We start from the raw sequence: 55,843 nt of genomic DNA on the forward strand, positions 1-55,843 counted from the left end.
TGGCCGATCTTTGGGCCGACGCACCTGCCGCTGGTGGCTGAAGGGGTCCTGCTGTCGGTGGCCGACTACACCGGCTTCCTGTACGTGCGCACCGGCACGCCGGAATACGTGCGGCTGATCGAACAAGGGTCGTTGCGCACATTCGGAGGCCACACCACCGTGATTGCCTCCTTCTTTGCGGCATTCGTCTCCATGCTCATGTTCACGGTATGGTGGTACTTTGGCAAACTGTACTGCACCGCGTTCTACTACGTGAAAGGCCCGCGCGGGCGCGTCAGCATGAAGAACGACGTCACCGCATTCGGCGAAGAAGGCTTTCCGGAGGGGATCAGGCAGCACTGATCATACCGATGAATCGCTCGTGGAATCCCTGCCGTTTGCTGTCGGTGGCGGCAGGAATCCCGGGCGCGCAGAACGAGGAGGAATGAATGAAGGCCGGACGAGCGATCCAGGCGGGCATGGGTGCGCTTGCCATGACCGTATTGCTTCATTGCGGCGTGGCGGGCGCACACGGCAAGGTGACCATCGAAGAGGATGCATGCGTTCGACGGGGCGGTGACAACAGCCTGGTGCACCTGAGTGTCTACCAGCCGCAGTATGAGCCGGGTGACGAGTACTGTACGGAGATACCCCGGGAAGGCGAGGCGTTTCTGGTCGTGGATCTCGTGGATCAGGCACTGCGCGACATTCCAGTCGCTGTGCGCGTGGTGCGGGGAATTCACGAGGCGGAAGCCGAAACGGTGGCGTACTTGCACCCGAGTCACCATCCCGATGGGGTCATCAGGGGGGAAGCCAGCCTGGATCAGGGCCTGTACACCGTGTTCATCACGGGCGATGCGGTGCCGCCCGTACGCTACCAGTATCCGCTGCGCGTGAAAATGGTGAACTATGCCGAAGTCTTGCGATCCCTGGTGGCACCGCTCATCACGGCAGCGGTATTGATGCTGTTGGGATATCAGATACTGAGGTCGAGACGGAAAGACGGCTGAATCCCTGGATGCGTGGTGAGACCGGATTCCGGCATCGGATTACGCCGTATCGCTGAGGCCCTCCTGATGCAGGGAGGAGCGCATTTCGGCGATCACTCTTCCGGGATCGGCTTCGAATCGATGGATCAGTTCGTCATGGTTCCTGTTTTCGGTCTCATGCTTGGCACCCCAGCGCAGCAATTCCAGCGTCACCGGGATCAGATCCAGTCCCTTTTCGGTGAGCGAATAGACTATTCTGCGCTTGTTGTCCGGGTCGCGGCGGCGCAACACGATGTTGCAGGCCTCGAGTCGCTTCAGCCGATCCGAAAGGATATTGGATGCGATGCTTTCGGAAGATGCGAGGAATTCCCGGAATCCCTGCTTGCGCTTGTAGATGATGTCGCGCAGGATCAGCAGTGTCCATTTGTCCCCGATGATCTCCAGGGCGCAGCTGATCGGGCAGATGGAACGAGGAGTCTGGTTTTTCCTGGCCATGGGCGACAGTGTATCAAAAATGCCCGATATCCTGTATGTCCGTCGGGCAGATGAATTTGCCGGTTGCCGTGGCGGATTGGGGAATTCCGTTTTTTCGCCCTGGCATTTTGTGCCGACTTGCTGTTAAATGACGGATCACGCTCCCGATCGACGTTCGATGCACACTCCCAGTCTTTTTACACCACGAAGGGCACCCAGCTTCGCCACGCTGACCTTGACCCATGGTGATCCGAATTCTTCCAGGATCAGGCGTGCGACGCGTCCGGCCAGGGCTTCCAGCAACGAGAAGCGCTCTTCCGCGAGCATCGTTTCGATGCGTTGGACGACGACGGCATAATCCAGCGCATCGACCAGGTCATCCGTCTGGCAGGCCCGGTTTGACGGCATCGCGATCTCCAGGTCGAGCTGGATGATTTGTGAGTGGCTGCGCTCCCATGGATAGACGCCTATCAGCGCCCGGGTCCTGAATTCCTGCAGAAAAATGATGTCCATGGTGACGGAAGGAAAGGCGGGATATGCCCTGCCGTGATGTGAAAAACGGATCTCTCGCGAGCATGGTGGTGGATTCTATTCCATTTGTCACGACGATGCGAACAACATGACATGACGACATGGCTGGTTCTCGTCCTGCCGGCGTACCTGCTGGGGTCCATTTCCTTTGGAGTGCTGGCGAGCCATCTCTTCCGATTGCCCGATCCCCGGCTTTACGGTTCGCAGAATCCCGGGGCCACCAACGTGCTGCGCAGCGGGAAGAAGGCTGCAGCAGCCTTTACCCTCCTGGGTGACATGGGAAAGGGCTGGGTGGCGGTGATGCTGGCCCGGCATGCTGGCCCCGTCCTGGCTGCGGACGACATGGCGATCGCATTTGTGGGCCTGGCGGTTTTTCTGGGGCATATATTTCCGGTATTTCTGCGGTTCAGGGGAGGCAAGGGCGTGGCGACGGCTGTTGGCGTGCTGTTCGGGCTCAATGCCTGGATGGGGCTCGTGGCCGTGGCCATCTGGATGCTCGTGGCGGCCATCTGGCGGATATCGTCGCTGGCTGCCCTGGTGGCGGCCGGGTTGGCACCGCTCTATGCATTCCTTTTTCTCGGCATGGGGGGGAGGACGCTCATCGTTTCCCTCATGTCGCTGATCATCATCTGGCGGCACAGAATGAATATCGCCAACCTGATCGCCGGCAGGGAAACGCGGATCGGCAAGCCAACTGCCTCATGACCGGTCATCGATCCCTGCTCGATCCGGCGATGCTCCCGCTGATTCGGGCGAACGCGCCGCGGCTTCCAGATCCCACCGGGCCCTGACCGCAAAGGCATCGTATTCCGGATGCGGGGCATGCCGGGACTGCAGTCGCAGGGCCCCGGCAAATGCGATCATGGCGCCGTTGTCGGTGCAGAATTCGAGCGCCGGAAAGAAGACCTCGGCTCCTGTTTCTTCCGTCTTGCGTGACAGGCTTGCGCGCAGTTGCCGGTTGGCCCCCACGCCGCCCGCGACGACGAGTTGCGTCAGTCCTGTTTTTTCCAGCGCCGCCAATGATTTTCCCGTCAGCACTTCCACCACGGCTTCCTGGAAAGCAAGTGCAATATCACCACGCGTTTGTTCCGTGACGCCGTGTGCGCGTATCAGGGTGAGCGCCGCCGTTTTCAGGCCACTGAAGCTGAAATTGAGATCTCCGCTGTGGAGCATGGGGCGGGGGAGCGTGAAGCGGCGTGGCTGGCCCGAGTTGGAAAACGCGTCGGCGAGCCGTGACAGGGCCGGGCCGCCGGGATAGGCCAGTCCCAGCAGCTTTGCCACCTTGTCGAAAGCCTCGCCCGCCGCGTCGTCGACGGTCTCGCCCAGCAAGACATACTTTCCCAGACCGTTCACTTCCATCAATTGGGTGTGGCCGCCCGATACCAGCAGCGCCACGAACGGGAAGGTCGGCGCCGGATCGGACAGCAGCGGCGACAGCAGGTGGCCTTCGAGATGGTGGATGCCCAGCACCGGGAGATTCAATGCAAATCCCAGGGCTGCCGCGATGCTGGCCCCCACCAGCAATGCGCCTGCCAGTCCGGGGCCGCGGGTATAGGCGATTGCGTCGAGATCTTCCAGCTTCCGGCCGGCTGCCGCGAGCGCCTGCCGCACGAGCGGCAGTACCTGGCGGATGTGATCTCGCGAAGCGAGTTCCGGGACAACGCCCCCATATTCAGAATGCATATCAGTTTGCGAATGGAGCACGTGACTCAGCAGGCCTTCACGGGTGTGATAAAGGGCGACGCCGGTTTCGTCGCAGGATGTCTCGATGCCGAGTACCAGCAGTGGAATGCCCGGATGGTCGGTTGGCCGGCGATAGGAGGTCTGGGCCGGGCGACATGAAAGCCGGGATGGGGGCATGGTTCCCTTCTGCATCGATATCGATCAGGCGAATTCTCAGACTTTTACAATGGAAATGTATGTTGTTATATAATAACAGGCTTTCTCCATGCGGCACATGCAGGGGCTTGCCGCATGCCGTTCATCCATCGCTCATACAAGGAAAGGAACAGCATTTTCATGACCACGATCAAAGTCAAGGAAAACGAGCCATTCGAAGTCGCCATGCGGCGTTTCAAGCGTACCATAGAAAAAACCGGCCTGCTGACGGAGCTGCGCGCCAGGGAGTTCTACGAAAAACCCACGGCCGAACGCAAGCGCAAGCTGGCCGCCGCGGTCAAGCGCACCTACAAGCGGCTGCGTAGCCAGCTGTTGCCCCCGAAACTTTATTAGCCCAGGCTGGTCATAAAAACGTTTCACCGGTCCCCCGGGGGATGCGGAGGGAGTCTCATGGCTGACTTGAAACAGCGGATAGCCGAGGATATGAAGGATGCAATGCGTACGGGCGACACCCGGCGGCGTGATGCCCTTCGTCTGCTGCAGGCAGCCATCAAGCAGCGGGAGGTGGACGAGCGCATCGTGCTGGATGATGCCGCGGTCGTGGCGGTGATCGAGAAAATGCTCAAGCAGCGCAGCGATTCGATCAGGCAGTATGAGGCTGCGGGGCGCCAGGATCTGGCGGATGTCGAGCATTACGAATCCGGAGTGCTGCGTGCCTACATGCCGGAAGCGTTGGATGACGCACAGATCGAAAGAGCGATCGCCGACGCGATTCGAGTTGCCGAAGCCAGGGGGCAGCAGGATATGGGGCGTGTCATGGCGCTGCTCAAGCCCGCACTGTCGGGGCGTGCCGACATGGGGAGGGTATCAGCGCGGGTCAGGGCGCAATTGGCGGATTGAGCTTCTCGCTGCGGGCAGCGAGGTGGTGGCGATCGGGCTGCCTTGCATTTTCGGGGAACATCTCCTAATAAGAAATGGTACAGCCCGGTTTGGACCGCCTTGTCCGCAGCACCTGAGAAACTACTGGCCTATATCCGCTACCAATGATCCCGCAATCATTCATCCAGGATTTACTCGGGCGCGTGGATATCGTGGATGTCATTGAACGGGACGTTCCCCTCAGGAAAGCAGGTGCAAACTATACCGCGTGCTGCCCGTTCCACAGTGAAAAAACCGCGTCGTTCACCGTGGCCCCCGCCAAGCAGTTCTATCATTGTTTCGGCTGTGGCGCGCACGGCAACGCCATCGGTTTCGTGATGGAGCACGGTGGAATGAGCTTCGTCGAGGCGATCCATGATCTGGCGGGTCGGGTTGGAATGCAGGTGCCTGTCCAGGAACCGGCCTTCCCGTCCCGGGGGGGCGATAAAAGCCCCACCGAAAACTCCGCCATCGGCCATGCCGGTCACTCCCTGGAGCGCTTGCTTGAGGCCGTGGATGTCGCTGCGAGATACTATCGCGAGCAACTCAGGCGTTCTGAGCGCGCCATTTCCTATCTCAAGCAGCGCGGCATGACGGGCGAGACGGCTGCCCGTTTCGCCATCGGCTACGCGCCTGCGGGTTGGCGTGGCCTGGAGGCAGCCTTCCCCGACTATGCCGCAGCGTCCAGGTCGAGCCAGCTGGCGGCGGCGGGGCTGGTCGTCGAAAGCGGCGAAGGCGGCCGCTACGACCGGTTTCGTGACCGTATCATGTTTCCCATTCTCGATCTCAAGGGGAGAATAGTGGCATTTGGCGGACGGGTACTGGAGCAGGGTGAGCCGAAGTATCTCAACTCTCCCGAGACGCCGCTGTTTCAGAAGGGCCGTGAACTCTACAACCTGTTCGCTGCGCGCCGGGCGATCCGCGAAGCGGGGAGGGTGGTCGTGGTGGAAGGATACATGGATGTCGTGGCACTGGCGCAGCATGGCATCGGCTACGCCGTCGCTGCCCTGGGAACCGCCGTGACCGCGTTTCACATCCAGAAGCTGTTGCGTCATGCCGACATCGTGGTGTTCTGCTTCGATGGCGACAAGGCGGGCAGGAAGGCCGCGTGGCGCGCCCTGGAGGAGAGCCTTGCGCAGCTGCAGGACGGGAAGCAGGTCAGCTTCCTGTTTCTGCCGGAGGGTGAAGATCCGGATAGCTACGTGCGCAAGGCGGGCAGGAAGGCCTTTGAGGGACTGCTCGACCAGGCGCTGCCCCTGTCGGTTTTCCTGCTCAGGGAACTTGAGGCACGGACCGACCTGACAACCAGCGAGGGTCGTGCCCGGCTGGTGCGGGATGCGAAGCCCTTGCTGACACGGCTGGTTGCCCCAGGGCTGACGCTGATGCTGCTGAAGCAGCTCGCGGAAATCAGCGGCACCAGCCAGGGGGAACTCGAGGATCTGCTGAAGATTCGGCGCCCCGCATTTCCCTCATCTCGTGAGAAAGCACCGCGACCGCGACCCGCGTCACCGCAGCATTGGCTGATACAGATACTCATGCACGATCCCGGTTACGCACGGAAGCTCGACAGGGCGCTCCTTGCCCAGCAATTCGGGCATGCAGAGGAAGGTGCATTGCGGGCGCTGGTTGAATTCATCGATGCGCATCCCCATCTTGAAAAAGAGAGGGTGGTACCGTCCGCGATCGTTTATTTCCAGGACAGTCCGCATCGTTCCCTGATCTACAAGACCCAGAGCGAGACGCTTGCCTGGGATGACGGCATCGATCTGGAGGCCGAATTCACCGGTGCGCTTGCGCGCCTGCGCGAGATGCACCGCAAGCAGCGCATGGCCAGTCTGCACAGCAGGCCGCTGAGCACGCTCACTGCGGAAGAAAAGCGGGAACTGCAGCGGCTGGCCTTGCTTTCCTGAGTACGATAAATCAGGCACCACAGCAAGATTTTGATAAAATAAAAAGTTTTTCAGGTTTCGAAACCAGTTTCATTTCCGGGAATCGACATGGTCAAGGCAAAGGCGCAAACCAAGGTGGCAGTCAAAGAGAAGGAAGGTGCGGACGCGCGGAACACGGGAACTTCCGATAGCACGGGGCGTACCGCAGGAACCGGTACGGCACGACGTCCCGCTGGAAGGGATGCCAGCGCAGTGGCTGCAAAGCAGGTCGAAGGCGCGCAGCCTGCCGCAAGGCAACCCGCGAAGCAGCCGAGCAAGGCGCCGGCGAAAACAGCCGTGCCAAGGACGACCAGGCAGACGGCGGAAAAGGGGGGCATCGTGAAATCCCCCGCCAAGGCTTCGGCGCGCGTGGTGGAGATCGAGCGCGTGGTGCTGGCGGCGACGGACTCCGACCTGCTGACCACCAAAATTGCCAAGGCCAGGATTGGGAAGGAGGGTAAGGTAACCGCAAAGGATGCCGAGAAGTCTCCGCTTGGACCGCAGGACATCGAGGCAAGGCGCATGCGGCTGAAGAGTCTCATCGTTCAGGGAAAGGAGCGGGGCTACCTGACCTATGCCGAGATCAACGATCATCTTCCGGATGACATGCTGGATGCCGAGCAGATCGAGAACATCATCAGCATGATCAATGACGTGGGCATCTCGGTCTACGACGAGGCCCCCGACGCGGAAACGTTGTTGATGTCCGAGACCGCCCCTACCGTGGCCGATGAGGACGTGGTGGAAGAAGCCGAGGCGGCGCTTTCCACCGTCGATTCGGAATTCGGCCGCACCACCGATCCGGTACGCATGTACATGCGCGAAATGGGTTCGGTGGAACTGCTCACGCGCGAGAGCGAGATCGAAATCGCAAAGCGCATCGAGGATGGCCTGAAGCACATGATCCAGGCGATCTCCGCCTGTCCGACCACCATCGCCGGTATTCTCGATCTGGCCGAGAAGGTGGCGCGGGATGAGATGCGCATCGATGAACTTGTGGATGGGTTGCTGGACCCGAACGATCAGGAAATGACCGGCGACGAAGTCTCCGAGGAGGCGATGGAGCGGGAACTGGGCGCGGAGAACGCCGAGGATGAGGATGTGGCTGCGATCGCCAGTGCCAATCTGCTCAAGCTGAAGAATGATGCGCTGGAGCGGTTTGCGGTGATTCACCGGGCCTATGCCGAGATGCAGAAGGTATTGCAGAAGAAAGGAGCGGGTAACAAGGCGTACCAGGGCATACAGGCGAGCATTTCGGCCGAACTGATGACGATCCGCTTTTCCGCGAAGATGGTGGAGAGGCTGTGCGACACGCAGCGTGGCCTGGTGGATGAGATGCGCGGTTATGAACGCAAGATCATGGAACTGTGCGTGGTCAAGGCAGGCATGCCGCGCAACCATTTCATCAAGGGGTTTCCCGGGAACGAGAGCAATTTCGACTGGGTATCACAGGAACTCGATGCCAACAGGCCCTATGCGGCGGCGCTGGGGCGCTACCAGCCGGCGATACTCGAGCAGCAGGAGAACCTGCTGAGATTGCAGAAGCGCGTAGGCATTCCCCTGAAGGATCTCAAGGAGATCAATCGGCGGATGTCGACCGGTGAGGCCAAGGCGCGGCGCGCCAAGCGCGAGATGACCGAGGCGAACCTGCGGCTGGTGATCTCGATCGCCAAGAAGTATACCAACCGCGGGCTGCAGTTCCTCGATCTCATCCAGGAGGGCAACATCGGCCTCATGAAGGCGGTGGACAAGTTCGAATATCGCAGGGGCTACAAGTTCTCGACCTATGCCACCTGGTGGATCCGCCAGGCGATCACGCGCTCCATCGCGGATCAGGCGCGCACCATCCGCATTCCGGTGCACATGATCGAGACCATCAACAAGATGAACCGCATTTCGCGCCAGATTCTGCAGGAAACCGGGCAGGAGCCGGAGCCCGCGCTGCTGGCCCAGAAAATGGAGATGCCGGAGGAGAAGATCCGCAAGATCCTCAAGATTTCCAAGGAGCCGATCTCCATGGAGACTCCCATCGGGGATGACGAGGACTCCCACCTGGGCGATTTCATCGAGGATTCCGCCACCATGGCGCCTGCAGATGCCGCGGTCTACGCCAGCCTGCGCGACGTCACCAAGGACATTCTGGATTCCCTGACGCCGCGCGAGGCCAAGGTGCTGCGCATGCGTTTCGGCATCGAGATGAATACGGACCACACGCTGGAAGAGGTTGGCAAGCAGTTCGACGTGACGCGTGAGCGCATCCGGCAGATAGAAGCAAAGGCGTTGCGCAAGCTGCGCCATCCCTCGCGTTCCGAGCGCCTGCGCAGCTTTCTGGATACCGAGGGTTGATCGATTCCAGCGACGATAGGGGTCTGTAGCTCAGTCGGTTAGAGCAGGGGACTCATAATCCCTTGGTCGTTGGTTCGAGTCCAACCAGACCCACCACCTATCCTGCGCCTGTTCCCTGCGGAGCCACGCCCGGCTGTCTCCATCACGCGGCCTTTGCAGTCCACCGGCATGTGAAGACGCCCGGTTGCCGTCATGGCGAGAAGGGGAGGACGGCGTGTGGTACCTGGCAGTCCCAACGGTCGAAGATTCGATTGCGGAACCATGAGGTTTGAAACCAGGGTCATCGGTGCCGACAGAAGGATTCGAACCCTCGACCTTCTGATTACAAATCAGCTGCTCTACCAACTGAGCTATGCCGGCGCGGGTGACATTATAGAGACTGGGTAACGCGGGGGCAAACCCGGGAAACCGGGTTTGAAGGATTCTATTTGACGACTTGGAGGTGGGGTTTTCCACCCGTTTGCACAGTGGACGAGGACGGCTGGATTCCATCCGCGTTTCCGGCATCCGCCCCGGATTGCGCCGTCTCGGATTCTTCGGTCACCGGGAAAAGGATGCCCTGCGAGGTTTCCTTGGGGAAGATGCCCAGGACCGCGTCCACCGGTATCGAGATTTCGTGCGATACGCCATTGAAGCGGGCAGAGAACTGGATCAGGTCGTTGCCGAGTGTCAGGCGATGGGTCGCCTCGGGGCTGATGTTGAGCACAATCTCGCCATTTCGGACGAATTCCAGCGGAACACGGGTCCGGGCGTCCACCTTGACCGACAGGTAGGGGGTATGGCCGCTATCAGAGCACCATTCATGGATGGCCCGGATCAGATAGGGTTTCGTGGAAGGTGTCTTCATTTGCGCATCGCCTTCTCCGAGGCGGTGAGCGCGTCAATGAACGCCGGCCTGCTGAACAGCCGTTCGGCGAACTTCAGCAGGGGAGCCGCCTGTTTGGGCAACTGGATGCCATAGTGATCCAGGCGCCACAGCAGGGGTGCGATGGCCACGTCCAGCATGGTGAACTCATCGCCCAGCATGTATTTCTGCTTCACGAACACCGGTGCGATCACCGTCAGGTTGTCGCGTATCGCCACGCGGGCCTTTTCCGAAGCTTTCTGGTTGCTGCTCTCGATACCGTCGATATGGCAGAAGAGTTCCTGTTCGAACCGGTGCAACAACAGCCGGGCGCGGGCACGCACGATCGGATCGGCAGGCATGAGCTGCGGATGGGGAAAGCGGTCGTCGATATATTCGTTGATGATGTTCGATTCGTACAGCACCAGGTCGCGTTCCATCAGCACGGGGACCCGGCTGTAGGGCGTCATGATCGCCAGATCCTCCGGCTTGTTGTGCAAGTCGACGTCGATGATCTGGAAATCCATCCCCTTTTCGTACAGCACGATGCGGCAGCGATGGCTGTACGGGCAAGTGGTGGCTGAATACAATGTCATCATGGCGTGGGGCTGTCCGGCTGGATCGCGCCAGTCATTCCTGGCGGAGACGGAATCAATGGATGTCCTTCCAGTACTCGTGCTTGAGTGCATAGGTCAATCCCAGCATGACGAACAGGAAGAGCATCACGATGATTCCGAGTTGCGTGCGCTTCGTTGCCGCGGGCTCGCCCACGTAGACGAGGTAGTTCACCAGGTCGGCGACGTACTGGTCGTATTCGATCCGGGAAAGCGTGCCGGGGGTGTCCAGCTTCAACTCCTTGACCTCGTGCGTGCCGCCATGGCCGTCGTCCTCGGTCCTGACAGAGACGGACTGTATCCCCTGGAGCTGGTAGAGCGCGTGCGGCATGGCGACCTTGTCGAACAGGAGGTTGTTCCATCCGGTGGCCGTGGTTTCATCGCGATAGAACTGGCGCAGGTAGGTGTAGAGCCAGTCCGGCCCGCGGGAGCGGGCGATCACCGACAGATCGGGCGGAATCACGCCGAACCACTGCTTGGCGTCCTTCTTTCTCATGGCAACCGTCATGAGTTCGCCCACCTTCTGTCCGGTGAATATGAGGTTGTCGCTGATCTGGTTCTCGTTGAGCCCCAGATCCCTGAGCCGGTTGTACCGCATGTACTCGGTACTGTGGCACGTCAGGCAGTAGTTGGCGAACGCCTGGGCGCCGCGCTGCAGGGACAGCGTGTCGGTTCGCTGGATCGGCGCCCGGTCCAGCCTTGCCTCCTCGCTGCTGGCGTGTGCCACGACGGGAGCCAGGAAGGCTGCGAGCAGAATATACGCAATCGTTCTCATTCTTCTACCTTATCTCACTCGGGTGGGCTCGGGCTTGGTCTTGTCTATCTTGCTGTACCATGGCATGAGAATGAAGAAGGCAAAGTAGATCACCGTGAATATCTGTGCCAGCAGCGTATAGAGCGGCGTCGGCGACTTCGTGCCGAGCCAGCCCAGCACCAGGACGCTGATCACGAACAGCGTGAGCGCGATCTTGAAGTAGGGACCCTTGTAGCGGATCGATTTGACGGGGCTTCGGTCCAGCCAGGGCAGCAGCGCGAAGATCGCGACGGAGCCTCCCATCAGGATGATGCCCCACAGCTTCGCGTCTATCCAGAGGAAGTTGACGGTGACCGCCCGCAGCATCGAGTAGTACGGGGTGAAGTACCATACCGGGGCGATGTGGTCCGGCGTCTGCAGCGTGTTGGCAGGGACGAAGTTGTTGTATTCGAGGAAGTAGCCCCCCATTTCGGGGGCGAAGAATATGATCCCGCAGAACACGATGAGGAACATGATGACGCCGAAGATGTCCTTCACCGAGTAGTATGGATGGAAGGGGATGCCGTCGACGGGAATGTGCGAGACCGGATCCTTGTGTGCCTTGATCTCGATGCCGTCCGGATTGTTGGAGCCGACTTCGTGCAGCGCGAGGACGTGGACGATGACCAGTATCACGAGCACGATCGGCAGCGTGACCACATGATAGGCGAAGAAGCGGTTGAGCGCGGCGTCCGAGAGCATGAAATCTCCCAGGATCCAGCTCGACAGGGTGTCGCCCACGACCGGGATGGCGCCGACCATGCTGATGATCACCTGTGCGCCCCAGTAGGACATCTGTCCCCACGGCAGGATGTATCCCGTGAATGCCAGCATCATCAGGATGAAGAAGATTCCCATGCCGATCAGCCACAGCAGTTCCCGCGGCTTCCGGTAGGAGCCGTACATCATCCCGCGGAACATGTGCAGGTAGACCACCACGAAGAACATGGAAGCCCCGGTGGAGTGCATGTAGCGGATCAGCCAGCCGAAGTTCACGTCGCGCATGATGTATTCCACCGACGAGAACGCCAGGCTGGCGTCCGGCTTGTAGTTCATGGTGAGGAAGATGCCGGTGAGCAGCTGGTTGACCAGAACCAGCATCGCCAGCGAGCCGAAGTAGTACCAGAAGTTGAAATTTTTCGGCGCATAGTATTCGGTGAGGTGCGCCTTCCAGTTGGAAGTCAGGGGAAAGCGCGCATCCACCCATTCGAGCATGGAATCCAGTCGCTTGCTCATGTTATGCGGACTCCTTACGGTCAGCCCCGATCAGCAGAAGATTATCGCTCAGGTAGGTGTGCGGGGGGACAACCAGGTTGGTCGGTGCGGGAACGCTTTTGTAGACGCGTCCGGCAAGGTCGAATTTCGAGCCGTGGCACGGGCAGAAGAATCCGCCCAGCCAGTCGGCTCCCAGGTCCGCGGGAGCGATGTCCTTGCGGAACACGGGCGAGCAGCCGAGGTGGGTGCAGACGCCTTCCACCACCAGGATCGAGGGCTTGATGGAGCGCGATTCGTTCTGAGCGTAGGCGGGCTGCTGGGGTTTTTCCGATTTGGGATCGGATACCTGGCCATCGAGTTTCGTGAGGGTCGCAAGCATCTCCGGCGTACGGTTCAATATCCATACGACCTTGCCGCGCCACTCCACCAGCAGCAGCATGCCGGGTTCGAGGCTGCTGAGATCGACCTCGACAGGGGCCCCCGCTGCCTTGGCACGTTCGCTGGGCAGCATGCTCATGACGAACGGGGTGGCCACTGCCGCTCCCGCGACCGTGCCCGCCACCGATGTCACGGTGATGAGAAAGCGTCGTCGGCCACTCATTGTTTCCTGCGTTTTGAAGCTATCCGCCATATTCTGCAGCTCCGTTTTCGGTTCGGATGTGTCGTTCTGAATATTTATGTAAAACTTGACCATTTTATCATAGTATGTATTGGAAAATAAATATCGGCAGTGGAATATACTGATCGAACTGTGAAAATCGCTTCATATCATGGCATGCGAATATAAGGGACGAATCCCGGCCGAAGGTTCCGGCTGGCCGGGTGCGAGTGGATGCACGCTCCGATGAGGCAGCGCGTCGTCAATTGCCCCCAATGCGGGAAGGAAGTGGTGTGGGATGCCGCCAACCGTTACCGGCCGTTCTGCAGCGAGCGCTGCAGCATGATCGATCTGGGGCAGTGGGCTGCGGAGTCCTATCGCATCCCGGAGTCGGACGGGGAGGATCCGCCGGAAGACGGGGAATAGCCCGGCAGGCCGCTAGCGGATCGTCGCCTGCGGTTCCGGCGCGGAGGCATCCGTGTCAGCCACTGCCCGCATCATGGCGATGCCATGGGCGCCGTGGGTCATGGCGGTGGCCAGGTCGCCGTGCCGCAGCCCGCCCAGTGCGTACACCGGGAGCGGATACTCCCGGAGGAGCCGTGAGAATCTTCGCCAGCCCAGAGGTCGCAGGTCCGGGTGGCTCGGAGTCGGCAGCACCGGCGAAAGGACCGCGAAGCGTACGCCCATGCGTTCGGCCTGGGCAAGTTCCTCCGCATTATGGCAGGAGGCGCCGCAGAAATCCCCATCCAGGGGACGATCCATCTGCATGAGCCGTGCAGCGGGAAGATGCACGCCATCCGCTCCGATCTCGCGGCACAGGGCGTCGTCGTCGTTTATCAATACCCTGGCGTCATGGCGGCGCGCCAGCGCCAGCGTGCTGGCCGCGAAGCTGCGCAGCAGTTCGCGTTTCATGCCCTTCTCGCGCACTTGCAGCAACCTCAGCCCTGACCGCAAGGCCTGTTCGATCTGCACCAGCGCCAGACGGGGGCCGGTCTCCATCGCATTCGTGATGGCATACACCGGCGGCAGGCACAGCGCCTGCAGCACAGGCAGGTTGGCCGGAAGCAGGGGCGCCACCGATACCTTGTCCGCATATTGCCACGCCAGTATCTGGCCCTCGCGCGGATAAGGCTCGCCATGCCACTGCGTGACGCGGTAGAAGTGCAGGCGCACCGTGGCATGGGGATAGGCGAAAATGCGGGTAATCCAGGGGCAGGCATGCCGGACGCGTATGCCCAGCTCTTCCATCATCTCGCGCCCGAGGGTCTGGAGGAGCGCCTCGCCGCTTACGGCCTTGCCGCCGGGAAATTCCCAGTAGCCGGCGTAGGGCTTGCCTGCTGGCCTTTGCGCCAGGAGGAAGCTGCCATCACACCGGCTGATGACGGCTGCAGCGACGTCGATGGTGGAGCCGGCAGAGTCTGCAGGGCGATGCACGGCGTCGCGATCGCTAGGGCTGCGCGTCCGGGTGTGCCCGTTGCCTGCCCGCCCAGTCGCGCGCAAACTGCCAGGCGACACGCCCGCTGCGGGAGCCGCGCCCCAGCGCCCACCGCAGCGCCGCTTCACGCATGGAGTCGCTCCGCTCCCCTATGCCGAAATGATCGAGCCAGTGCTCAACGATGTCCAGGTATTGCTCCTGGTCGAAAGGATAGAATGACAGCCACAGGCCGAAGCGTTCCGAGAGCGAGATTTTTTCCTCGACCGCTTCGCTCGGATGAATCTCGCCGTCGACATGCCGTGTGTCCTGGTTGTCGCGCATGGATTCCGGCATGAGGTGGCGGCGATTGGACGTCGCGTAGATCAGCACGTTGTCGGAAGCGGTGGCAATGGAGCCGTCCAGCACTACCTTCAGGGCCTTGTAGCCAGGTTCTCCGGTTTCGAACGACAGGTCGTCGCAGTACAAGATGAAACGTTCCGGGCGTGCGCCGATCTGTTCCACGATGTCATGCAGGTCGGTGAGGTGGTGTTTCTCCACCTCGATCAGGCGCAGCCCGGCCGGGGCATGCCTGTCGAGCATGGCCTTGATCAGCGACGATTTGCCCGTGCCGCGCGCGCCGGTGAGGAGCACGTTGTTGGCAGGGTATCCTTGCACGAACTGGAGGGTGTTGCGCTCCAGGATCTCCTTCTGCCGGTCGATGCCCCTCAGCGCATCGAGGGCGATGCGATGAGGGCGCAGGATGGGCTGCAGGGTCCCGGCATGGCCGGTCTTGCGCCATCGGAATGCGGTGGCGGCGTCCCAGTCGGGCTCGGGCCGTTCCAATGACAGGAGCTTCTCCAGGCGGGCGAGCAGCAGATCGGCGCGGCGATAGAGGATATCCGGATCATGCATGAGGGTCGCCTTCCAGGCTGGATTCGGCGGCGGCAGGGATACGGAGGCCGGTGCCCCGGTACTGCTTGAGCCTGTGCACTAAGTGCGCTATCGTACGGAATGGTGGGCGAGGATACATGATAATTTAAGGTGTTGCAGCAGTGTCCGCAAGGGTGTCGGGCCCGTGCCCGGTGCCGGTGCGGGGGTTATCGGCCTTGCCATCACGCCATCGCAGCATGCTCTTTGAAGATTTTCTCTATCAACGATCCGGCATGACCTACAGGAGAACATACCATGAATCAAGCACCCAAGAAGAAATCCATCGCTTTCCTCACCCTGGGAACGGCCGTGGCTGCGACGCTCGGTACAGCCTCGGTCGTCTCCGCGGGGGAACCTTCTGTGGAATCCGTGGGCAAGGCCACTTTCATGGTGGCTGAATATCACGCGGGCGAAAAGAAGGATGGATATGGCGAGAAGCGGGCCGGCGAGGGCCGGTGTGGAATATCCATGGCGGATACCGACAAGGACGGCCGGGTCAGCAAGGAAGAGCATGCCCGCCACAGCCAGATAATGTTCGACAAGCTCGATGTCAATGGCGACGGCTACATCGACAAGGACGAGGTGAGCCGGGCCAGGACGAGGCATCGGCATGGCCATGGGCACGGATCGCCCGGCCAGTCTCCCCTGGCTGCGGAGTACGAAGCGGAGTGGGGCGGAAGAAATCTGCAGCACATGAAGCCCATGGGCGAGTAGGCGGTTCCTCCACTCCTTTTATACACGGTCGGGGCTGTACCCTGGAGAGGGCACAGCCCCGACCGGCCCTCAGCTGCGATAGCTCGCATTGATGTCGACGTAGTCGTGCGAGAGATCGCAGGTCCAGGTGGTTGTGCCGGCGGTGCCGCGTCCCAGGAGCACGCGGACGGTGATGTCGGTCTGCCGCATCACCCGCTGGCCATCCTCTTCCCGGTACCCGGCCGCCCGGCCGCCGCTTTCCGCCACCAGCACGTCATCCAGGTACAGCCTCACTCCATTCACGTTTAGCCCCTCGACGCCTGCATACCCGACGGCCGCCAGGATGCGGCCCAGATTGGGGTCGGAGGCGAAGAATGCGGTTTTGACGAGCGGTGAGCGTGCGATGGCGTGCGCCACGCGATCGCACTCGTCCTCGGTGCTGCCGCCTTCGACGCGGATGGTGATGAACTTGGTGGCGCCTTCGCCGTCGCGCACGATCATCTGCGCCAGCTGCTCCGCAAGTTCCGTCACGCCTGCCCGCAGGGCGAGGAAGCGGGGATCCGCATCGTCCAGGATGGGCCTGCCGGTGCCGGCGCCCGTGGCGATCAGCATGAACGCATCATTGGTGGAAGTGTCGCCGTCCACGATGATGCGATTGAAGGACGCCCGGGTCGCGTGGTGCAGGATCTCCTGCAGCAGCGGCTGCTCCACGGTCGCGTCGGTCGCCACATACGCCAGCATCGTCGCCATGTCGGGTCGGATCATCCCGGAACCTTTCGCAATGCCCGTGAGGGTGGCGACGGTGCCATCGTCGAACGTGATCCGTCTGGAGGCCGCCTTGGGAACGAGATCGGTCGTCATGATCGCCTGGGAAGCCGTAAACCAGTTGTCCGGCCGCAGATCGGCGATTGCCGCGGGCAGGCCGCCGATGATGCTTTCCAGCGGCAGGGGCTCCATGATCACGCCGGTCGAGAAGGGAAGTATCTGGCGGGCGTCGCACGCCAGCAAACGGGCCAGGCCCGAGCAGGTGGCGCGTGCCCGGGCGATGCCCTCCTCCCCGGTGCCCGCGTTGGCGTTGCCGGTGTTGACGACCAGCGCGCGGATCGGGAGAACGGGTCCGGTTTGCGACAAATGTTCGCGGGCAATGACGACCGGTGCGGCGCAGAAGGCATTCCGGGTGAAGACACCGGCGGTTCGCGCGCCGTCCCGCAGCGCGATCACCAGCAGATCCTTGCGACCCGGTTTGCGGATGCCCGCTGCCGCCACTCCCAGCGAAACGCCGGCGACCGGCAGCAACTCCTCCGGACGGGGAGGGACGAGATTGGCGGGCATCTATCTTTTCCTCAGATGGAAGGTGAATGTCCCGGCGTCTTCCGTGGATGACAGCAGCGCATGCCCGGTCTGGTCGGCGAAGACCTGGAAGTCGATGACTGCGGCGGGATCGGTGGCGAGAATCCGCAGAATCTGGCCCGAAGAGAGCTCGGACAGCGCTTTTTTCGTTTTCAGGATCGGGAGCGGACAATGCAGGCCGCGCACGTCCAGTTCCCGGTCGCAGTGTGCGCCTGTGCGGCCGCCCGCCTCGGGCGGGTTCGCTGTCCGGTTGGGGTGGGCCATGCGGGGATTCAGAACGCGGCCAAGGCGTCGGCCGCCGTCACGAGCCCGCGGTAGCGCGCCAGCCATGCCAAAGGAATGACTTCGTCATGACCCCGGGCTGCCGCGTGCGCCGCCGCTAACGCACCGAGCATGACCGAGCGGCCGCAGCTGTCGCCTCCTGCCCGGATGTTGGCCTCGACGGCCTGGCGATAGCCGGGCGCATGCTGCGCGATGTGGACGATGACGGGCAGCCCATCGGTCACGTGACAGGCCATGCCGAAACGTTGTGCCGCGGCAGCGCCATCCAGCGCCGGCAGGGCAAGCGCCTCTTCCAACAGGGGGGCGAGGGCGGGGCCTGCGAGCGGCAGGGGCCGGCTCAGGGCCTGTTCGATCGGGGCGCCTCCCAGCACATGGAACAGGGCGGCACAGGCATAGCGTGCGGCGGCTGCCGCCACCTCGTTGTCGTTGGTGATGCGCACGAGCAGTTCGACATGTTCGAGCAGCGCTTCCAGCGGTCCATCATGGGTCGCAGCCAGGGGCACGAGTGCTGCCAGGGCCGGATGCTGGTCGTCGTCCGCACCGGAGGCGGCCGGAAACTGCGCGGGGTCGAGCGGCAGCAGCGTGCGCAGCGTCTCGCGCGTGGGCGTGTCGATGTAACCGACATAGGCGCCCCCCGGGCCGAAGCGGGCACGGTACTCTGTCTGGTAGGCGATGCGATCGAAGGTGCCGTGGGCGGCCAAGTGTTGCAGCGCCAGCAGGCACGTTTCCCCATAGCTGCTCGAATCTCCGGCGCGTTTTCCGCCATGGGCGAAGTATCCTTTGGATTGCGCATAGTAGCCGGCATCCGGGGTCAGGAATGCCAGGCCTTCCTTCGCTTCGATGTGCGCAATCCGCTCCTGATCGTACAGCCAGTGCAGGCCGAGTGCAGCGGCATCGGCGACGAGTGCGCCAACGATGGCGGAACTGGATGGTCTCTTCATGGTTTCGGCGGTTTTCTGGGAACCGAGGCTAGATTTCTTCCTCGGCCGGAAGCTTCTGCGCTTCATCTTCCAGCATCACCGGGATACCATCCTTGATGGGGAAGGCGAGGCGATCCGCTTTGCAGATGAGCCTTCCCTCCGGTTTCCGGTAAAGCAGGGGTCCCTTGCACAGGGGGCACACCAGGATGTCGAGCAGTTTTGCGTCCATAGGGGTCCGTGGCATTGGCGGCGTGCGCCTCGCCGGATTGTCCGGCTGGCTGCTACCGTGAATTCTCGGTGGTGAAGGTGATGCGATTATAGCCTGCCATGCGTGCGGCTTCCATTACTGTCACGACGGACTGATGGGTGGCGCGTGCATCCGCATGGATGGCGATCATGGGGTCGAGGCGCCCCTGCGCGGCAGCGCGCAGCGCCTCCCCGAGCAGGGCGGCATCGGGATGCTCGATGGGCGCCCGGTCGATCGCGTAGCGCCCGGCGGCATCGACCGAGACCTCGATGATCCGGGCATTGCCGGCAGGCTCTCCGGAAGCGGCCTGCGGCAGGTGGATTTCGAGTTGTGAGAACCGGGAGTAGGTGGTGGTGATCATGAGGAAGATCAGGATCACCAGCAATACGTCGATCATGGGCACCAGGTTGATTTCCGGCTCCTCCCTGTGCCTGCCGCGCTGGAAATTCATGAGGCCGCCGTGTCGTCAGGGGTGTTTTCAGTCCCGGCGCTCGCCATGGACGATCTCCATCAGCTTGAGTGCCTGCAGTTCCATTTCCAGCACCAGCAGATCCACCTTTGCACGAAAGTGGCGGTAGAAGATCATGCTGGGGATGGCCACAAGGATGCCGAAGGCCGCGTTGTAGAGCGCCACGGAAATGCCGTGCGCAAGCTGCGCCGGGTTGCCGCTTCCCATCGAGGGCGTGCTCGCGCCGAAGATCTCGATCATGCCGACCAGGGTTCCGAACAGGCCCATCAGCGGGCTCAGGGAGGCGATGGTTCCCAGCGTGGTGAGATAGCGCTCGAGATCGTGAGCCACCAGGCGTCCTGCCTCCTCGATGGATTCCTTCATGATTTCACGCGTGCTGCAGTCGTTTCTCAGCCCTGCGGCAAATACCTGTCCCAGGGGAGAATGTCCCTGGAGACGAGCGAGCATGGTTTCCCTGACACCGTGCTCCCGATATTCCCGCGCCACGTCGGTGAGAAGGTGCGGCGGCGCAACGACGCTTATGCGCAGCGTCCATAAACGCTCGCCGATGATCCCCAGGGCGATGACGGAAGCCAGAATGATGGGCCAGATGGGCCAGCCGGCGGCTTGGACCAGAGCGAACACTCGACACTCTCCTGGTGGGTTGGATATTCGCGCCGGGCGCGGGCATGTGAATGCGCATGTACCCGGTCACCGGACCACGGTAATGTATCGTGGCGGCGTGATTTCAGCAAGGACGGGAAGCGGGCCGCCCGGGTTTTTCTTGTCCACAATTGCTGTGGATAAGTATGTGGATAGACTGGCGGGGAAAGGCACTAAGTCAACCTTCTGCAACAATTTTCGGTAGAAAGTTCAATTTTTGATCTTTCATATAATTCTATTAAAAACATCATGTTACATGAATATTCAGTATCCATGCGGGTTTGGATGACACAAATATGCAATTCTTGTGACAAATGTGGATTACTGTAGAATGCCACCGATGGATCCTCCCGTGAAAATGGAGCACGCGTTCACCATCCTGAGCGTGAGCGAGCTCAACCGCAGTGTCAAGGATATCCTTGAACGGACCTTTCCGCTGCTATGGGTGAGGGGCGAGATCTCGAACATCAAGCGCTACGGTTCGGGACACTGGTATTTCTCCCTGAAGGATGCCGGCAGCCAGGTGCGTTGCGTCATGTTCCGCGAGAAGAGCCGGTATCTGGACTGGGCGCCGCAGGATGGCATGCAGGTTGAGGTGCGCGCGCTGGTAACCCTGTACCAGGCACGCGGCGATTTTCAGTTGAGCGTCGAGACGATCCGGCGTACGGGTAAGGGGACGCTGTTCGAGACCTTCGAACTGCTCAAGGAGCGGTTGGGCAGGGAGGGGCTGTTCGATCCCGGCCGGAAGATTCCGCCTCCGATGTTCCCGCGGCAGATCGGAATCGTCACCTCTCCGGTTGCGGCGGCGCTGCAGGATGTGCTGTCCACCTTGCGGCAGCGCCTGCCCTCCGTGCCCGTGATCGTCTATCCCACGCCGGTGCAGGGGGCCGGGGCGGGCATGAGGATTGCAGCAGCCATCCGGGAGGCGGCCCGTCGTGCCGAATGCGACGTGCTGATCCTGTGCCGGGGTGGTGGCAGTATCGAGGATTTGTGGGCGTTCAACGAGGAGGAGGTGGCGCGCGCGATTGCCGCGTGCACGCTGCCCGTCATCTGCGGCGTTGGGCACGAGACCGACTTCACCATTGCGGACTTCGTCGCAGATCTGCGTGCGCCGACTCCAACCGGCGCCTCCCAGCTTGCCTGTCCGCACCGGGTGGAACTGGCGCATCGGGTAAGGATGCTCTACAGCCGCATCGGTCGCGAGACCTGGCGCGGCATCGAGGACCGCCTGCAGGGGGTCGACATGCTGGCAGCCCGCCTGGGCCGCCCCGGTGCGCGGATCGATGCGCTATCCCTGCACCTCGGGCATCTTGGTGAACGCCTGGAAAATTCGTCGAGGCGAGCCATGGAGGCCCGTCATTGGAGCCTGCAGGATCTCGGGCGGCGCATGGGCGCGATCCGGCCCGACATCCCCCGCCTGGCGGATCGGCTGCGTGATCTGGCCTTGCGCCTGAACCGGAGCGCCGTCGCGCGCCTCGCGACTCTCGTCCTAGGCCTGGAGCGCCAACAGGGCAGCCTGGCCCACCTGCATCCCGACTCCGTGCTGAGGCGCGGTTACAGCATTGCCCGTGCGGCCGACGGGACAGTGGTGAGAGACAGCGGCCAGATCGATGCGGGCGACATCCTGCGCGTGACCTTCGCCCGCGGCTGGAGCAAGGCCAGCGTGGTCGAGAAGGGCTGACAGCGTGTTTTGCCGGACGGTCGAACGCCGGCGCGGGCAGCCCGCTCTGGACATTTGCGGCGGGGTCATGCAGACTTGCGCAGCCTGCACCCAGGCCTTGTCGCCGGGCATCACTGCGGACCCGTGGGCCACCACGGACATCGGTCGTATCTATTGAGGAACAGCGTTTTCATGGCCAGGATCTTTCTCGTGCTGGGCGCGATCAATGCGGCGCTGTGCATCGCGCTCGGGGCCTTCGGTTCGCACGGCCTGAAGCAGCGTCTTTCCGCCGACATGCTGGCGGTCTACCAGACAGGGGTCCAGTATCATTTCTACCATGCGCTGGGGCTGCTCGCCGTGGGCCTCGCGTTGCAGCGCTTTCCCGCGTCCCGGCCGATCGTGCTCTCGGGCTGGCTCATGCTGGCGGGCATCGTCCTGTTCTCGGTCAGCCTGTATGCGCTGAGTCTGACCGGCATACGCGGGCTGGGAGCAGTCACGCCGGTCGGCGGCGTGGCATTCCTGCTCGCATGGGCGTCGCTCGCCTATGGCGCATGGTCGACACGGTGAACCACACGGCATCGCGACGGATCGAGGCGTTCATGCCTGCATCGCATCGGTGACGTTGCACGATTTTTTCGCACCCTGTCCACGGGGACTGGAATCCGTGCTCGCCGCGGAACTGGAGGGACTGGGGGCGTCGTCCGTGCAGGGGCATGAGGGTAGCGGACGAGGGGGGGTACGGTTCCGCGGCGACTGGCGCACCTGCTATCGGGCCAATCTCGAAAGTCGCATCGCCAGCCGTATCCTCTGGCGCCTCGCATGTCTGCCCTACGCCAGCGAGAACGATGTCTACGAGGCAACCCGCGCGCTGCCATGGAGCGACTGGTTCGATCCTGCGCTCACCCTGCGGGTCTACGTTGCGGCGATCCAGTGTCCCCTGCGCAGCCTCGATTTCATTACCTTGCGCATCAAGGATGCGGTCTGCGATGCGTTTCGCGCGGCGAGCGGCAGCCGTCCCAGCGTGGATACGTTGCAGCCCGACATGCGCATCCACGGATTCCTCGATGCACGTACGTTCTCCCTGTACCTGGATACCTCGGGCGACGCCCTGTTCAAGCGCGGTTTCAGAAACGAGGGCGGCGTCGCACCGATACGGGAAAACCTTGCGGCCGGCATTCTCGCCCTGGCGGGCTGGCAGCCGGGCGTTCCGCTGCTAGATCCCATGTGCGGCGGCGGCACGTTTCTGCTGGAAGCCGCTCAAAGGTCGCTGGATATCGCACCTGGCTCGGGACGGCGCTTCGCCTTCGAGAAGTTCAAGGGGTTCGATCCCGGACTGTGGGCCGGCGTGCGCAGGACGGCTTTGGCGCGGCAGCGGCCTCCGGTGCGCCAGCCGTTGTTCGGCAGCGATCTTCATGGCACCGCCGTGGCGGCCGCGCGGGCCAACCTGTCCGCAGCCGGGCTTGCGGAGGTCGTCATGCTGAAACAGGCAAACGTGCTGGAGATTTCCGCGCCTGCCGCCTCCGGCATTCTGGTCGCCAATCCACCGTATGGCGTACGCATGGGAGAACCGGAGCGGTTGCTGGTACTGTATCCGGCACTGGGCAGCGTGCTGAAGAAACGTTTTAGCGGCTGGCGGGTCTATCTGTTCAGCGCCGATCCGCTCCTGCCGAAGCACATCCGTCTTGCAGCCTCGCGCCGTATACCGCTGTTCAACGGCGCGCGCGAGTGCCGTCTGCTGGAGTACAGGATGGTGGCAGGCGGGATGCGCGGCGTCCGGCGATCGGATGAAGGACCACTGCCTGCCTGACGAGCCGACGACATGGGAAATTTTGGGAAGCGAGATCGAGTACGGTGGATTCCTGCCCCGGGCGGTCAATGAAAGGGCCGACACGGGCTATCCTGCTGATGATGGGATTGGGCTGCGCCGGTCTGATCGGGGCCGCCCTGTATCTTCAGCATGCGGAAAACCTCCTGCCGTGCCCGTTGTGCGTCGTGCAACGCGTGGCCTATTGGCTGGTGGGCGTACTCGCGTTGCTGGCGCTACTGCACGATTCGCCGGTGGCGCTGCGCCGTGGATACGGCGCTTTCATGGCACTGGCGGCGTTCATCGGGGCGGCGGTGGCGCTACGCCAGGCCTGGTTGATTCGTCACCCAGAGGCGTTCGAGTGCGGCATCAGCCCCGAGGAACGGTTCCTGAACGCGCTTCCCATCGCGCGCTGGTGGCCCGCCATGTTCGAAGCCAACGGGGATTGCGCGGATGCGGCCTGGACATTCGCATCGCTCTATCTTCCGGATTGGTCGGCGCTGTGCCTGCTGCTTCTCGGTGGACTGGCGATCCATGTCCTTCTTGCGGAGCGGGTCGTCCGCTGACTTGAAAACTGCGGGCGCGGCCCCATTTGCCCCGTGTCATCCATAACAACCCAACGGATATTCCCATGAAGCGAATCTTCCTGTTCGTCATCACCAACCTGGCGGTACTGCTGGTATTGAGCATCACGTTGCGCCTCCTGGGCGTGGATCGCATCCTCGATGCGGAAGGCACCGGACTGGATCTGAATGCCCTGCTCGTCATGGCCGGGGTGATCGGCTTCGGCGGCTCGCTGGTGTCGCTGGCCATGTCCAAGTGGTCGGCCAAGCGCATGACCGGGGCGGTGGTGATCGAGCGGCCCACCGATCCGACCGAACGCTGGCTGCTGGAGACCGTCAGGCGCCAGGCGGAACAGGCGGGGATCGGCATGCCGGAAGTCGCGATCTACGATGCGCCCGACGTGAACGCCTTCGCCACGGGCATGAATCGCAACGACGCGCTGGTGGCCGTCAGCACCGGCCTGCTGCGCGGGATGCAGAAGGACGAGATCGAGGGCGTGCTCGCGCACGAGGTCACCCACGTTGCGAACGGCGACATGGTGACGCTCGCCCTGATCCAGGGGGTGGTCAATACCTTCGTGATCTTCCTGTCGCGGGTGGTGGGCCACCTCGTGGACCGGGTCGTGTTCAAGACCGAGCGCGGACATGGGCCTGCCTTTCTGGTCACGTCCCTGATCGCGCAGATGGTGCTGGGTGTGCTCGCCACCATGATCGTCATGTGGTTCAGCCGCCAGCGCGAGTTCCGTGCCGATGCCGGGGGGGCGCAACTGGCGGGGCGGGGCAAGATGATCGCCGCGCTGGAGCGGCTCAAGCAGCGGCATGAGGCCCCGCAATTGCCGGAGAAGCTCGCGGCCTTCGGCATTTCCGGAGGTGGCGATGGTCTGCGGGGCCTGTTCCTGTCGCATCCGCCGCTCGACGTTCGCATCGCCGCATTGCGCTCCGCATCCTGATTTCGGAGCGGGGCGGTGGCGCAGCCATATGCTGCGCCACCGCCCGAACCGGCTGCCTATTCCTCCGAATCCGTCGGAGGCGGGCCGTCCTCATGGATCAGGCTGCGCCGCTGCTGCAGGTAGGCGTCGCGCACAAACTCGTACTTGTCCAGCGCGGCTTCATCCAGCGTTTTTTCCGACTTGAGCAGCCCGGCACGCTTGTCGGTAAGTTTCACGCTGCCCACGATCGGGCCAATGAAGGGTGCCACGAAGAAGCTGCCGATGAATACCGGGTCGGAGGCGATGTCGAGCATGCGCCCGCCCGCGTCGCGTGCGGTACTGGGACCGAGGAAGGGCAGCACCAGGTAGGGGCCGCTGGCGACACCGTGGTGCCCCATGGTCTGGCCAAAGTCCGCGTCACGTTTTTCCAGGCCGATGTCGCTGGCCAGATCCACGAGACCCGCCAAACCGAAGGTGCTGTTGACGACGAAACGCATGCTGCTCGTCAGCGCACGATCGAATCTGAGCTGCAGGAGATTGTTGACGGTGTTGGGCAGGTCGCCCAGATTGGAGAAAACGTTGCCTACCGCCATTTCGACCGGATCGGGGACGATCCATCGGTAGCTCCGTGCCACTGGCTTGAACACATAGTCGTCCACGGATTCGTTGAACGCAAAAATCTTACGGTTCACCGGCTCCCATGGATCCCGCTCATCGACGTAGACTGGAGTGGCGGGGGGTTCGCTGTTCCTGAACACGGGACCCGCAGGACGTTCGCCAGGGGCGTCGCCGGCCTCCTTGGCGGCCGCCACGGATACAGGCGTGACGGGCGTGGCTGCGGCCTCTACGCTTTCCTCCACTCCATCCGCCGTTTCCACCGCAGGTGCATGCGTGTCGGGCGATGTCGCCGCGGCGGACGAGGGTGGCGCACCCGCTGTCTCGGTCTCGAGCCCCGTACTCCGGGTCTGGCTGGTGGTGGCGCAGCCACCGAGAAAAATACCCAGGAGTAGAACCGACAGGGCACAGGATCTGATGGAATGAGCCATATTTGAATATGTGTGTGAGAGTGGGTGGTTTATACGTCCAGACAGGCCAAAATGGCCGTTGCCATTATAGGGCCAATCAATTTGTTTTTAAAAGAACATTTTTACGGTGCATCGCGTCGCACGAAATCCCGGAAACGGAAGCCAAGCAGTCCAAGCGTCGCGAAGTACCCGGCAGCTCCGGCAAGGATGACCCATAGCAGTCGAATAGCGCGTTCCGTTGCCGGCGCAGAGAGCCATGCTGCGTCATTGTCCGAAACAAACCATAGCGTGATCCCCATGACGGCCAGTGCCGTCGACGTCTTGATCATGAAGACGGGCCATCCGGGTTGCGGCCGATAGATCTGCTGACTGCGCAGCCTGGCGTACAGCAACGCGGCATTGAGGCAGGCGCCCAGTCCGATGGACAATGCCAGCCCGGCATGGCGCAGTGGAACGATGAATGCCAGATTCATCAATTGGGTCGCGGCCAGTGCGACCAGGGCGATCCTGACGGGGGTCCGGATATTCTGGCGCGCGTAGAATCCGGGCGCGAGCACCTTGACCAGGATAAGCCCTGGCAGCCCCAGGCTGTAGGCCAGCAGTGCGTCGCGCGTCATCCACAGGTCATGGCTGGAGAATTCGCCGTGATGGAACAGCGTGCTGATCAGGGGAACGGCGAGCAGCGCCAGCGCCAGCGCCGCGGGCAAGGTCAGCAGCATGGTCAGGCGCAGGCCCCAGTCCAGGAGACGGGAATACTCCTCGGTGCCATTCTCCGCATGGTGGCGGGACAACGACGGCAGCAGGACGGTACCCAGCGCGACGCCCAGCAGGCCGGCGGGGAATTCCATCAGCCGGTCGGCATAGTAGAGCCATGACACGCTGCCCGTCACCAGAAAGGAGGCGAAGATGGTATTGATGAGGAGGCTGATCTGCGCGATGGAGACACCGAATGCAGCGGGCCCCATCTGCTTGAGGACGCGCCAGGCACCGTTGTCGGCGGTGCGGAGCCGGGGCCACGGCAGCAGTCCGAGGCGCATCAGGGCAGGGATCTGGAAGCCGAGCTGCAACAGGCCGCCGATGACAACTGCCCAGGCGAGCGCCAGTACCGGGGGATCCACCAGCGGAGCGAGCCACAGCGCGCAGCCGATGAAGGAGAGGTTCAGCAGGGCAGGGGTCAGGGCAGGTATCGCGAAGGCGCGATGCGCATTGAGGATGCCGCCTGCGAGCGCCACCAGCGAGATGAACAGGATATAGGGAAAGGTGATCCGCAGCAGTTCCGTGGTCAGTTGGAATTTTTGCGGATCGGAGGTGAATCCCGGCGCACTCACGTAAAGGATCAGGGGCGCGGCGACGATGCCCAGCAGCGTGACGACGAACAGGGCCAGCGACAGCAGTGTCGCGACGTGGTCGATGAGATGGCGCGTTTCCTGCCGGGTCCGGCGATTCGTGTACTCCGCCAGTATCGGCACGAACGCTTGGGAGAAGGCCCCTTCGGCGAACAGCCGCCGCAGCAGATTGGGGATGCGAAAGGCCACGAAGAATGCGTCGGTCCCCATTCCTGCGCCGAAGATACGGGCAATCAGTGCGTCGCGCACGAATCCCAGTATGCGGGACACCAGTGTCATCCCGCTGACGGTGGCAAGGGTCTTGAGCAGATTCATCGGCGGCTATGTTACCCCGAATATTTTTGTTGGAGTCGTGTATTGATATCGCGCCGCATGCCTGGCCCGATTCCGGCGGCCGGTATTGCAATATGCTGGAAGTATCCGTATTATTGCTAGGTTAAGTCTCTGGAATGGGCGCAAGAGAATCGACAGTCATTCATCCGCAATTCGAGGAATTTCATATGGCCAATAGTGCGCAAGCAAGAAAGCGTGCGAGACAGAATACCAAGCAGCGCAATCACAACACCAGTCTGCGTTCACGGTTGCGTACGGCGATCAAGCACGTGAGGAAGGCTGTGGGGGCCGCCGACAAGGCTGCTGCCCAGACAGCATTCCAGGCATCCGTCGGCATCATCGATTCCATCGCCGACAAGGGTATCATCCACAAGAACAAGGCAGCTCGCCACAAGAGCCGCTTGTCCGCCGCCGTCAAGGCGCTCGCCTGAGCGTTCCATCACGCCATTCAGGCGCATGCGGCGGGGCTCTCCCGCCGTTTCTTCATCCGCTACCGGCATCAGTTCGCCGTCACCGCATTTCCAGGTCTGCCAGAAACTCGCCCGCCAGCAGTGGAAGGCTCGCTCCTCATCCTCGCCGCTGTTGTGGGCGCAGCGGTCGGTCAATGCCGAGAGCAGGTCGATGAGGATGGGAAAGATGACGATGCTGGAGTTGTCATTGCAGATATGGATGAGCGCAGGATAGCGCAGCTGCGTTGCTTCTCGCTTCCTGCTGGCAGGTGACGTCAAGGGCGTTCTCCTTCTGGAAGCTGGTTTTTCACGGGACGGCCACACGAAGGCACGCCAGCGCTCAGATCCTATTCAGGATGGTTGGGCGGCTGCCCACGCGCGCATTTATTCCATACGCAAACCGAGGAAGAACCGGAATGGCGGAGGCCCAGGGGACAGATGGGCATGCCCGATCCGCATCGGCGTGGTGGCTTCGGGGTGGATGCCCGGTGCCACTGCTGCGATGTGTCGGATCAGGGGTGAGATGCAGGTGCCGGAAAGGGAGCCGGCGGCTGCAGCGCCGATGCCGCCCCGGGATGCCGGTGAACGCCTGGCCGATTCCATGACGTCCATATGAACCGCTTTGCTACCGGCTGCATTCGGGCTTTGTCCCGGCTGCATTCAGGCGTTGCAAAGGACATCGTTTTGGCGCATAAAAGCGGTTTTTACATCGGAGCAGCGTTCTATGAGGCGACCTGTCAGCCGGATTCTCGTCATCAACGACGAGAAGCTGATCCTCAAGGAGTTCATCAAGGGATTGAACGCCGCCGCCAAGTCGCTGGAAAATCCCCTGGGCATCACATTCTATGGCGTCACCACCGCCCGCGAGGCGTTGCAGGCGATCGAAGAGGATGGGGACATCCAGTCGGTGGTGGTGGACGATACGCTCTATACCCTGCGAAACGGCGGGAAGGATGCACGTGACCTCCAGATGACGGCGCTGACGCTGGTGCAGAAGATCAACCGGTTTCGTCCCGAGCTCGACATCTACATACTGATCGCCCAGGAAAAGGAGGACGAGGTCGTCGACGCGCTGTTCTCCGAAACGGTGGACGGCTATTTCTATCGCGAGGAGCGTGACTACCGCGGCATGTACCGCATTCTCAACGCCCAGCTCCAGGAGAAGGCGCGCACGCCGTTCTACGACCAGCTCAAGAACTATGTGCTGATGGCGAAGGATGCCTGGCACACCCCCGGGCACTCGTCCGGGGATTCGTTGCGCGACAGTCCCTGGGCCAGCGATTTCTACCAGTTCATCGGCGAGCACATCTTTCGCGCCGACCTGTCGGTATCGGTCCCGATGCTGGATTCTCTGATGGAGCCCCAGGGCGTGATCGCGGAGGCACAGAAGATCGCCGCCAAGGCATTCGGCGCGCGGCGCACCTTCTTCGCCACCAACGGCACCTCCACCGCGAACAAGGTGATATTCCAGACGCTGCTGGCGCCCGGCGAGAAATTGCTGCTGGATCGCAACTGCCACAAGTCGGTGCATCACGGCGTGGTGCTGTCCGGCGCGCATCCGATCTACCTGGATTCCTCGGTCAACAAGAAGTTCAGCGTATACGGCCCAGTGCCCAAGCGGATCCTGCTCGACGCCATCGAGGCGCATCCGGATGCGCAGGCGCTCATCCTCACCAGTTGCACCTACGATGGCCTGCGCTACGACCTGCCGCCCATCATCGAGGCTGCGCATGCCAGGGGAATCAAGGTCATCATCGACGAGGCCTGGTATGGCTTCGCCCGCTTTCATCCGGCCTTTCGCCCCACTGCGATGGAAGCAGGGGCGGACTACGCCACCCAGAGCACCCACAAGGTGCTGTCGGCGTTTTCCCAGTCCAGCATGATCCACGTCAACGATCCCGATTTCAGGGAGCATCTGTTTCGCGAGAACTTCAACATGCACACCTCCACCAGCCCGCAGTACAGCATGATCGCCAGCCTCGACGTGGCGCGCAAGCAGGCGACGCTGGAAGGATACAAACTGCTTTCGCGTACGCTGGAACTGGCGGAAGAAGTGCGCACACAGATCAATTCCACCGGGGTCTTCCGTGTGCTGGAGTTGTCGGATCTGCTGCCCGAGGAAGTCAGGCACGACAACATCCAGCTGGATGCCACCAAGGTAACGGTCGACATCTCCCATTGCGGCTTCACGGTGGAGGATCTGATCCGGGAACTGTTCGAGCGCTACAACATCCAGGTCGAGAAGAGCACCTTCAATACCCTGACGCTGCTGCTCACCATCGGCACCACCCGCAGCAAGGTTTCCCGGCTCTACGACGCATTGATGCGCATCGCCCGCGAGGGGCGCGCTCCCCGTCGGCTCTACCAGACGCCGGAGATTCCCGGTTTCACGGAACTGAGATATCTTCCGCGCGATGCGTTCTACTGCGGCGGCGAGCTGGCGCCGTTGCTCGATGAGCAGGAAAAGGTCAGCCACGATCTGGACGGCAGGGTCTGCGCGGATCAGATCACTCCATACCCTCCCGGCATCCCCGTGCTGGTGCCGGGGCAGGTCATCACGCAGGCGGTGGTGCAGTATCTCGTGGGCATGCTGCGTTCGCAGAAGCGGGTCGAAGTGCATGGCATCGTGTACGACGGATACCTGCCGTGCTTGCGGCTGCTGCGGGCATCAGAGGAAAAAGGCTTGAAAAAGCTGGTCAAATAGGTAAAGATATGAGATTGTGCAAACACGGCGGCTGGGGCCGCCGTACTGCATTCTGGATGCGGGAAACCCGCAGTCAAGGCCTGCCGTACGGGATTTCCTTCCGGTTTGAGGATTCGGATGCGTACCCTCCGAGTCCGGGCGCATCCCGTCCCGGGCGGGAATTCTTCGTTTACCGTGTAAAAGGATATCGCAGTCCATGGTGCCATGTTTCCATGGGCGGTCAGCTGTCGAATCCAGAGTATGGAGTGGTGGATCCATGTCAAGCTTGATGAACACTTACCTGCAGCTTCCCGTCACGTTTGCGCGGGGAGAAGGGGTATGGCTGTGGGACGAAGCAGGGAAGCGCTATCTCGATGCCCTGGCAGGGGTCGCCGTGTGCGGCCTGGGCCACTGTCATCCCCGGCTGGTCGCGGCGATCTGCACGCAGGCCAGGACCCTGATGCATACCTCCAATCTGTACCATATTGGTCGGCAGGAGCAATTGGCCGAGAGACTGGTGACATTGTCGGGCATGGACAATGCCTTCTTCTGCAACTCGGGCGCGGAGGCGAACGAGGCGGCGATCAAGCTGGCAAGGCTCTACGGTCACGGCCGAAGCATCGACCAGCCCACGATCATCGTCATGGAAAAATCCTTTCACGGACGCACCATGGCAACCCTGACCGCCAGCGGCAACCGCAAGGTGCAGGCGGGTTTCGAACCGCTGCTGACGGGGTTCGCGCGGGGTCCCTACAATGATCTGGACGCCGTGACGCAGGTGGGCGTGCACAACAAGAACGTGGTTGCGATACTGGTGGAGCCTTATCAGGGAGAGGGCGGTGTCAACGTTCCCGAAGCGAACTATCTGCAGGGGTTGCGCAGCCTGTGCGACCGGAACGGCTGGCTGCTGATGCTGGACGAGGTGCAGTGCGGCATCGGCCGCAGCGGCAAGTGGTTCGCGTTCCAGCACAGCGACATCATGCCGGACGTCATTACCCTTGCGAAAGGACTGGGCTCCGGGGTCCCCATCGGTGCCTGCCTGGCGAAAGGTGCTGCCGCCACGGTCTTCGGGCCCGGCAATCATGCCTCGACCTTTGGCGGCAATCCGCTGGTCTGTGCCGCCGCACTGACCACCCTCGAAGTCATCGAGGAAGAGAACCTGCTGGAGAACGCGAGGGCGGTGGGGGACTTCATACGCGGCACACTCAGGGAGCGGCTGCTTGGCTTGCCCGGCGTGCAGCAGATTCGCGGGCAGGGGCTGATGATCGGGCTCGAGCTGTCCCGCCCGTGCGGCGAACTGGTGCGAAAAGCGCTGGACCAGGGATTGCTGATCAATGTCACGTCGGATAAGGTGGTGCGTCTGCTCCCTCCCCTCGTGATGCGGCGCAGCGAGGCGGAGCAGGTGGTGGATACCCTGGTCGCGCTGGTGGAAGCGTTCCTGGCGAAGTGAGTCGACGGATGGATCCTGTCGCCCGGCTATCCATGTGAAATTATGATGCAGGTCAATCATTTCTTGCAGTTCAACGATTTTTCCCGGGAAGAGTTCGAGTACTTGTTCGAGCGCACCCGGTGGATCAAGCATGAATTCAAGCAGTATCGGCGCTACTGGCCGCTGGTGGACCGCACCATGGCGATGATCTTCGACAAGCACTCGACCCGCACCCGCCTGTCGTTCGAGGCGGGTATGCACCAGCTCGGGGGGGCGGCGATCTACCTCTCCATGCGCGATACTCAGCTGGGTCGCGGCGAACCGGTGGAGGACGCGGCGCGCGTCATCTCGCGCATGGTGGACATCGTCATGATCCGTACTCACGAGCACGACATTGTCCGGCGGTTTGCGGCGCACTCGCGGGTTCCCGTCATCAATGGATTGACCGACGAGTATCATCCCTGCCAGATCATGGGCGACATCTTCACGTTCATCGAGCACAGCGGCAGCATTTCCGGCAAGACGGTGGCCTGGATCGGGGATTCGAACAATGTCTGCAACACCTGGCTGCAGGCGGCGGAGATATTCGACTTCAACGTGCACGTCTCGACCCCGCCCGGCTACGAAGTCGAGCCGGAGCGCGCGGGGCTCTATGGCACCGATCATTACGAGGAGTTCGCCGATCCACATGACGCCGTACGGGATGCCGACCTGGTCACCACGGACGTGTGGACCAGCATGGGCTTCGAGGCCGAGACCGAGGAGCGCAAGAAGGACTTCGCCGATTTCCGCGTGGACAGCGAGATGATGGCGTGTGCGAGGAAGAGTACGGTATTCATGCACTGCCTTCCCGCGCATCGGGGAGAAGAGGTGGAGGCGGCGGTAATCGACGGACCGCAGTCGATTGTCTGGGAAGAGGCCGAGAACCGATTGCATACCCAGAAGGCGCTGATGGAATACCTGCTCCTGGGGCGCGTGGACGATCCTGCCGGGCCATCCCCTGTTACGGGCAACTGAATCACATGCGTGAACCGGCTATTCATTACTCAGCGAGCGTGGCATGAAGAGAAGAAAGGGCAAGTCGGGGGTGGATAAGGTCGTTCTGGCCTTCTCCGGAGGGCTGGACACCTCGGTGATCCTGAAGTGGCTGCAGGATACGTACGGCTGCGAGGTCGTCACGTTCACCGCCGACATCGGCCAGGGAGAGGAAGTGGAACCTGCCCGTGCGAAGGCCAGGAAGCTCGGGGTGAAGGAGATCTACATCGACGATCTGCGCGAGGAGTTCGTGCGCGACTTCGTCTTCCCCATGTTCCGGGCGAATACGATCTACGAGGGCGAGTATCTGCTCGGCACCAGCATCGCGCGTCCGCTGATCGCCAAGCGCCAGATCGAGATCGCGCGCGAGACCGGTGCCGATGCGGTGGCGCATGGAGCGACCGGAAAGGGCAACGATCAGGTGCGTTTCGAGCTTGGCTACTACGCACTGCAGCCCGACATTCGCGTGATCGCCCCGTGGCGGGAGTGGGATCTGACCTCCCGGGAGCGGTTGCTGGATTACGCGAAGCAGCACGGGATCCCGGTGGAGATGAAGAAGAGGAAGGGCTCTCCCTACAGCATGGATGCCAACCTGCTGCACATTTCCTACGAGGGCCGCATCCTGGAGGACCCCGCCCGGGAACCGGAGGAGTCGATGTGGCGCTGGAGCGTTTCCCCCGAGCAGGCCCCGGACGAGGCGGAATACCTCGATCTGGAGTTCAGCCGGGGCGACATCGTGGCGCTGAACGGCGAGGGACTGTCTCCCGCGCACGTGCTTGCCCGGCTGAACCAGCTGGGGGGGAGGCACGGCATCGGGCGCCTGGATCTGGTCGAGAACCGCTACGTCGGCATGAAATCGCGCGGCTGCTACGAAACGCCCGGCGGCACCATCATGCTGCGGGCCCATCGGGCCATCGAGTCCCTCACGCTCGACCGGGAGGTGGCGCATCTGAAGGACGAACTGATGCCGCGCTATGCTGCCCTCATCTACAACGGCTACTGGTGGAGCCCGGAACGCAGGCTGCTGCAAGGCATGATCGATGCGTCCCAGGAAACGGTGAACGGCCGGGTGCGGGTCAAGCTCTACAAAGGGAATGTGACCGTGGTTGGGCGCGATTCCTCGACGGATTCGCTGTTCGATGCCCGCATCGCCACCTTCGAGGATGACGAAGGCGCCTACAACCAGGCCGATGCGGCCGGATTCATCAAGCTGAATGCCCTGCGCATGCGCATTGCGGGAAACATGAAGAGCAGGGGATGATCGAGGCTTCTGCCCGGGCCATCATCGTGCCGGGCGGGCAATGCCGGGAGGGAGGCGCGGACGTATGCCATCATTCGACATCGTTTCGGAAGTGGACGGGCAGGAGATCAGGAATGCGGTCGACCAGGCCAACAAGGAGGTCGGCACACGCTTCGACTTCAAGGGCTCCGATGCGCGCGTGGAGCAGTCGGGCCACACGTTGACGTTGTACGCGGACGACGGTTTCAAGCTGGACCAGGTGGGGGATATCCTGATGGGAAAGCTGACCCGGCGCGGCGTCGACGTGCGCTGCCTGGACAGGGGTGCGACCGAAAAGATCGGGGGCAACAAGGTCAGGCAGCAGATCACGGTCAGGACCGGGATAGAGACCGATCTGGCGAAGAGGATCGTCAGGCTGGTCAAGGACAGCAAGCTCAAGGTGCAGGGCAGCATCCAGGGCGACGCGGTGCGCATTTCGGGTGCGAAGCGCGATACCCTGCAGGAAGCGATACAGCTGGTCAAGAAGTCCGTGACCGACTTTCCGTTGCAGTTCCAGAACTTCCGGGAATGAATCGCTCCGATGCAGGCTGCATCGTCATCTTGGAGGTCGGCGCAGGCCGGTGATCCACCTGCCGTACAGGCGGCGGGCGACCTGTTGCAGGGCCGATATACGCTGAAGCAGGTCTATCTGCATCGCTTCAGCCGACTGAACCGCGGGCCCGGGGTAGGCGGTGATTTCGTCGGCCCCTGCGCGGCACCAGGTCCGGACCATCTCTTCCGTCATTTCCACATGGCACTGCAGGCCCAGGTGCGCCCCCAGCGCGAACGCCTGGTTGGGGCAGTAGGGGCTGGAAAACAGGCGGACAGCGCCACTTGGAAGGGTAAAGCTTTCCCCATGCCAATGAAAGGGCTCGAAGGCGGACAGATCGCCGAGCCAGGCGCGCGCCACAGGGTGGTCGGCAACGTCGACCCGGCCCCAGCCCAGTTCCCTGGAAGGATCCCTGTCCACTCTTGCGCCCAGCGCCTTGGCCATCAGTTGCCCGCCCAGGCAGTGGCCCAGCACCGGGATGTCGCCGGCCACGGCCTCCCGGATCAGCGCGAGCACCGGTGCGATCCAGGGAAGATTGTCGTTCACGCTCATGGGTCCTCCCATGAATACCAGCCCGCTGAACGATGTTGCCCGATCCGCAGGTACCTCGCCGGCATCGATCCTGATGAGCTGCCAGGGGATCGCGTGCAGATCTAGAAAGGTCGACAGGTAGCCTGGACCCTCGATGGAGGCGTGCCTGAAGATGGCGACGGGTTTCACGGAAATGGTATCGATTCCTCCTGGCTACCGGCGGCGCCAGGGTGCGATGTCCGCATCCGGAATCACACGCTGTCCAATGATGTTGGTATTGCTGAAGTCTGCCCGCTCGTGCGCGCCGACGAGATACATGTTGTTTCCGATGCGAATCTCGATCTGTCCGCTCGCCACGGCGACGCTGCCGCCCCCCGGGTGTTTGCTGATGGTGAAGCGTGTACCGAGGTCGCGGATGTGAGCGGTACCCACCTTGATCTGCAACGTGCCCGGGTTTGCGCCCCTGACATCGAAGTATGCGTTGCCGCGCAGCAGTTCGATGTGAGGAGGATGGGTGTCACTGACAGTTACGCTGCTGTCCGTATCCAGGCTGACATCGATTTCCGGGTTGGCTGCGAAGGTGATACGTTCTCCCGGCAAGGTCTCGTGCAGCCGTGTTGCCGAGGGGCTGGCGATGAGCCAGGACATGATCCCCAGGAACGCCGCCGTGGCGAGGATACAGAGGTTGATCAGGAGTCCCCGCCAGCTGCGTAACCGTATCACCGTGGGCATGTCGTCATGGTCGCGTCGATGAACACATTTCCAGGGGCAGCTCAGCGCAGGATCGTCGCGGGATCAGGCGCGCATGAGCCAGCTATTCGATCATGCTACTCATCCAGTACCGCCGGATCCGTCACGAATCCGATTCGAACCAGTCCGGCCTTGGCCGCGATGGACATGACGCGCGCCACGTGCTCGTAGTGGACGTGCCCGTCCGCGCGTATATGAAGCTCAACATTGGGATCGTGCTGCACCGTTGCGGCAAATCGTGGCGCGAGCTGGTCCAGGGTGACGGCCTCTCCATTCCAGTAGAGACTCGCATCCTCGCGGATGCCGAATTCAACATGCTCCGGCTTGGTGATGTTCGGACTGCTCGTCGCCTTGGGCAGATCCACCTTGACCGAGTGTGTCAGCAGGGGTGCGGTGATGATGAAGATCACCAGCAGCACCAGCATCACATCCACCAGCGGCACCACATTGATCTCGGTCATGGGAGCCTGCGCGCTGCTCCCGTTCACGCCGCCAAATGCCATTATGGCCTCCTGTCCCCAGGTGCGGCCGCCGGAGCGACGATGCGCAACTGCCGTTCGTCTTCCGCGGAACTATTGGCCTTGGTGCCCACAGCAATCAGCACGAACAGGTCATGCGCGAAGGTGTCGAGGCGTGCCAGCCAGATGCGGTTGCGGCGCACGAACGTATTGTAAGCCAGTACCGCCGGGATCGCCACCGCCAATCCCAGCGCCGTCATGATCAGCGCCTCGCCCACCGGGCCCGCCACTTTGTCGAGAGTGCCCTGGCCGGACAGGCCGATCTGCACCAGCGCGTGATAGATGCCCCACACCGTGCCGAACAGCCCGATGTAGGGTGCGGCGGAGCCTGCGGAGGCAATCACCGTCAGGCCGTTTTCGACACGGGTCGCTTCCTGGTCCAGACCGTTGCGCAACACGCGGGTGATGAACTCGCTCGTTCCGCCCGCTGCTGCCAGCTTCTGCACGCCGTGCTTCTCGGAATCGGCCGCGGCGTTCATGGCCAGTTGCGCAAGCTGGGCAAACGCATTGTCATCGGGGCAGTTCTTCAGGGTCGAATTGACCTCCTGCAGGGAACTCGCACTCCAGAAGTGCTTGAGGAAGACTTCCGCGCGCTGCCGGGCCAGGTAGTTGGAAATGCCCTTGGTCAGTATGAGATACCAGCTCGACACCGAGAGGGCCAGCAGAAGCGCCAGCACACTGATTCCCACCGCGTCCAGCTGGGCGAGAAAATTCGAAAACCCCATACCCTGTTCCATAGAAATCAGTCTCCCTGCAGTGCGAAGTTGAAAGGTTGGAGCGCGATGGCGCGCACCGGCTGTCCGTTGCGTTGCGGCGGCGCACAGCGCCAGGTCTTCACCGCCGCCAGTGCGGCCTCGTCCAGGCGCTTGAAGCCGCTACTGCTGATGATCTGCGCCACGCTGATGAGGCCGTTCTTGTCCATTTCCACCCGTATGACGAGCTTGCCCTCTTCGCCGAGCCGGCGAGAAAGTGGGGGGTAGGCGGGTGCGTTCAGTTCAGGGCACGACACCGACAGTTCCGACGACAACGTGATCGGCCCCGCGTCCATCTGCGGGCGGGGCGCCTCGACCACGGGCTCCGGGACGGGATCCGGTTCCGGGTCGGGTGCCATCGGCAGAGCGACGGGCTCGCTCGGGGCGATGATCGGCGCCTCCGCCACCAGTTGGCGCGCCTGGGGGGGTTTCTTGACGGGTTCCGGCTTGGGTGGGGGAGGCTCCGGCTTGGGTTCTTCCTTGGGTCTGCTTGCAGGAATGAAATTGACGATCAGGGTCGCCAGCTTCTCGGGGGGCGGAATCAGTTTCTGGGTGAACAGAAAGTACAGCAGCCCACCATGGACGGCGAGGACGAACATCAGGCCGGGCAGGGAGACTGGATTCTGGCGGGCAATCATGAAGGTTCAGCGACTCTGGGTGCTGCGGCTGGAGACGGCGGTACGCACCAGCCAGTCTTCGACGAACTGCCTGCTGACCAGGCCGGTCCTGGCCTCACGCTGGTGTTGGCGATTGTAGAAGTAGGTACGCGGGACTTCGCCATACCAGCGGCTGTCGATCTCGAAGCGCAGGCGCTCCGGTATGTCGTCGGCGAAGGCCCACTGCTCCACCTTGCCCATGTCGTAGCCCTTGATCCGCGACACCAGCCGTGACGCCTCGCTGACCGGGTCCGTGGCGATCAGCACAATGTCCAGCGCCGGCTTGCTCCGCTTGAGATCGCCGAGCATCTTCAGTTCGGTCGGACAATACTGGCAGTCGAGAGACCACAAGACCAGGACAAAGGGCTTGCCCGTGCGTGCGCCGAGAATGCCCTCCAGGCTGCCCGACGCAAACGGTCGGACGGTATCGGCCGCGCCACCAGCCTGCGCGGCGAGCAGCATCAGTACGGCCAGCCATGCTTTCGCCAGCGGGTGGCGCAGAAGGCGTTTCATGGCAGAAGAGACGGAAGCCATGGCAAAAGGCCCGGCCGTCCCGAAGCGGGACATGGAGAGATGCGATTGGACCGATAGGCCATCAAGTGTGATCAATTATATTGACTAAGAATCAGTTGCACTTACATTTTAGCACATAAATGCATCACCTGGCACGAGGTGCGGACGGGAAAGGATGGCTGGCGACATCGGCAACATCCCATGCTGTAGCGCCTTTCCAGCATAGATTCTGAAATTTGGAGAGGATGATTTGTTTTTATGCGGTGAGAAATCGTCGATGGCGGCGCGCGTCTGGAGGGCGATGCGCGCATGAGCCTGCAAGGGACGTGTGGCGATACAACGGGGCGGATCTCGATATTATGGATGAGCCCTTCCGGTTTAAGCAGTATTTTTATATCCGATTAATGGATAAATAGTAGTATTGCCGGTATGCCCTTTCTGTAGGGAAATGGCGCGACGTATTGTAGGAAAAGCCCGGCGGCACGAAAGGCATCCCTTTAGGCGGGCGAGGACTGGAGAGCAGGGAGGCGGGGATGGGAAGTTGCTATACTATAATATTCTCAACCCGGCGGGGTGCGGGCGAACGGAGGCAGAATGGAGGGCAGGACTGGAGCGCCCAAGGATCCTGATGGGCGTGATAGCATCGCGGCGTCTCCGTCGAGGGAGGTGAAGGTCTCTGCACCCGGGTTCCTGCGGCGGCTGATGAGCATGGTGTACGAGTCGATGCTCCTGCTTGCGATCCTGTTCATCGCGGGCTTCATCTTTCATCTCGCGTTCCGCGACACCGGCTCCATCCTCTTCAGGCCCGCGTTCCAGTGCTACATGTTGCTGGTGGCGGGCGGCTACTTCACCTGGTTCTGGACCCATGGGGGACAGACCCTGCCCATGCAGACCTGGAAGTTCCGGGTCGTGAGCGCGGACGGGGCGCCGCTCACCCTGAAGCAGGCGGTGGCGCGCTATCTGTTCGCGGTGATCGGCATCTTTCTCTTTGGCGGCGGCATCGTCTGGGCGCTGTTCGACCGCAACCGCCAGTTCCTGCACGACCGGCTGGCAGGCACCCTGATCGTCAGGCTGGAGGGCGGGACGCCGCTCCCCCTCGCGAGGAGTTGACTGTTGGCGCGCAAGCTATACTATCAATGTATTCCACCCGGATCGGTTTCGGCATGACTCGAACCGGCAACGAAAAGACAGGCACCGATGGACATTGACGCGCTGCTCGCCCCGATTTCGCCCGATCTGCCGGCGCATCCAGCCAGAAAAAACAGCGCTGCAACCGGGATAATCTTGATAAGATGCCATGGAAATTTCATGCTTCATTTGCTCCTGAATGGGGATTCGGGGCATCCGCGGTGCTTCCTGGTACCGGGCATGAACGGGACGGGGATGGAAATCAATCCAGATCATATCGCTAAACACACGGCAAATTGTTATTGTTCTGTATCGTTTTTTCCGCCCGGCATCCGGGAATCCGCACAATCCGGTTACGATGAGGGCGCGCGGCGAGATCCGGCTCCACTCGGCGGGAGCAACCCACCTGGGCCTGCGGCGCGACAACAACGAGGACGCCTACCTGGCCATGCCCGGATTCGGCTTGTTCGCCCTTGCGGACGGAATGGGAGGCGCAGCGGCCGGTGAGGTGGCCAGCCGTTACTTCATCGAGACGACCCAGGCCTTGTTCGAGGGCCAGGCCAGGCTTTCGGCAGCCGGCCTGCCCGCACTGGTCCAGGAAATATTCGATCGTTCCAACGCGCGCATATTCGAGCATGCGAGACGCCATCCGGACGATTGCGGCATGGGATGCACCGGGGATCTCCTCCTCTTTCATCGCGAGCGTTACGTGATCGGGCACGTGGGCGACAGCAGGATCTATCTGCTGCGCGACGGCGACCTGCGGCAGTTGACCCGGGACCATTCCCTGGTGCAGCTTCAGGTGGATCGCGGGGTGATCACTGCGGAGGAAGCCAGGGTGCATCCGAAGAAAAACATTCTCCTGCGGGCGCTCGGCACCGACAGCCACGCCTTCTGCGATACGCACGAGGGGGTCGGAAGGTCCGGCGATCTGTTCCTGATGTGCTCGGATGGGCTGACCGACATGGTGCATGATTCCATGATCCGCGATGTGCTCGCTTCGGAGGAATCAATCCGGCAGAAGGTGGAGAACCTGATCCAGGCAGCACTGGCGGCCGGTGGCCGGGACAACGTGACAGTGATTCTCTGCGAGATGGAGGCGGCGGCATCCAGCGGCGGGCACTCCGCCTGAACCGGGCTATGCGGTGCCGCCCACCGTCAGTCCGTCGATGCGCAGGGTGGGCTGGCCCACGCCCACCGGTACGCTCTGGCCATCCTTGCCGCAGGTTCCCACGCCGGGATCGAGCGTCATGTCATTGCCGATCATGGAGACGCGCGTGAGCACGTCGGGGCCGTTGCCGATCAGGGTGGCGCCTTTTACCGGGTGGGCGATCTTCCCGTTTTCTATCATGTAGGCCTCGGCTGCGGAGAAGACGAACTTGCCGCTGGTGATGTCGACCTGGCCACCGCCGAAGTTGGCCGCATACAGGCCGTGCTTGACCGAGGCGATGATCTCCTCCGGGTTCCTGTCGCCGTTCAGCATGTAGGTATTGGTCATGCGCGGCATGGGAATGTGCGCGAACGACTCGCGCCTGCCGTTGCCGGTGACGGACGCGTGCATGAGACGCGCGTTCAGGCTGTCCTGCAGGTAGCCCTTGAGTACGCCGTCCTCTATCAGGACGGTGCATTGGGTGGGATTCCCTTCATCGTCGACGTTCAGCGACCCGCGCCGGCGGACGAGTGTGCCGTCGTCCACCACCGTCACGCCCGGGGCGGCGACGCGTTCGCCGATGCGTCCCGAGAATGCAGAACTGCCCTTGCGGTTGAAGTCTCCCTCCAGTCCGTGCCCGATGGCCTCGTGCAGCAGTATTCCAGGCCATCCCGATCCCAGCACCACCGTCATGGTGCCGGCAGGCGCGGGCTTCGCCTCCAGGTTGACGAGGGCCTGATGCACTGCCTTGGCGGCGTAGTCTCGCAGGATCTCGTCGGTGAAATAGTCGTAGCCGAAGCGTCCACCGCCCCCGGCCACGCCTTGTTCGAGTCTGCCGCCCTCCTCGGCGATGACTTGCAGGGACACGCGTACCAGTGGACGCACGTCCGCCGCGAGGATGCCGTCGCTACGCGCGACCAGGACGATCTCGAATTCCCCGCCCATCGATGCCATGACCTGGATGATGCGCCTGTCGAGTGCACGCGCATAGCCTTCGAGCTTCTCGAGCAGGGCCACCTTGTCTTTATCGCGGAGGCTGGCGATGGGATCCTGCGGCAGATAGAGCTCGCGGCCCCTGCCTTTTCTGACCGCCTGTACCGATTGAGCCGTTCCCTGACGGGCGATGGCCCGGGTGGCCTGCGCCGCGGAAACCAGCGCAGGCATGCTGATGTCATCGGAGTAGGCGAATGCGGTCTTGTCTCCGCTCACCGCGCGCACCCCGACACCTTGGTCGATGCTGAAGCTTCCCGACTTGACGATACCTTCCTCGAGCGCCCAGCCTTCGGTGCGGCTGTACTGGAAGTAGAGGTCGGCGTGGTCGAGACGGTGCGCGAACATCCGCCCGAAGATCTGCTGCAGTCCTTCGGTGTCGATCTCGTAGGGCGCGAGCAGGCACCGGTCGGCGGTTGCGAACAAGTCGTCGGGGGAAAGGAGGCGGTCTGCGAGGGTCATATGTGGGCCCGATGGAGGGACGATGGAAGGCTTCAGCAGTGGTGCAGGGTGCGATGCCTCAGCGCGGGCAGGCTGCTGCGCAGGCTGACTTGGTAGGTCGGATTGATGCTGGCAATGACGACGCCCGATCCCCGGGGAAGGCGGTCCAGCACGACCCCCCATGGATCGACGATCATGGTGTCGCCGTGCGTCTCCCTGCCGTTGACGTGATAGCCGCCCTGGGCAGGGGCGATGACGTATGCAAGATTCTCGATGGCGCGGGCCCGTATGAGGGTCTCCCAGTGGGCCTTGCCGGTGGTCGAGGTGAAGGCGGAAGGCGCGACGATGATGTCCACGTCCTTCATCGAGCGGTAGAGCTCGGGAAAGCGTAGGTCATAGCAGACGGAAAGACCGATGCGGCCGAACGGCGAGTCCACGGCCACTACCTCGCTGCCGGCCTCGATGGTCTGCTCCTCGGCATAGTGCTCGTTGCCGAGTTCGAGGCCGAAGAGGTGCATCTTGTCGTAGCGTGCCACCCGCCGTCCCTGGTCGTCGTAGACCAGGCAGCTGTTGCGTACCTTGTCGGGCCGGGAGGATTCCAGCGGCACGGTACCGCCCACCAGCCAGATCCCGAGACGCCGGGCCGTCTGGCTGAGGAACATTTGGATCGGGCCGTGATGGTCCCGCTCGCGCACCTCCACCTTGTCCGCGTCCTGCAGGCCCATGATGCAGAAGTATTCCGGCAGCGCTGCCAGCTTCGCTCCCTGGGCCGCCGCCATGTCGAGCAACCGCCCCGCCTCCTCCAGGTTGCCGGATACATTGGGGCCGGTCGCCATCTGGATCGCGGCAACGCGCACGGAACTGCCGTGGAGCATGTCGTTCACGGGTCTCGCAGCATCGCCGGACATCGGTGGCACATCGGTTTTTCCACGCCGGTGGAGGCTGTCTTCACGTTGATCGGTTCCCGCAATGCACCGGGCCGGAGGGTGCACTCTGGCACCGCTTCGGCCCGGCGGGAAGATACGGGTCGGTACGTCGTAGTCTAGCGTGCCGGATCCATTCCGGCAAGCGGCTTTGGGCATCCCTTCTAGCGGGATATCGGGGTGATGACCGGATCCAGCCAGGAGCCGGCCACGCTGTACCGCCTGAAAGGCGGGTTGCGCTGGAGTGCCTGGCTGACGATGCCGACCACCGGCGTGGCCGGTCCGAGCGAGGGGGTAACCGTCACCTCCAGTTTCTGCGTCTCGGCTTCCAGATTCAGTTCGCCATCCATGATGACCTTCGCCGCAGGTCCTTCGATCCTGAAACCATCGATGGTCGCCATGCCGCCATTGATGCGGACGTCGCCCAGGAGATCGTCGAAACTGAAGCCCTCGCTGAAGATGTCATGAAAGTCCAGCATGATTCTTCGAGGCAGCGTGCGTGGATCGAACATTCCGAACAGCCTCCCGATTCCAGGTTCGAAATTGGGAAACTGGCCCCGTTTTGCAGTCAGGGTGACATGTCCGACGAGCGTCGGATAGTCGATCGACTGCGGGCTTCCATTCCAGGTCAGCTCACCCGAAAGCCTGCCCTGACCCCGTTTGATGCGGTCGGGATAACCGATGCGGGCCAGGAATCCGCCGATGTCAGTGGCATTGAAAGTGATGGATGCCTCCACCTGAGGTGGAGTGGCACGGCTCCGCCAGATTCCATGTGCCGCCAGGAAGCCGTCCTCCTGGGTGAAGCGCAGGGTGTCGATACGCCATCCCTGGGCCTGGGGAACCGCTATCAGCTCCAATGCGCCGAACTGTCTGTTGCCCGCGGAAAAATGATCGACAGTGATGTCGAGAGCGGGTCCGCTTTTCTTCAGGTGCGACAGGGTCGGCGCGGAAGCGGGGGAAGCCGGAAGGTCCGGCGGAATGACCAGCGTCTTCAATCGCGCCACGATTTTTCCGCTTCCTGACGAATTCCACTCGATGCTGCCCTCGGCCTCCCTGCCGGCCACGCTGGCAAGCCATTGTCTGCCCTGCCTGTCCGCGTTCAGCACGATGTCATTGAAGCGCTTGCCCAGCGCATCCAGCGCCTGGATGCGGACGTGGATGCTCGCCGGTTCGGGGAAGGCGGCCGTGTCGCCTGCTGCCCGTTCGAGCAAGGCCTGCCAGTCGTCCAGATCCAGCCGGGGCAGAGTGCCGGTCAGCGATATGCCCTGCGCGGATGCGGGTGGAATGGGTGTATCGCCGAAATGGATATGGCCGCGTGTTTCGTAGTGATGGTCCAGTTCGCTACGATCGCGCCGGAGCCGTGCAGTGACCTGCTTGCCATAGTCGAGCGCCAGGATATCCGCGGTTTCGAGAATCGTGCGCTCGAAGCGCAGCGGCGTGCCGTCCGCGGTGGCTTTGGAAAAGGGCTCCGGCAGGGTCGAGGTCAGGCCCTGCAGCGACGACTCGACCAGAATGCCTGCTACCCGGCCCTCGCGTATGCGAGCGGACGCGCTCCAGTCCGCGGTACCGTGCAGATGCTGCACCCATGCGGGCGCGGCCTTCGTCCTGATACCCGCCAGGGATACGGATGGAGCGCCGGGGCTGGCGCGCCCGACGACGGAGAAGTGCATGTCACCGTTCGGGGTGGCGTGGGAATTCATCGTCATCGGTCCGCCCAGGAATTGGGCAGTGATCTGCTCCACGCTTATCCCGGCGTCGGAGAATGCGAGGACGCCATTGATGTCGCCAACACCGGGCAGGTATTTCCCCGGCTCGATCCGATTGCCGATGAAGCGATATCGTCCCGCCATCCTGATCCCGCCGTCCTCATGCAGTGGAATCGCGAGCCTGAGCGACAGCCTGCCGCTGCCGCCGACATCCAATCCGCTGTAGAAGCGATTGCCGGCGTTGCCGGGAAGGTGGCGGTCGACGAACCTCAGGAATTCACGGGTGGGGCCCTCGGCTTCTCCCTCGCTTTCCAGGACTGCATCCGCTGCACCGATGTCCGCGATCCGCAGCTTGACGTGGCTCAGACGTGTGCCGTGGAGGGCTGCGTCCGTGGCGGCGAGTTTCATTTCATTGCCGCGGAACTGCAGGTCCCCCGATATGTCTTCGATCGGGGGCCATCCTGGAACATAGTCCAGGGTGATTCCGGTCATGCCGGCCTGGAGCTGGAATAGGCCCGGGTCGTTCGAGGCGAAAGGGAAGCGGGCGAGATCGCCCTTGAGACGCAGCCGTACATCCCGCAATTCTCCTCTCAAGAATGCCTGATCCAGCCAGGCCTTGAGCGCCGGATTCATCCCCAGGGGCGTGTAGTGTCGCAGGCTGTCCGCACTGACGCGGGCCAGGCGCCCTGTCAGATCGATCGTTCCCGGCGATCCCGGGAGGAGGCGGTAGTTTCCGGAGAACGACCCGGTCGCATCTGGATTGATAAAGGCAAGACGGCCGATTCGGAGCAAGGCGCCTCCCTCGGGCGGCAGGCTCCAGCCCACCTGGCCGGACAAGGTTTCGAATGCGAGCGGCCGTTGCAGCACGTCCGGCAGCGCCAGGCTGGCATGACGGGCGTCGAGGTCGAGGCTGCCTCCGTGCTGCGTGAAGCGAACGCGCCCGCTCAATCCGCCGAAAGCCGGAAGATCCGCGTACGCCTCCGTGGACAGGCCGGCAAGCTCCGCCGCCACGCTGAAGCGGGCGGGCAGGGGCTGCGCGGCACCCCATTTAACCTGCAGATGCCGCAGGGTACCCCGGGGGGAGGCTTGGTCGATCCGTTCGCGCAGAGGCCGAGGGAGGGGAAGATATCTGCCCAGCCTTCCATGGGTTTGCAGGTCGAGGACGTCGACGTCCAGCCTTCCTCCACCCGCGAGCCCCGCATCGGCGGAGGCCAGCCTCAAGGAAAAGCTGATGGGCTGCAGCACTTCCTGGCCATGCATGGACGCGCCCAGGCGCTGGGCGGAAACCTCCATGCCCGTACCGTCGTGCTCGGCCTGCCAGCCTAGCCTGCCGCGCAGGTGATCGAGCTCCAGTTCCGGCAGCTCACCGGCCAGCTGCATGCCGACGTGGTGCACGTGGATGTCTGCGGTCAGTCTACGTATTCTTCCCTGATCCATCCAGGACCATATGCGCAGCGCCCCGACGCCGCGGCGCAGTCCGATCTCGCCGGGCACGGGCAGCCAGGCGAGCGCAGCGGCGATGTCGGCATGGTCGATCTGGACGAACATCCGCCCCTGCCATCGTTCCGGCGCGCCCAGCGACCTTCCGGTCAGGTCGCCGCGCAGATCCAGCCGGGTGGACAGATGGGGCGGCGGTGTCGCCCGTATCCCGAACCGGTGGCGGTCGCCGTTGTTCCTGAGCCTCAGGTCGACCCGCAGCGGCAATGCCGGCGCATTGCGTAATTCGTCGCGCCAGAGGATGGTGGCATTCCGGATGATGACCTGCCGCTGGCGCAGCAACCAATCGGAGAAACCGTCTTCCCCGTCCGCCGGCTCGGCATCGACCAGGAATCCGGCCACATGGATGGCACCCGAAGCGTCGCGGCGAACGATGAGGTCGGGCCGGTCGATCTCGATCGTGCGGAAACGGAGCTCGGCGTGCGCGAGCGAGCGCCAGGCGAGCGTACCTTCCAGTTGCTGCAGCAGCAGCACGGGATGGCCCGCCCGGTCGTGCACCTTGACCGTGTGCAGCAGCATGTGGGGACGCAATCCGTCCCAGTTGGCGCGGATGCCGCCGATGGTGACGTGCTGGCCGGTGGCGTGGCTGATCGCGGCGGCAATGGTTTCACGGTAGCGCTCGATATCGGGCAGCAGCCAGTAGCGCAACAACAGCAGCAGGCAGGCAAAACACGCCGCCGCCACGATCAATGTCCATGCAACCCAGCGGAATAGACGGCTGCTTCTCTGTGCCAGAGGTAGAATGGCGGCTAGGTTCAATCGATCGTTCCCGTGTCGTGTATGGCAACGTCCCTTTCATGCAGCTGGGAAGATGTGCGGTTTCAGGTGTGCCCGCAGGATGAATGATCGGGATCGATCGTGGCGGATCCCGTGCCGTTTGCGCGTCAGGGCGGCCGTTTGATGCTGTCGGAATATATTGTCCCCGGGAAACTCATTGTAACCCCGAATTCTCAGCCATGCATGCCGATCATTCGCGTACCGGAGAGATAGTCGAGTCGGTGCTGCCGTACAGCCGCTACCTGCAGCGCCTGCTGGCGGGCGAGCCTGGCCTGCGGGAGGATCTCGTGCTTGGACTGCCACATTCCTTCGCACGGGAGGAGATGGAGGATTTCCTCGAAGCGCATGCGGAAGAGGCGCGCACCGAGGAGGGACTGGATCGCGTCCTGCGTCATCTGCGCAAGCGCGTCATGCTGCGCCTGATCGTGCGTGACCTGGTGGGGACGGCGGATCTGGAGGAGGTGATGGCCTGCATGACGCATCTGGCGGAAGTCCTCATCGATTTTGCGCTGGTGCGCCATCACGCCTGGCTAGCCGACCCGGACCGTTATGGGCAGCCGCGAGGTGCCGTGGATGGCATGCCCCAGGAGATGGTGGTCGTCGCCATGGGCAAGCTGGGGGGGGGCGAACTCAACGTCTCTTCGGACGTGGACCTGATATTCGTCTATCCGGAAGATGGCGAGACTGACGGGGCCCGCCGCATCTCGAACCATGACTTCTTCGCCCGTCTGGGCCGCAGGCTGATCGCCAGCCTGAACGATCTGACGTCCGATGGGTATGTTTTCCGCGTGGACATGCGATTGCGGCCGCACGGGGAGAGTGGCCCGCTGGCGGTGAGCTTCGCCATGCTGGAGGACTATTTCATCAGTCATGGACGGGAATGGGAGCGTTACGCCTGGATCAAGGGCCGCGTCGTGGCGGGTCCCGACGTGGAGGGGGGAACGCTCATGGAGCGTATCGCGCAACCTTTCGTCTTCCGCAAGTACCTGGATTTCGGCGCCTACGAATCGATGCGCGGCCTGTACGCACAGATTCGCCGGGAAGTCGCGCGACGGGAAATGCGTGGAAATATCAAGCTGGGGCCGGGCGGCATCCGTGAGATCGAGTTCATCGCCCAGGTGTTCCAGTTGATACGCGGCGGGCGCGACGCTGATCTGAGGGTCCGCCCCACCCTGGCCGTACTGGAGCAGCTTAGGATCAAGCGCCAACTGCCGGAAAGCGCGGTCGCACAACTTGCCACGGCCTACTGCTTCCTGCGCGCCCTCGAGCACCGCCTGCAATACCTGGACGACCAGCAGATCCAGTCGCTGCCGGACGATGCCAACGACCAGGGGCTGATTGCCGCCGCGATGGGATTCTCCGAGCTCGGCAATTTTCAGCGTGCGCTTGAATGCCACCGTCGCAACGTGACGCTCCACTTCGAGCAGATATTCGCGACACCGCTCGAGACCCCGGCATCCGACTCGGTGGCCTGGTTGTGGCAGGACCAGGACGGGAGAGCGCCAGGGGGAGAGGATGCCCGCACGTGGTTGGCCAGGATGGGGTTCTCCGATCCGGACCGCGTCCTCGATCGCCTGCGGGCATTCCGTGCCAGTGTCCGCTACCGGCAGTTGCCCCGATCCAGCGCGAAGCGGGTCGATGCGCTGGTGCCTGCCGTGATCGAGGCAGCCGCAGGATTCCCTGCTGCCGATGCGACGCTGGAACGCCTGCTGCTGCTGCTCGAGAGCGTCAGCCGCCGTGCTGCCTACCTCGCACTGCTGCGCGAGTATCCCCAGGCGCTGGATCGCGTGGCGAGGCTGGTGTCCGCGAGCCGGTGGGCGGGCGACTATCTGTGCCGCCATCCCATCCTGCTGGACGAACTGCTGGGTACGGAAGATGCCGGTCAGGCTCCCGACGCCCTTGCATCCGGAAAGAGGCTGATGCGTCAGCTCGAGAGCGCCGGTGCCGCCGCGGAGGACGACACCGAGCAGAAGATGGACGTGCTGCGCCATTTCCAGCATGCGGAGGTGTTCCGCCTGCTGGCCCGGGACGTGGCGGGGCTGCTGCCGCTGGAGACGCTGAGCGATCGCCTGAGCGATCTGGCCGACCTGATGCTGGATACCGTGCTGCGCCTGGCCTGGGCGGGGCTGAGAAGGCGGCACCGGGATGTCCCGGCCTTCGGTGTCATCGGCTATGGAAAGCTTGGCGGCAAGGAGCTGGGCTATGCATCCGACCTCGACATCATATTCCTCTACGACGACGCGCATCCCGACGCGCAGGAGATCTATGCCAGGCTGTGCCAGCGCATGAATTCCTGGTTGACAAGCCGCACCTCCGCCGGCCTGCTGTATGAAACCGACCTGCGGCTGCGCCCCAATGGAGGCAGCGGCCTGCTGGTGAGTTCCATCGAGGCCTTCGACCAGTACCAGAAGCACCAGGCTTGGGTGTGGGAGCACCAGGCCCTTACCCGGGCCCGGTTCGTGGCGGGGGACGAAGGCGTGAGGCGGGCTTTCGACGCCACCCGGGATGCAGTGCTGTCTCGGCGGCGCGATCCGGCGCTCCTTGCAGCCGAGATCCTGCGCATGCGTGGCAAGATCCGGGAAGCACATCCCAATCCGACGCGGCTGTTCGATGTCAAGCATGACCGCGGCGGCATCATAGACATCGAGTTCATCGTTCAGTACCTGGTGCTGGGCCATGCATGCGAACATCCCCGGTTGCTTGGCAATATCGGCAACATCGGGCTGCTCAGAACGGCCGGAGAACTTGGGCTGATCCCACGTGACGCGGCGCAGCGGGTGCTCGACGCCTATCGTGAATTCCGCAGGATACAGCACCGGATACGGCTGGACGGAGAACCGGCGGTCGCGGGAGAATCGCGGGTGGGAAACGTCTCGCCATCATCCGTGCGTGTCGAGTCGGCCGGCCTGAAGCGGGAAATCGAGGCGGTGCTGGATTTGTGGGAAGCGGTGTTCGGTACCCGGTGGCCTGCCTGATCCGCCGCCCGGACCGTGCGGCGCGCCCCGCGGATGTGTCCCTTCTTTCAGGCGAAAATGCGCTAGAATAGCGGGATACGCATCTTTCTGGGAGACTGCTCGAATGTCCATGGCCGACCGCGACGGCGTGATCTGGAGCGACGGGGAAATCATCCCCTGGCGCGAGGCCACCACGCACGTGCTGACTCACACGCTGCACTATGGCCTGGGTGTTTTCGAGGGACTGCGTGCGTACCGGACTGCGCGGGGTGCCGCGATATTCCGGCTCCAGGAGCATACCGATCGCCTGTTCAATTCGGCGCACATCTTCATGATGCGGATACCCTACGACAGGGCGACGTTGATGCAGGCCCAGTGCGACATGGTGAGGCTCAATGGTCTGGAGTCATGCTATATCCGGCCGATCGCCTACTACGGATCGGAAGCCATGGGCATTTCCGCCAAGACGCTCACGGTGCATGTGGCCATCGCCGCATGGCCGTGGGGAGCCTATCTGGGGGCGGATGGTCTCGAGAACGGCATCCGCGTCAAGACTTCGTCATTCACCCGCCATCACGTCAACATCAACATGTGCCGCGCGAAATCCGTCGCAACCTATGCCAATTCCATCCTGGCGCATCAGGAGGTCGCCCACGACGGCTACCACGAGGCGCTGCTGCTGGACGTGGACGGCTACGTGGCGGAAGGCTCGGGCGAGAACATCTTCATCGTCAAGCATGGCAGGCTCTACACGCCGGACATGACCTCCTGCCTGGAAGGCATCACGCGGGCCTCCATCATCGAACTGGCCGCGGAGGCGGGCATCCCCGTAATCGAGAAGCGGATTACGCGGGACGAGGTCTACTGTGCCGACGAAGCCTTTTTCACCGGCACTGCGGCCGAGGTCACGCCCATCCGCGAACTGGACAACCGGTGCATTGGCAACGGAACGCGCGGGCCGGTGACCGCCAGGCTGCAGGCCATGTTTTTCGACTGCGTCAACGGCAGGGCGGAACGGCACGGTAACTGGCTGACCCACGTGGGCTGAAGGCAGGCGGACACCCTAACGGAAACCCATCGATGCAGAAACCAGCCACCGACAACAGGCAGCGCCATATAGAGGTGACGGCGGACGACCTGCCGCTGCACTGTCCCATGCCGTCGATGCTGCTGTGGAACTCCCATCCCCGCGTCTTCCTGCCGATAGAGAAGACGGGAGAGGCACTATGTCCCTACTGCGGCACGTACTACACGCTCAAGGGCGGCGCGACCGGCGGCCATCACTGAGCGCGGCCCGATCATGCCTTCCATGCCAGTCCCACCGCCAGAGATCTTCAAGGCCTACGACATCCGCGGAGTTGTCGGCAGCACGCTGACGGCGGCGATCGTCGAGGCGGTGGGGCATGCCATCGGTTCCGAAGCGCGGGCCCGCGGGCTCGCCTCGATCGCGATCGGGCGGGACGGCCGTCTGTCGGGTCCCGACCTGTCGCAGGCGCTGGCGCGAGGGCTGCTCAGGAGCGGGGTCGATGTGATCGACGTGGGCATGGTCGCCACGCCCATGCTCTATTTTGCGGCGCATACCCTGTGCGGGTACTCGGGGGTGATGGTGACCGGCAGCCACAACCCGCCGGACTACAACGGCCTGAAGATGGTGCTGGGAGGCGAGACCCTGGCTGCCGAGTCGATCCAGGCGCTGCGCCGCCGCATCGAGGGCCGCGATCTGCTCCATGGTGCGGGGGGATATAGCGAGCACGACATTGCGGGCGCCTATCTGCAACGCATCGTGGATGATGTCAAGCTTGCGCGTCCGATGAAGGTCGTGGTCGACTGCGGCAACGGCGTGGCCGGCGCCTATGCCCCTGCCCTGTATCGCGGACTGGGATGCGAAGTGGTGGAATTGTTCTGTGAAGTGGATGGCGCTTTTCCCAATCATCACCCCGATCCTTCCGTGCCGGAGAACCTGCGCGATCTGATCCAGGCGATCTCGCGCACTGGCGCGGAGATCGGGCTGGCTTTCGATGGCGACGGGGACCGGGTGGGCGTCGTCACGCGCGATGGCCGCATCATCTATCCGGATCGCCAGCTGATGCTGTTCGCCGCCGATGTGCTGTCCCGGAACCCGGGAGCTCGCGTCATCTTCGACGTGAAGTGCACCCGCAACCTGACGCCGTGGATCGAACGGCATGGCGGAGAGGCGGTCATGTGGAAGACCGGGCACTCCTTCATCAAGGGCAAGCTGAAGGAGACGGGTGCGCTGCTGGCGGGCGAGATGAGCGGGCACATCTTCTTCAAGGAGCGCTGGTATGGATTCGACGACGGCCTGTACGCGGGTGCGCGCCTGCTGGAACTGCTCAGTCGCCACGAGGAGGGGGGCGCTGCCGTCTGGGACGGCATTCCCGACGCCGTCAGCACGCCTGAGCTGCAGATTCGGCTGAATGAGGGCGAGAACTACGAGGTGATCGCCCGACTGCAGGCTTCGGCGCGCTTCGACGATCCGCAGCGCATCATCACGACGGACGGCTTGCGGGTCGAGTACCGCGATGGCTTCGGCCTGGCTCGTTCGTCCAACACCATGCCCGTGATCGTGCTGCGCTTCGAGGCCGACGACGAAGCGGCCCTGAGGCGCATCCAGGAAGACTTTCGCCGCGCCATCCTGCAGGCCGCGCCGCACGCGGTGCTGCCCTATTGATCCGTATCCCGCTGCGGCGTTTCCCCGGTGTCGCGCGCCTCTCCGATTGCGAACACGTGGCAGGCCCATGCCGGGACGTCGAGGTAGAGTCCGCTTGCCTGCAGGTCGTCTCCGTCACGCAGGTGGGTTTCCATGCCCATGCGGTCGCGCAGCCGCCATGTCTTCCCTCCAAGGTCGTTCCAGGACGAAAGGGTGACATAGCACTGGCCGGGGTGGTCCGAGAGATTGACAGCGACCAGGTACTTCTCTCCATGCCGCCCGCTCCACGCATAGGCGACGAAATCCTCTGCCGTGTGGTTGCCATCCCATGCCGGGCGGCATGCCAGCAGCACCCAGCCGCCGTCGCGCACGGCAGGGTCGCGCAGGCATGCCAGCAGCCTTTGGTAGAAATCCGCAACTGCGGCATCGACAGGTTCCGCCGGTCCACGCTCCAGGTGAACCGGAACGCGCACCTTGCGCCCCTGGAGTTGGCCGTGGTGGAAAAAGCGCAGCCCCGGCGCCAGGTAGGTGACGGTCGCCGCGGCCCGATGGGCGGGCGGCGTGAACACCGCCGCCGCACGCGGCTCGTCGTGGTTTTCGAGGAAGCGCGCCAGCCTGTCCTGGAAATCGGAACCAGCCAGGAGATGTTCGCGCACCGGGCGGGCGTGCAGGGCACGCAGCCGATCGTAGAGCCGCTTGTCGTAGGTGTAGTCGAATCCCTGCTGCTGCAGCGTCCATTCCAGATCCCAGTACACTTCGGCGAGAAACAGGAATCCCGGCATCTCCGCGTGCAGGCGTTGCGTCACGCCTGGCCAGAAGGGTTCGGTGCGGATGCCCCAGGTGCGTTCGAAGACCTCCGGCAGGATGAGCATCGCCATGTCGCAGCGTACGCCATCGCAGCGCAGGGCGACGGCGTGCAGTACCCGGCGCATGGCGGCCCGGAGGTCAGGATTGCCATAGTTCAGCTGGAGCGTGTCCGGCCAGGCGGGGAAGTACGGATCGCGCCCGTGGGCGAGAATCCGGACCTCCTCGGGTGTCGTGATGCGGCAGTAGTCGCCGGGAGAATCCGTCAGTTGCGCTTCATTGCCATTGATGTAGTAGTCCGGGTGACTGATTGTCCAGCGGTGGTCGAGGGCTGTGTGATTGGGTACGAAATCGAGGATCAGGCGCAGCCCTCGGTGGTTGAGCCGGCGCCGCAGGCGGTCAAGTGCCTCGTCGCCGCCGAGGGCTGCGTGTCCCCGGTAGTCCTGGATCGCGAAGCAGGATCCGCAGACGTCGGACGCCTGAAAATCGGGGAGCGCGCGACGATACTCCTCCAGCCATTCTGGATGGGTGGCCGATACGCGCCGGCCGGCCGGGCCCGTCTGCCATGCGCCCATGCACCAGATCAGATCGAATCCGGCCTCGGCCCAGCCGCCGAGGTCGATATCGGGGATGTCGTCCAGCGTGGCGGGGCGGCCCAGTGCGGCAGCACGCTCGGACAGGTAGTGGCGGACATCGATCTGGAGCAGGGTGGGGTAGCGGGATCGGGTTTTCATCGGATCGTTCCGAGCGGCGATACGGCCGGGTTTCCCCTGCTTCGCTATGGCCCGCCGTTTCGATCACCCAAACTTCATCCCATCTTTGGTAAACTCTCGCGGCAGGCGTACAGGAATTCCGGTGGCTTGAGAATCCAGCATAACATATCGATCGGAAGCATGGCATGATCAAGGTTCTTTTCGTGTGTATGGGCAATATCTGCCGTTCACCGACCGCGGAAGCGGTATTCCGGCACCAGGTAAGGCTGGCAGGGCTCGGTGATGCCATTCATGTCGATTCCGCGGGCACCCATGACTTCCACGTGGGAAATCCGCCGGATGAGCGTGCCCAGAAGGCGGCGCAGCGGCGTGGCTACGATACCCGGGGATTGCAGGCGCGCCGGGTCAGCCGGCGGGACTTCGAGACGTTCGACTATATCCTGGCAATGGACCAGGACAATCTCGCCGTGCTCGAACGGGAATGTCCCGACCGGCACAGCCACAAGCTGGGATTGCTGATGCAGTACAGCAACACATTCTCCCAGGGGATGAAGGAGGTGCCGGATCCTTATTTTGGCGGGCAGCAGGGTTTCGAGCATGTTCTCGACCTGGTGGAGGAAGCAGGAAGGAATCTGCTCGACCAGATTTGCAGCGAAAGGATGACGCGTCTTCCCTGATCCGGCCGGGCCGTGAGAGGTGCCGCAAGCACGGCAGTGCTTGCGGCTGAAGGAATATCTAGTCGTGCGTTTCGACCTGTACCAGTGGTTCGTCGTGTTCCACTCGCGGGGCAGGGGTTGTGCGCCTGCGCCGCCGGCCGCCAGCAACGGGTGGCGTTTCATTGTCGGTCTCCATCACGCTGGTCTTGTCCGGCAGGGTCTCGATCATGATCAGGCCGCTTCCCGCCAGATCGACATCGGCGGGGACCGGGAGCGGCTCCGGCGAGGATGCGCGTGATTCAGGAACGGATTCGCCGGCGGCCGCTGGCATGGATATGGGTGCGCTATCCCGCATCTCCGTGATCTCCTCGATCGAAACGGGTGCGGCTTCCGCAGCGGGCAAGGCTTTCGGTAGTGGTGATTCCGTCACCGGTTCTCCCAGGGATCGGGGCGTGCCGTGTCCGGCGATGGCCCCGGCCGATACCGCTGTGGTGGGTTCGACAGGATGCCTCGGTGCCGTTTCTGGTCCGGCTGCCGAGGTGTGGGCTGCCGCCGTCCCGGGATGCGGATGGGTCGTCGGCAATGTGGCTGTGGCCGCTATACTCTCCGGGGATGT

General features: G+C 62.8%; 57 protein-coding genes and 2 tRNA genes (1 of these 59 cut by a window edge). 28 read left to right on the forward strand and 31 right to left on the reverse strand.

All coding sequences use genetic code 11. The features are described 5' to 3' along the window. Both BT108_RS08125 and BT108_RS08130 read left to right on the forward strand, forming a co-directional pair. Positions 1-342, forward strand: a 342-nt coding sequence (locus BT108_RS08125; protein ID WP_218184845.1) for a methane monooxygenase/ammonia monooxygenase subunit A, incomplete at its 5' end; no start/stop codon positions are given. 86 nt (positions 343-428) lie between these two features. Continuing rightward, positions 429-989: a hypothetical protein gene (locus tag BT108_RS08130; RefSeq protein ID WP_072294047.1), complete on the forward strand. Its 561-nt coding sequence runs from the start codon at positions 429-431 to the stop codon at positions 987-989. 39 nt (positions 990-1,028) lie between these two features. Here the strand turns inward: BT108_RS08130 and BT108_RS08135 are convergent, their stop codons facing one another. Both BT108_RS08135 and BT108_RS08140 read right to left on the reverse strand, forming a co-directional pair. Further along, a complete protein-coding gene (locus BT108_RS08135) occupies positions 1,029-1,463 on the reverse strand; it encodes a winged helix-turn-helix transcriptional regulator (protein ID WP_072294048.1) in 435 nt (144 codons plus the stop codon). A 135-nt stretch (positions 1,464-1,598) separates the two neighbouring features. Next, complete coding sequence (locus tag BT108_RS08140) at positions 1,599-1,955, reverse strand: dihydroneopterin aldolase (protein ID WP_072294049.1); 357 nt, start codon at positions 1,953-1,955, stop codon at positions 1,599-1,601. A 111-nt stretch (positions 1,956-2,066) separates the two neighbouring features. Here BT108_RS08140 and plsY point away from each other — a divergent pair, with 111 nt between their 5' ends. Beyond that, positions 2,067-2,678: a glycerol-3-phosphate 1-O-acyltransferase PlsY gene (gene plsY / locus BT108_RS08145; RefSeq protein ID WP_072294050.1), complete on the forward strand. Its 612-nt coding sequence runs from the start codon at positions 2,067-2,069 to the stop codon at positions 2,676-2,678. Here plsY and tsaD read toward each other — a convergent pair. Beyond that, entirely contained in the window at positions 2,673-3,758 is a 1,086-nt protein-coding gene (tsaD, locus tag BT108_RS08150; protein ID WP_072294109.1) for a tRNA (adenosine(37)-N6)-threonylcarbamoyltransferase complex transferase subunit TsaD, read from the reverse strand. The two genes, plsY and tsaD, sit on opposite strands and share 6 nt — an antisense overlap. A gap of 234 nt (positions 3,759-3,992) precedes the next feature. On the opposite strand from tsaD, the gene rpsU reads away from it, so the two are divergent. The 5 genes from rpsU (at position 3,993) to BT108_RS08175 (ending at position 9,100) form a co-directional block, all read left to right on the forward strand. Then, positions 3,993-4,205 carry a 30S ribosomal protein S21 gene (rpsU, locus tag BT108_RS08155; RefSeq protein ID WP_004179462.1) on the forward strand — a complete coding sequence of 71 codons (213 nt, stop codon included), beginning with the start codon at positions 3,993-3,995 and terminating at the stop codon, positions 4,203-4,205. A gap of 57 nt (positions 4,206-4,262) precedes the next feature. Further along, the gene (locus tag BT108_RS08160) at positions 4,263-4,712 is read left to right on the forward strand and encodes a GatB/YqeY domain-containing protein (RefSeq protein ID WP_072294051.1); all 450 of its coding nucleotides are present in this window, start codon (positions 4,263-4,265) and stop codon (positions 4,710-4,712) included. 143 nt (positions 4,713-4,855) lie between these two features. Continuing rightward, complete coding sequence (gene dnaG / locus BT108_RS08165) at positions 4,856-6,640, forward strand: DNA primase (RefSeq protein ID WP_072294052.1); 1,785 nt, start codon at positions 4,856-4,858, stop codon at positions 6,638-6,640. 540 nt (positions 6,641-7,180) lie between these two features. Continuing rightward, entirely contained in the window at positions 7,181-9,004 is a 1,824-nt protein-coding gene (gene rpoD, locus BT108_RS08170) for an RNA polymerase sigma factor RpoD (RefSeq protein WP_369817002.1), read from the forward strand. 19 nt (positions 9,005-9,023) lie between these two features. Beyond that, positions 9,024-9,100 (forward strand) — tRNA-Ile (locus tag BT108_RS08175). Between the two features lie 191 nt (positions 9,101-9,291). Here the strand turns inward: BT108_RS08175 and BT108_RS08180 are convergent. The 6 genes from BT108_RS08180 to petA all read right to left on the reverse strand — a co-directional run bounded on the left by BT108_RS08180 (position 9,292) and on the right by petA (position 13,101). Beyond that, positions 9,292-9,364 (reverse strand) — tRNA-Thr (locus tag BT108_RS08180). 64 nt (positions 9,365-9,428) lie between these two features. Further along, entirely contained in the window at positions 9,429-9,851 is a 423-nt protein-coding gene (locus BT108_RS08185; protein WP_072294053.1) for a ClpXP protease specificity-enhancing factor, read from the reverse strand. Further along, complete coding sequence (locus tag BT108_RS08190) at positions 9,848-10,447, reverse strand: glutathione S-transferase N-terminal domain-containing protein (RefSeq protein ID WP_072294054.1); 600 nt, start codon at positions 10,445-10,447, stop codon at positions 9,848-9,850. Before BT108_RS08190 ends, BT108_RS08185 begins: the two co-directional genes overlap by 4 nt. A 52-nt stretch (positions 10,448-10,499) precedes the next feature. Next, entirely contained in the window at positions 10,500-11,237 is a 738-nt protein-coding gene (locus tag BT108_RS08195) for a cytochrome c1 (protein ID WP_072294055.1), read from the reverse strand. Positions 11,238-11,246: 9 nt separating this feature from the next. Further along, positions 11,247-12,491, reverse strand: a complete 1,245-nt coding sequence (locus tag BT108_RS08200) for a cytochrome b (protein ID WP_072294056.1) — start codon at positions 12,489-12,491, stop codon at positions 11,247-11,249. Position 12,492: 1 nt separating this feature from the next. Continuing rightward, positions 12,493-13,101, reverse strand: coding sequence for a ubiquinol-cytochrome c reductase iron-sulfur subunit (gene petA, locus BT108_RS08205; protein WP_072294111.1), 609 nt, complete (start codon positions 13,099-13,101; stop codon positions 12,493-12,495). 213 nt (positions 13,102-13,314) lie between these two features. On the opposite strand from petA, the gene yacG reads away from it, so the two are divergent. Then, positions 13,315-13,494 (forward strand): DNA gyrase inhibitor YacG, encoded by a 180-nt coding sequence (gene yacG, locus BT108_RS08210; RefSeq protein WP_072294057.1) that lies wholly within the window; start codon positions 13,315-13,317, stop codon positions 13,492-13,494. 12 nt (positions 13,495-13,506) lie between these two features. Here yacG and BT108_RS08215 read toward each other — a convergent pair whose 3' ends face one another. Next, complete coding sequence (locus BT108_RS08215) at positions 13,507-14,502, reverse strand: Nudix family hydrolase (RefSeq protein ID WP_177257282.1); 996 nt, start codon at positions 14,500-14,502, stop codon at positions 13,507-13,509. A gap of 13 nt (positions 14,503-14,515) precedes the next feature. Then, positions 14,516-15,394, reverse strand: coding sequence for an ATP-binding protein (locus BT108_RS08220; RefSeq protein WP_072294058.1), 879 nt, complete (start codon positions 15,392-15,394; stop codon positions 14,516-14,518). A 273-nt stretch (positions 15,395-15,667) separates the two neighbouring features. Here BT108_RS08220 and BT108_RS08225 point away from each other — a divergent pair, with 273 nt between their 5' ends. Further along, positions 15,668-16,126, forward strand: coding sequence for an EF-hand domain-containing protein (locus tag BT108_RS08225; RefSeq protein WP_072294059.1), 459 nt, complete (start codon positions 15,668-15,670; stop codon positions 16,124-16,126). A gap of 69 nt (positions 16,127-16,195) precedes the next feature. On the opposite strand, the gene argJ is transcribed toward BT108_RS08225, so the two are convergent. Genes argJ through BT108_RS08255 form a run of 6 tightly spaced genes read right to left on the reverse strand, consistent with a single transcriptional unit; the run spans position 16,196 to position 19,997 of the window. Continuing rightward, entirely contained in the window at positions 16,196-17,437 is a 1,242-nt protein-coding gene (gene argJ, locus BT108_RS08230) for a bifunctional glutamate N-acetyltransferase/amino-acid acetyltransferase ArgJ (RefSeq protein WP_072294060.1), read from the reverse strand. Then, on the reverse strand, positions 17,438-17,719 hold the full coding sequence (locus tag BT108_RS08235; protein ID WP_072294061.1) for a sulfurtransferase TusA family protein: 282 nt from the start codon (positions 17,717-17,719) through the stop codon (positions 17,438-17,440). Between the two features lie 8 nt (positions 17,720-17,727). Further along, positions 17,728-18,678 carry an ADP-ribosylglycohydrolase family protein gene (locus BT108_RS08240; RefSeq protein ID WP_072294062.1) on the reverse strand — a complete coding sequence of 317 codons (951 nt, stop codon included), beginning with the start codon at positions 18,676-18,678 and terminating at the stop codon, positions 17,728-17,730. Positions 18,679-18,706: 28 nt separating this feature from the next. Next, the gene (locus BT108_RS08245; RefSeq protein WP_072294063.1) at positions 18,707-18,886 is read right to left on the reverse strand and encodes a Trm112 family protein; all 180 of its coding nucleotides are present in this window, start codon (positions 18,884-18,886) and stop codon (positions 18,707-18,709) included. A gap of 52 nt (positions 18,887-18,938) precedes the next feature. Next, on the reverse strand, positions 18,939-19,355 hold the full coding sequence (locus BT108_RS08250; RefSeq protein WP_072294064.1) for an ExbD/TolR family protein: 417 nt from the start codon (positions 19,353-19,355) through the stop codon (positions 18,939-18,941). 27 nt (positions 19,356-19,382) lie between these two features. Beyond that, the gene (locus tag BT108_RS08255) at positions 19,383-19,997 is read right to left on the reverse strand and encodes a MotA/TolQ/ExbB proton channel family protein (RefSeq protein ID WP_072294065.1); all 615 of its coding nucleotides are present in this window, start codon (positions 19,995-19,997) and stop codon (positions 19,383-19,385) included. 358 nt (positions 19,998-20,355) lie between these two features. Here BT108_RS08255 and xseA point away from each other — a divergent pair, with 358 nt between their 5' ends. From xseA to htpX, 5 genes are all read left to right on the forward strand, one after another. Further along, positions 20,356-21,696: an exodeoxyribonuclease VII large subunit gene (xseA, locus tag BT108_RS08260; RefSeq protein ID WP_072294066.1), complete on the forward strand. Its 1,341-nt coding sequence runs from the start codon at positions 20,356-20,358 to the stop codon at positions 21,694-21,696. 171 nt (positions 21,697-21,867) lie between these two features. Then, entirely contained in the window at positions 21,868-22,242 is a 375-nt protein-coding gene (locus tag BT108_RS08265) for a DUF423 domain-containing protein (RefSeq protein WP_072294067.1), read from the forward strand. Positions 22,243-22,291: 49 nt separating this feature from the next. Beyond that, a complete protein-coding gene (locus tag BT108_RS08270) occupies positions 22,292-23,482 on the forward strand; it encodes a THUMP domain-containing class I SAM-dependent RNA methyltransferase (protein WP_072294068.1) in 1,191 nt (396 codons plus the stop codon). A gap of 68 nt (positions 23,483-23,550) precedes the next feature. After that, positions 23,551-24,045, forward strand: a complete 495-nt coding sequence (locus BT108_RS08275) for a disulfide bond formation protein B (RefSeq protein WP_072294069.1) — start codon at positions 23,551-23,553, stop codon at positions 24,043-24,045. Positions 24,046-24,110: 65 nt separating this feature from the next. Continuing rightward, entirely contained in the window at positions 24,111-24,992 is an 882-nt protein-coding gene (gene htpX, locus BT108_RS08280; RefSeq protein WP_072294070.1) for a protease HtpX, read from the forward strand. 56 nt (positions 24,993-25,048) lie between these two features. Here the strand turns inward: htpX and BT108_RS08285 are convergent, their stop codons facing one another. Further along, a complete protein-coding gene (locus tag BT108_RS08285; protein WP_255369668.1) occupies positions 25,049-26,017 on the reverse strand; it encodes an MlaA family lipoprotein in 969 nt (322 codons plus the stop codon). Positions 26,018-26,118: 101 nt separating this feature from the next. Further along, positions 26,119-27,657, reverse strand: a complete 1,539-nt coding sequence (gene murJ / locus BT108_RS08290; protein WP_072294071.1) for a murein biosynthesis integral membrane protein MurJ — start codon at positions 27,655-27,657, stop codon at positions 26,119-26,121. 185 nt (positions 27,658-27,842) lie between these two features. On the opposite strand from murJ, the gene rpsT reads away from it, so the two are divergent. The 6 genes from rpsT to BT108_RS08325 all read left to right on the forward strand — a co-directional run bounded on the left by rpsT (position 27,843) and on the right by BT108_RS08325 (position 35,082). After that, positions 27,843-28,106, forward strand: a complete 264-nt coding sequence (gene rpsT, locus BT108_RS08295; RefSeq protein ID WP_072294114.1) for a 30S ribosomal protein S20 — start codon at positions 27,843-27,845, stop codon at positions 28,104-28,106. Positions 28,107-28,848: 742 nt separating this feature from the next. Continuing rightward, positions 28,849-30,828 (forward strand): aminotransferase class I/II-fold pyridoxal phosphate-dependent enzyme, encoded by a 1,980-nt coding sequence (locus tag BT108_RS08305; RefSeq protein WP_072294073.1) that lies wholly within the window; start codon positions 28,849-28,851, stop codon positions 30,826-30,828. A gap of 256 nt (positions 30,829-31,084) precedes the next feature. After that, positions 31,085-32,257 (forward strand): aspartate aminotransferase family protein, encoded by a 1,173-nt coding sequence (locus BT108_RS08310; RefSeq protein ID WP_072294074.1) that lies wholly within the window; start codon positions 31,085-31,087, stop codon positions 32,255-32,257. Positions 32,258-32,302: 45 nt separating this feature from the next. Then, positions 32,303-33,253, forward strand: coding sequence for an ornithine carbamoyltransferase (argF, locus tag BT108_RS08315; RefSeq protein ID WP_177257284.1), 951 nt, complete (start codon positions 32,303-32,305; stop codon positions 33,251-33,253). A gap of 43 nt (positions 33,254-33,296) precedes the next feature. Next, complete coding sequence (locus BT108_RS08320) at positions 33,297-34,532, forward strand: argininosuccinate synthase (RefSeq protein WP_072294076.1); 1,236 nt, start codon at positions 33,297-33,299, stop codon at positions 34,530-34,532. 64 nt (positions 34,533-34,596) lie between these two features. After that, the gene (locus BT108_RS08325; RefSeq protein WP_072294077.1) at positions 34,597-35,082 is read left to right on the forward strand and encodes a YajQ family cyclic di-GMP-binding protein; all 486 of its coding nucleotides are present in this window, start codon (positions 34,597-34,599) and stop codon (positions 35,080-35,082) included. A 24-nt stretch (positions 35,083-35,106) separates the two neighbouring features. On the opposite strand, the gene BT108_RS08330 is transcribed toward BT108_RS08325, so the two are convergent. The 6 genes from BT108_RS08330 to BT108_RS08355 all read right to left on the reverse strand — a co-directional run bounded on the left by BT108_RS08330 (position 35,107) and on the right by BT108_RS08355 (position 38,820). Beyond that, on the reverse strand, positions 35,107-35,820 hold the full coding sequence (locus tag BT108_RS08330) for a type 1 glutamine amidotransferase (RefSeq protein ID WP_072294078.1): 714 nt from the start codon (positions 35,818-35,820) through the stop codon (positions 35,107-35,109). A 24-nt stretch (positions 35,821-35,844) separates the two neighbouring features. Further along, entirely contained in the window at positions 35,845-36,363 is a 519-nt protein-coding gene (locus tag BT108_RS08335) for a FecR family protein (protein WP_072294079.1), read from the reverse strand. 95 nt (positions 36,364-36,458) lie between these two features. Beyond that, a complete protein-coding gene (locus BT108_RS08340) occupies positions 36,459-36,884 on the reverse strand; it encodes an ExbD/TolR family protein (protein WP_072294080.1) in 426 nt (141 codons plus the stop codon). Next, a complete protein-coding gene (locus tag BT108_RS08345; protein ID WP_072294081.1) occupies positions 36,884-37,636 on the reverse strand; it encodes a MotA/TolQ/ExbB proton channel family protein in 753 nt (250 codons plus the stop codon). Before BT108_RS08345 ends, BT108_RS08340 begins: the two co-directional genes overlap by 1 nt. A 5-nt stretch (positions 37,637-37,641) precedes the next feature. Further along, entirely contained in the window at positions 37,642-38,289 is a 648-nt protein-coding gene (locus BT108_RS08350; RefSeq protein ID WP_072294082.1) for an energy transducer TonB, read from the reverse strand. 6 nt (positions 38,290-38,295) lie between these two features. Continuing rightward, complete coding sequence (locus BT108_RS08355; protein WP_072294115.1) at positions 38,296-38,820, reverse strand: TlpA family protein disulfide reductase; 525 nt, start codon at positions 38,818-38,820, stop codon at positions 38,296-38,298. Between the two features lie 666 nt (positions 38,821-39,486). On the opposite strand from BT108_RS08355, the gene BT108_RS08360 reads away from it, so the two are divergent. After that, positions 39,487-39,930: an RDD family protein gene (locus BT108_RS08360; RefSeq protein WP_072294116.1), complete on the forward strand. Its 444-nt coding sequence runs from the start codon at positions 39,487-39,489 to the stop codon at positions 39,928-39,930. A 23-nt stretch (positions 39,931-39,953) separates the two neighbouring features. Here BT108_RS08360 and BT108_RS13980 read toward each other — a convergent pair whose 3' ends face one another. Beyond that, on the reverse strand, positions 39,954-40,130 hold the full coding sequence (locus BT108_RS13980) for a hypothetical protein (protein ID WP_218184846.1): 177 nt from the start codon (positions 40,128-40,130) through the stop codon (positions 39,954-39,956). Positions 40,131-40,306: 176 nt separating this feature from the next. On the opposite strand from BT108_RS13980, the gene BT108_RS08365 reads away from it, so the two are divergent. After that, positions 40,307-41,080: a Stp1/IreP family PP2C-type Ser/Thr phosphatase gene (locus BT108_RS08365; RefSeq protein ID WP_072294083.1), complete on the forward strand. Its 774-nt coding sequence runs from the start codon at positions 40,307-40,309 to the stop codon at positions 41,078-41,080. 6 nt (positions 41,081-41,086) lie between these two features. Here BT108_RS08365 and tldD read toward each other — a convergent pair whose 3' ends face one another. The 3 genes from tldD to BT108_RS08380 form a co-directional block, all read right to left on the reverse strand. Then, a complete protein-coding gene (gene tldD / locus BT108_RS08370) occupies positions 41,087-42,550 on the reverse strand; it encodes a metalloprotease TldD (protein WP_072294084.1) in 1,464 nt (487 codons plus the stop codon). 32 nt (positions 42,551-42,582) lie between these two features. Then, entirely contained in the window at positions 42,583-43,404 is an 822-nt protein-coding gene (locus BT108_RS08375) for a carbon-nitrogen hydrolase family protein (protein WP_255369672.1), read from the reverse strand. A gap of 212 nt (positions 43,405-43,616) precedes the next feature. After that, positions 43,617-47,414, reverse strand: coding sequence for a YhdP family protein (locus tag BT108_RS08380; protein WP_255369669.1), 3,798 nt, complete (start codon positions 47,412-47,414; stop codon positions 43,617-43,619). Positions 47,415-47,611: 197 nt separating this feature from the next. Between BT108_RS08380 and glnE the strand changes: the two genes are divergently transcribed. From glnE to BT108_RS08400, 4 genes are all read left to right on the forward strand, one after another. Then, positions 47,612-50,407, forward strand: a complete 2,796-nt coding sequence (glnE, locus tag BT108_RS08385) for a bifunctional [glutamate--ammonia ligase]-adenylyl-L-tyrosine phosphorylase/[glutamate--ammonia-ligase] adenylyltransferase (RefSeq protein ID WP_072294086.1) — start codon at positions 47,612-47,614, stop codon at positions 50,405-50,407. A 103-nt stretch (positions 50,408-50,510) separates the two neighbouring features. Continuing rightward, positions 50,511-51,434, forward strand: a complete 924-nt coding sequence (locus tag BT108_RS08390; protein WP_072294087.1) for a branched-chain amino acid transaminase — start codon at positions 50,511-50,513, stop codon at positions 51,432-51,434. A 32-nt stretch (positions 51,435-51,466) separates the two neighbouring features. Then, complete coding sequence (locus BT108_RS08395) at positions 51,467-51,673, forward strand: zinc-finger domain-containing protein (protein ID WP_072294088.1); 207 nt, start codon at positions 51,467-51,469, stop codon at positions 51,671-51,673. A gap of 22 nt (positions 51,674-51,695) precedes the next feature. Next, positions 51,696-53,075 carry a phosphomannomutase/phosphoglucomutase gene (locus BT108_RS08400; protein ID WP_072294118.1) on the forward strand — a complete coding sequence of 460 codons (1,380 nt, stop codon included), beginning with the start codon at positions 51,696-51,698 and terminating at the stop codon, positions 53,073-53,075. On the opposite strand, the gene BT108_RS08405 is transcribed toward BT108_RS08400, so the two are convergent. Beyond that, positions 53,069-54,592, reverse strand: coding sequence for an alpha-amylase family glycosyl hydrolase (locus BT108_RS08405; RefSeq protein WP_072294089.1), 1,524 nt, complete (start codon positions 54,590-54,592; stop codon positions 53,069-53,071). The two genes, BT108_RS08400 and BT108_RS08405, sit on opposite strands and share 7 nt — an antisense overlap. Before the next feature lie 164 nt (positions 54,593-54,756). Between BT108_RS08405 and BT108_RS08410 the strand changes: the two genes are divergently transcribed. Next, a complete protein-coding gene (locus BT108_RS08410) occupies positions 54,757-55,248 on the forward strand; it encodes a low molecular weight protein-tyrosine-phosphatase (RefSeq protein WP_072294090.1) in 492 nt (163 codons plus the stop codon). Between the two features lie 58 nt (positions 55,249-55,306). On the opposite strand, the gene BT108_RS08415 is transcribed toward BT108_RS08410, so the two are convergent. Beyond that, positions 55,307-55,843, reverse strand: partial view of an Rne/Rng family ribonuclease gene (locus tag BT108_RS08415; protein WP_072294091.1) — the 3' end only. Its footprint extends 2,199 nt past the window's final position; only the last 537 of its 2,736 coding nucleotides appear in the window; its start codon lies off the right edge, out of view — the gene reads right to left on this strand; the stop codon is at positions 55,307-55,309.

This window comes from Nitrosovibrio sp. Nv17 (genome assembly GCF_900119085.1).
GTDB lineage: Bacteria > Pseudomonadota > Gammaproteobacteria > Burkholderiales > Nitrosomonadaceae > Nitrosospira.

What these genes read in the sequence shown, in the direction of transcription:
- BT108_RS08130 (WP_072294047.1), top strand. Translation starts at nt 429, where the DNA reads ATGAAGGCCGGACGAGCGATCCAGGCGGGCATGGGTGCGCTTGCCATG.
- BT108_RS08135 (WP_072294048.1), bottom strand. Translation starts at nt 1,463, where the DNA reads ATGGCCAGGAAAAACCAGACTCCTCGTTCCATCTGCCCGATCAGCTGC.
- BT108_RS08140 (WP_072294049.1), bottom strand. Translation starts at nt 1,955, where the DNA reads ATGGACATCATTTTTCTGCAGGAATTCAGGACCCGGGCGCTGATAGGC.
- plsY (WP_072294050.1), top strand. Translation starts at nt 2,067, where the DNA reads ATGACGACATGGCTGGTTCTCGTCCTGCCGGCGTACCTGCTGGGGTCC.
- rpsU (WP_004179462.1), top strand. Translation starts at nt 3,993, where the DNA reads ATGACCACGATCAAAGTCAAGGAAAACGAGCCATTCGAAGTCGCCATG.
- BT108_RS08160 (WP_072294051.1), top strand. Translation starts at nt 4,263, where the DNA reads ATGGCTGACTTGAAACAGCGGATAGCCGAGGATATGAAGGATGCAATG.
- dnaG (WP_072294052.1), top strand. Translation starts at nt 4,856, where the DNA reads ATGATCCCGCAATCATTCATCCAGGATTTACTCGGGCGCGTGGATATC.
- rpoD (WP_369817002.1), top strand. Translation starts at nt 7,181, where the DNA reads ATGCGGCTGAAGAGTCTCATCGTTCAGGGAAAGGAGCGGGGCTACCTG.
- BT108_RS08185 (WP_072294053.1), bottom strand. Translation starts at nt 9,851, where the DNA reads ATGAAGACACCTTCCACGAAACCCTATCTGATCCGGGCCATCCATGAA.
- BT108_RS08190 (WP_072294054.1), bottom strand. Translation starts at nt 10,447, where the DNA reads ATGATGACATTGTATTCAGCCACCACTTGCCCGTACAGCCATCGCTGC.
- BT108_RS08195 (WP_072294055.1), bottom strand. Translation starts at nt 11,237, where the DNA reads ATGAGAACGATTGCGTATATTCTGCTCGCAGCCTTCCTGGCTCCCGTC.
- BT108_RS08200 (WP_072294056.1), bottom strand. Translation starts at nt 12,491, where the DNA reads ATGAGCAAGCGACTGGATTCCATGCTCGAATGGGTGGATGCGCGCTTT.
- petA (WP_072294111.1), bottom strand. Translation starts at nt 13,101, where the DNA reads ATGGCGGATAGCTTCAAAACGCAGGAAACAATGAGTGGCCGACGACGC.
- yacG (WP_072294057.1), top strand. Translation starts at nt 13,315, where the DNA reads ATGAGGCAGCGCGTCGTCAATTGCCCCCAATGCGGGAAGGAAGTGGTG.
- BT108_RS08220 (WP_072294058.1), bottom strand. Translation starts at nt 15,394, where the DNA reads ATGCATGATCCGGATATCCTCTATCGCCGCGCCGATCTGCTGCTCGCC.
- BT108_RS08225 (WP_072294059.1), top strand. Translation starts at nt 15,668, where the DNA reads ATGAATCAAGCACCCAAGAAGAAATCCATCGCTTTCCTCACCCTGGGA.
- argJ (WP_072294060.1), bottom strand. Translation starts at nt 17,437, where the DNA reads ATGCCCGCCAATCTCGTCCCTCCCCGTCCGGAGGAGTTGCTGCCGGTC.
- BT108_RS08235 (WP_072294061.1), bottom strand. Translation starts at nt 17,719, where the DNA reads ATGGCCCACCCCAACCGGACAGCGAACCCGCCCGAGGCGGGCGGCCGC.
- BT108_RS08240 (WP_072294062.1), bottom strand. Translation starts at nt 18,678, where the DNA reads ATGAAGAGACCATCCAGTTCCGCCATCGTTGGCGCACTCGTCGCCGAT.
- BT108_RS08245 (WP_072294063.1), bottom strand. Translation starts at nt 18,886, where the DNA reads ATGGACGCAAAACTGCTCGACATCCTGGTGTGCCCCCTGTGCAAGGGA.
- BT108_RS08250 (WP_072294064.1), bottom strand. Translation starts at nt 19,355, where the DNA reads ATGAATTTCCAGCGCGGCAGGCACAGGGAGGAGCCGGAAATCAACCTG.
- xseA (WP_072294066.1), top strand. Translation starts at nt 20,356, where the DNA reads ATGGATCCTCCCGTGAAAATGGAGCACGCGTTCACCATCCTGAGCGTG.
- BT108_RS08265 (WP_072294067.1), top strand. Translation starts at nt 21,868, where the DNA reads ATGGCCAGGATCTTTCTCGTGCTGGGCGCGATCAATGCGGCGCTGTGC.
- BT108_RS08275 (WP_072294069.1), top strand. Translation starts at nt 23,551, where the DNA reads ATGAAAGGGCCGACACGGGCTATCCTGCTGATGATGGGATTGGGCTGC.
- htpX (WP_072294070.1), top strand. Translation starts at nt 24,111, where the DNA reads ATGAAGCGAATCTTCCTGTTCGTCATCACCAACCTGGCGGTACTGCTG.
- BT108_RS08285 (WP_255369668.1), bottom strand. Translation starts at nt 26,017, where the DNA reads ATGGCTCATTCCATCAGATCCTGTGCCCTGTCGGTTCTACTCCTGGGT.
- murJ (WP_072294071.1), bottom strand. Translation starts at nt 27,657, where the DNA reads ATGAATCTGCTCAAGACCCTTGCCACCGTCAGCGGGATGACACTGGTG.
- rpsT (WP_072294114.1), top strand. Translation starts at nt 27,843, where the DNA reads ATGGCCAATAGTGCGCAAGCAAGAAAGCGTGCGAGACAGAATACCAAG.
- BT108_RS08305 (WP_072294073.1), top strand. Translation starts at nt 28,849, where the DNA reads ATGAGGCGACCTGTCAGCCGGATTCTCGTCATCAACGACGAGAAGCTG.
- BT108_RS08310 (WP_072294074.1), top strand. Translation starts at nt 31,085, where the DNA reads ATGTCAAGCTTGATGAACACTTACCTGCAGCTTCCCGTCACGTTTGCG.
- argF (WP_177257284.1), top strand. Translation starts at nt 32,303, where the DNA reads ATGCAGGTCAATCATTTCTTGCAGTTCAACGATTTTTCCCGGGAAGAG.
- BT108_RS08320 (WP_072294076.1), top strand. Translation starts at nt 33,297, where the DNA reads ATGAAGAGAAGAAAGGGCAAGTCGGGGGTGGATAAGGTCGTTCTGGCC.
- BT108_RS08325 (WP_072294077.1), top strand. Translation starts at nt 34,597, where the DNA reads ATGCCATCATTCGACATCGTTTCGGAAGTGGACGGGCAGGAGATCAGG.
- BT108_RS08335 (WP_072294079.1), bottom strand. Translation starts at nt 36,363, where the DNA reads ATGCCCACGGTGATACGGTTACGCAGCTGGCGGGGACTCCTGATCAAC.
- BT108_RS08340 (WP_072294080.1), bottom strand. Translation starts at nt 36,884, where the DNA reads ATGGCATTTGGCGGCGTGAACGGGAGCAGCGCGCAGGCTCCCATGACC.
- BT108_RS08345 (WP_072294081.1), bottom strand. Translation starts at nt 37,636, where the DNA reads ATGGAACAGGGTATGGGGTTTTCGAATTTTCTCGCCCAGCTGGACGCG.
- BT108_RS08350 (WP_072294082.1), bottom strand. Translation starts at nt 38,289, where the DNA reads ATGATTGCCCGCCAGAATCCAGTCTCCCTGCCCGGCCTGATGTTCGTC.
- BT108_RS08355 (WP_072294115.1), bottom strand. Translation starts at nt 38,820, where the DNA reads ATGAAACGCCTTCTGCGCCACCCGCTGGCGAAAGCATGGCTGGCCGTA.
- BT108_RS13980 (WP_218184846.1), bottom strand. Translation starts at nt 40,130, where the DNA reads ATGAAATTTCCATGGCATCTTATCAAGATTATCCCGGTTGCAGCGCTG.
- BT108_RS08365 (WP_072294083.1), top strand. Translation starts at nt 40,307, where the DNA reads ATGAGGGCGCGCGGCGAGATCCGGCTCCACTCGGCGGGAGCAACCCAC.
- tldD (WP_072294084.1), bottom strand. Translation starts at nt 42,550, where the DNA reads ATGACCCTCGCAGACCGCCTCCTTTCCCCCGACGACTTGTTCGCAACC.
- BT108_RS08375 (WP_255369672.1), bottom strand. Translation starts at nt 43,404, where the DNA reads ATGCTCCACGGCAGTTCCGTGCGCGTTGCCGCGATCCAGATGGCGACC.
- glnE (WP_072294086.1), top strand. Translation starts at nt 47,612, where the DNA reads ATGCATGCCGATCATTCGCGTACCGGAGAGATAGTCGAGTCGGTGCTG.
- BT108_RS08390 (WP_072294087.1), top strand. Translation starts at nt 50,511, where the DNA reads ATGTCCATGGCCGACCGCGACGGCGTGATCTGGAGCGACGGGGAAATC.
- BT108_RS08395 (WP_072294088.1), top strand. Translation starts at nt 51,467, where the DNA reads ATGCAGAAACCAGCCACCGACAACAGGCAGCGCCATATAGAGGTGACG.
- BT108_RS08400 (WP_072294118.1), top strand. Translation starts at nt 51,696, where the DNA reads ATGCCAGTCCCACCGCCAGAGATCTTCAAGGCCTACGACATCCGCGGA.
- BT108_RS08405 (WP_072294089.1), bottom strand. Translation starts at nt 54,592, where the DNA reads ATGAAAACCCGATCCCGCTACCCCACCCTGCTCCAGATCGATGTCCGC.
- BT108_RS08410 (WP_072294090.1), top strand. Translation starts at nt 54,757, where the DNA reads ATGATCAAGGTTCTTTTCGTGTGTATGGGCAATATCTGCCGTTCACCG.